Source organism: Candidatus Dedyshia acidiphila (genome assembly GCF_051025295.1).
GTDB lineage: Bacteria > Acidobacteriota > Terriglobia > Terriglobales > Acidobacteriaceae > KBS-83.
The window spans coordinates 57,129-112,722 of sequence record NZ_JBMGJV010000008.1; the positions used below are offsets into that span (position 1 = coordinate 57,129).

Consider the following 55,594-nt stretch of genomic DNA (forward strand, 5'->3'; position numbering starts at 1 on the left):
CCCCCATGCACCGCGACGAACGCAGTTCTCTCCGCGCCGGCCTCAGCGAGCTTTGCCATCAGGACGACGGCATCGCTGCTCGGGAGTTCGGTGATGGTGAAGAACGGGGCCGCCTTCTCTAAGAATGCGGTCGCCGAGAACTGTGGCAGGTTCGTCACCACGCGATGCGTGGGCAGGATCACCACGCCCTCGCTCTCCATGTTCACGAAGGTCATCATCGCCGTGGCTTCGGGGAAGGACGGATGCGGCAGAGTCGTGGCCAGGTCCCGTTCGCGGGTGTGGTGGACATGCGCCGGTGCGTGCTCGCGGCTGTAGGCCAGCGCCGTCTCGTAGCGGTGATGGCCGTCCGCGATGATCAGTTTGCTGTCCTGCATGGACCCGATGACCAGGCGCAGCATGTGTGGATCGGTGATGCGCGCCAACCGGTGCAGCACGCCGAAGTCGTCGGTGAGCTCGACCTCGGGCTGAAACTTTGCGAACAACATCTTCTCGATGCTGAACGCCGGGTCGGAGTAGAGCATGAAGATCTGGCCAAAGTGGGCGCGCGTGGCACGGAGCAGGTTCAGGCGATCGCTCTTTGGCCTCGAGAGCGTCTGCTCGTGGCGGAAGACGATGCGGGCGGCGTACTCCTCCAACTGGCCCAGGGCGATGAACCCACGGCGCTCGTGCACCTTGTCCGGGCGTCCCGGCACGCTGAAACGCTGGCAATAGGCGAAGATCGACGGGTCGTTGTCCGTCTGCAGAATGCCGTTGGCCCGCCATTCGGCGAAGTCGCGGGCGGCCCGGGTATAGACGTCGTCGACACCGGGCTCATCAAACAGCTCAGGCAGACCGAGGATCAGGCGGACGAGGTTGTGCGGGCTCCGCGCGTAGTAGACCTGCTGCATCGCGGGGCTGATCTTGTCGTAGGGCTGCGTGACCACGTCTTCCACGCGCACGGCAGTTGGGTTGTAGCGCGTGGCGCGGAAGGGAAAGATGCGTGCCATTCGTTTTGGCGATTGTACTAAAGGGCTTACGCGTCGCAGACTGCGCGCTGTGTGCCTTCGTGGGTGCGACGCCGTCCAATCCGGTGACATGGTCCTGAGCGGATCAACACGCATCGCGCCGCGGTGCACCGACCGCGTGACAGCGCGTGCTAGCATGTCGCTCACGAAGGATAGCCCCATGGTTCCCGACTCGATACGCCGGTCCTCCCTACGCCGGTTCTCGATCGGCCGGTCGCTCACCTGCTGGTTGCTCTCCCGGCTCGTGTCTCCGAGCCGAACACGGACCGCAGCGCCGCTGTTCATGGCGCTTTGCCTGGTCCTGGCAGCAGCCCCGCTGTACGCGCAGGTAGATCCGCTCAACCAGATTCATGTAACGCCCCCGCCAGCTGAGCCGCCCAAGCCCACGGGGCCGCCGCCAGCCGAAGGCAAGGCCGCGCTGAAGGCCCGGCCCGGCGAGCACATCCGCGTCGACGTAAACCTGGTGCTGATCCCGATGACCGTGACCGATCCGCTCAACCGGCTCGTGACCGGGCTCGAGCGCAACGAGTTCTTCCTCTATGAGAACAATCAGCTCCAGCAGCTCAAGAGCTTCTCTGCTGAGGATGCGCCGGTGTCGATCGGCATCATCATGGACCTGAGCGGCAGCATGACCAACAAGGTGGTGCGCGCCCGCGAGTCTGTCATCGAATTCCTGCGCACGTCCAATCCGCAGGATGAATTCTTCATCATCGGCTTTAACGATCGGCCGGAACTGATTGAGGACTTCACCTCCTCCGTAGACGACGTGGAGGCGCGCCTGCAGACGGTGCGGGCTGGCAAGCGCACAGCGCTGCTCGATGCCATCTACTACGGCGTGAACAAGATGAAGCAGGCCAAGTACGACCGGAAGGCGATTCTGATCGTCTCGGACGGTGGCGACAACCGCAGCCGTTACACCGAGGGTGAGCTGCGCAACCTGGTGCGCGAATCCGATACAGAACTGTTTGCGATCGGCATCTTTGACGCCTATGCGGCGACCGCCGAGGAGCGCAACGGACCGCTGCTGCTGCATGACCTGAGCGAGGAGACCGGCGGCCAGCTCTTCCGGGTGGACGACATTTCGGACATGACCGATATCGCGACCAAGATCAGCGCGGAGCTGCGCAACCAGTACGTGCTCGGCTACAAACCGTCGGATACGAAGCGCGACGGTAAATGGCGTAAAGTAAAGGTCAAGCTGGTGCCGCCCCCGGGGTTGCCGCCGCTCACAGTCCATGCCCGAACCGGATACTATGCCCCATCGCAATAGCCACTGGTTCCGCGCGGCGCTCCTCCTGATCCTCCTGCCCGCATCCGCGGGTGTTCTGCGTGCACAGGCTCCCGCGCCTGCGCAGCCCGCAGAACAGCAGCCGCCGCTCAACGTGGACCGCGATCCTGTGCCGTCTCCCGATCCGGTCGGTGCGCCAGCCCCTGCCGGGCAAGCGCCGGCCAAGAACGACCAGTTGACGCGCGGCAAGGGTGGCTACACGCTGACCCGGAATGTCGACGAGGTGGTGCTGAACGCCACCGTAATCGACGAGCACCAGCGTCTGGTGAACGGGCTGACCCGGGACGACTTCCACGTGACCGAGGACGGCGCGCCGCAGGCCATCACCTCGCTGCAGGAGCAGGATGTGCCGGTATCGATCGGCCTGCTGGTCGATAACTCGGGCTCCATGCGGGTAAAGCGTCAGGCGGTGAACCAGGCCGCGCTGGACATGGTGCGGGCGTCGAATCCGCAGGATGAGACCTTTGTCGTGAACTTCGCGGATGAGGCGTACATCGACCAGGACTTCACCGCGGACCTCAACCGCCTGCGGGATGGCCTCTCGCACATCGATTCGAAGGGCGGAACGGCGCTCTACGACGCCGTCATCGCGTCAGCCGATTACATGGCGAAGAGTGCGAAGAAGGCGAAGGAAGTGTTGCTGATCATCACAGATGGCGAGGACAACGCCTCCGGCACCAACCTCGAAGAGACAGTGCGCCGCATCCAGGACCTGCAGGGTCCGGTGGTGTATTCGATCGGGCTGCTGTTCGACGAGGGTGGCGGGCGTGAATCGCGCCGGGCGCGGCGCGCGCTGCAACTGCTCTCGGACGAGACGGGCGGTCTCGCGTTCTTCCCCAAGAACATCGGCCAGGTGGACGAGATCGCGGCTGAGGTCGCGCGTGATATCCGCAACCAGTACACCATCGGCTACCACTCGACTAAGCCGGCGAGCCAGGGCGGCTACCGCGTGGTCCACGTGGATGCACATGCGCGCGGCTATGGCCGTCTGACGGTGCGTACACGTGCCGGTTATTTCCCGCACACGGCGACGAGCGCGGGCGCCAAGGCCGGGCCCGCTCCGGCGACGCCCGCCCACTAAACCCGCTAAAGCATACGACGCAAGCGAAGCTGCACGGTACGCGGGCTTCCTTCGTGCGCTACTTCAAGGTGCACAGCCGCGCCCGGCGTGCTGCGTAGTGCGCGCGTGACGCTGCCCAGCTCCGCCCCGGTGAGCGACTTGCCCTCCATGCGGAGGAGCAGGTCGCCCGGCGCAAGGTGCGCCTCGGCTGCGGGCGAACCCGGAATCACGGCGGCAATCGCGAGTTTGCCGTCGTCCCCCGCGCGCAGCACCAGCCCGCTCATGTCTGCCTCGAACGGCTGCTGCATGCGGCGCCCCGGCTCCAGGTAGAGGGTCGCGTACTGCTGATTCAGGACAAAGTTGAAGCGGCGGATCGCTTCAAGGCCGAGCACCCCGGCCAGCCGAGGGTCGCCACCGGCTGCCTGCTCATGCCCGATCTCAGCGATCGGCTGCTCGAGCGTCAGCGGGCCGAGCTTCAACCCCTTCAGGCGAACGAGCGTCGCGGCTGGCGTCTTACCGGAGGCGGGCTCTTCCACCTTCGGTCCCGCCGCGAGCCCCGGGTGCGCGGCAACAAAGGACGGCGCAAGCACAATGCCGGGACCGGTCTGTGCCGTGTCGAAGAGAAAGAGGCCGCTGGCCGTCTCGCCGCCCGGCAGCACCAGTGTGCCTTCGACGAAGGGCAGTCCACCGGCAAACTTCAGCGGCAGCTTCGCGGCGGACGAGGGGCAGATGTCCGGACTGAGCAGCGCGCCAACATGGCGGTCAAAGTCGACCGAGAGCGAGTAGCGGTGCATCTCCGGCTCGCCGAGCACGCCTGCGGTGGGCCGGCCGCTGAGCGCGCGAATGTAGCTGGTCGACGCGGACTTCAGATTCGATGGCGGCAGCGTACGGCGTGCGATCTCGAGCTTCGCCTTGGCGGAGGGCGCGAGTCCTGCGGCGTGTGCCACCTCCGGATCGACGCTGCTGGCGGTCGCGCTCGTATCCACCACGAAGGCGAGCTCTGGTGAGTTGCCGATGCGCCCGGGCAGGTAGAGCAGCTCACCCTCCACGGCTACCGGAACGGCGACCAGGCTGTTCACGATGGCGAGCGAGGTCGGCGGCAGCGTCGGCGTGTTCGACCCGGCGTGCGGCACCCGCTGCGCGATGGCAGGGAAGAGCGTGATAAGGACGAGCGCCGGTCCTGACCAGGGCAGTCGGCGGGTCTTCGGGCGGAGAGCCATGGACAGCAGTATGCGCGAGCCTTGGGTGTCCCGGACAGGGCAGCGGCGCTGCTACACTGTCCGGTTGCTCTATGCGGACTGACAGCCCCACCCTGACCACCCACGGCGCTCTGCGCGTCGCCGACGACATCACAGACCTTGTGGGCCGGACCCCCATGCTGCGGCTGCACCGCCTCGGCGGCCCCGCGCTGGGCGATGTGTACGCGAAGCTCGAGTTTCTGAACCCGGGCGGCAGCATCAAGGACCGCGCAGCACTGGGCATGATCCTGCGCGCGGAAGAGCAAGGCCTGCTCGCGCCGGGCGCGCACATCTTCGAGGCAACCGCGGGCAATACGGGTGTCGGGTTGGCGCTGATCGGCGTGAACCGCGGGTATCACGTCACCCTGTTTGTGCCGGAAGGCTATGCGGAAGAGAAATGCATCCTGATGCGCGGCTTCGGCGCGACCGTAATCCGCACGCCGGAGAAGGACGGGATGCTGGGCGCGATCGCACAAGCGCGTGCAGCGCTGGCGACTACGCCAGGTTCGTGGGGCGCCTTCCAGTTCGAGAACGAGGCGAACCCCGATTTCCACGAGGAGACGACGGCAGAGGAGATCTGGGAGCAGATGGAAGGCCGCGTGGACGCAGTGGTGGTGGGCGTCGGCTCGGGCGGCACCTTCTCCGGACTGGCGCGCGGACTAAAGAAGCGTAACCCGCGGCTGGTCGCGATCGCGGTCGAGACGCAGGGCTCGATCCTGCAGGGCGGCCCGCCGGGACCGCACCGGGTGGAGGGCATCGGGGTCAGCTTCATCCCGAAGACATTTCATCCGGAGGCCGCCGACGACATCATCATGGTGCCGGATGACGAGGCGTTCACGATGGTGAAGCGGCTTGCCTCGGAAGAGGGTGTGCTGGCGGGCTCGAGCGCCGGTGCGAATGTGCATGCCGCGTTCATCGTGGCGCGCAAGCTTGGCCCCGGCAAGCGTGTGGCGACGATCATTGCGGACTCGGCCGAGCGCTACCTGTCGAAGAACATTTTCGACGGTGGCCTGATCGCCGGAAGAGATCGCTAGCGATCCCCTGGGCGCGGGTTGCTGCCATAGGCGTCTTTCACAGACACTGGCAGCATGACCGAGAATCAGCAGGGCTTCGCGACGCGCGCGATCCACGCCGGCCAGCAGCCCGATCCCACGACGGGCGCTGTGAATGTGCCGATCTACCTCACCTCCACCTATGCGCAGGAGGAGATTGGCAAGAACAAGGGTTACGAATACTCCCGCGTTTCGAACCCCACCCGCACCGCGCTCGAAGAGAACCTGGCCTCGCTTGAGAATGGCCGGTCCGCGCATGTGTTTGCCAGCGGGATGGCGGCCATCTCGGCGCTGGTCACGATGCTGAAGTCGGGCGATCACGTGATCTGCGGGTCGAATGTGTACGGCGGCACGCCGCGCCTGTTCAACCAGATCGTCGCGCACTACGGCATCGAGTTCACGTACGTGGACACGAGCGATCCGGAGAACGTGCGCCGCGCGCTGCAGCCGCGCACTCGACTGGTCCACATCGAGACGCCCACAAACCCGCTGATGCAGTTGACGGACATTCGCGCTGTGAGCCAGGTCTGCCGTGAGCACGCGCAGAAGGCAGGCGAGGCGGTCGATTTGTGTGTCGACAATACGTTCATGTCGCCGTACTTTCAACGGCCCATCGACCTGGGTGCCGACCTGGTGATGCACTCGACGACGAAGTTCCTCAACGGCCACTCCGACGGACTCGGTGGTGTGCTGGTGGCGACGCGGCCGGACCAGGCAGAGCGCTTCGCCTTTGTGCAGAAGTGCACCGGAGGCATCCTGTCGCCGTTCGAGTCGTACCTGATTCTGCGCGGCGTCAAGACGTTGGCCGTCCGCATGCGGCAGCACGATGCCAATGGCCGGGCGATCGCCGAGTGGCTGTCGCGGCATCCGCGCGTGGAGAAGGTGTTCTATCCGGGGCTCGCCTCGCATCCGCAGCACGAACTCGCGAAGCGGCAGATGTCCGGCTTCGGCGCGCTGATCACATTCGAGACCGGCTCACTGGCGCGTGCGAATGAAGTGTTGAAGCGCGTGCGCGTGTGCACGCTGGGCGAGAGCCTGGGCGGCGTCGAGACGCTGATCTCGCACCCGGCGTCGATGACGCATGCAGCGATCGGGGAAGAGGGCCGCCGCAAGATCGGGCTCACCGATGGCATGGTGCGCATCTCGGTTGGTATCGAGGATCTGGACGACCTGCTCTCCGACCTCGAACAGGCACTGGCATAAAGAACAGGCGAAGGCTCCGCACCGTCGCTCGGTTCGAGCGGTCGGCACGGAGCCAACGTCGATGACTCAGGCCCGCATGCGCCGGAAGCGTAATGCTCCGGGTTCTGCTCCGTCGCCGGCCGCTGTGAACCCGCAGCGGCGCAGAACGCCGAGCGAGCCAGCCAGATGCGGAAAGGTCTGTGCGTTGACCGACCGTACGTGCGCGAAGCGGAAGATCCATTCGATCAGCGCAGTGGTGGCCTCCGTCGCATAGCCCTGACGTTGGAACGGGGGCAGCACGGAGTAGCCGATCTCGACATCGTCTGTCGCCTCCGGTGGCCCGACACAGCCGCAGCTGCCGATCAGCATGGCTGTTCCTGCCGTTCGAAGCGCGATGTAGCGCGCCCACCCTGGAGCGTCCGGGTGTTCGGACATGGTGTTCAGCAGCCAGTCCAGAGCGCTCGCGTCCCAGTGCTCCGGGGGCCAGCACTCTGGAATGCTCAGACCAGTGGCCGCTGCGAAATCCTGGCGATTGGCGACGGATCCGTTTTTATCGGCGCGGATCATGGCCGGCGTGGCGTCGAGGAGCGTGAGGCGTGATGTGTGGATCGGGGACGCAGGCGAACCTGCGCCCCGCCATGTGGCTGCATGCATGGGAGCTCTCCAAGAAGGTGCAACGGGAGGAATCAGGCGCAGAGCGGCAAAAGCTCCGCGCAAACCGATCGAGCTCAACCCTAGGCAGTCATAGGCGCGACCGCAGCGTAGCAAGCTCGCGCTGCGGTCACAATCGGAATCGCTGCTAGGCGGGGCGTCTGAGGCGGAACATCACGGTGCCGGGGTCGCGGCCAGTGCCATCGAATACGAAGCCGCACCGGCGCAGCACGCTGATGGACGCGGCGAGCTGCGGGTAGCTCTGAGCGCAGATGGAGCGCACGTTGGGGCGGCTGAAGATCCAGGGCAGGAAAGCCTGCACCGCTTCCGTAGCCAGCCCGCGGCCCTGGTATTGCGGGAGCAGCGAGTAGCCGAGCTCCACATCAGTGCTCAGTTCGGGAGCATCGGTGCAGCCGCAACCACCGATCAGCACAGGGGGTTCACCGTTGGCCTTGCAGGCAACGTAGCGGCACCAGCCGGTGAACTGCGGTGCGCGGCGGAGCCGATCGAGCAGGTATGCGATGGCCTGCTGGTCCCAGAAGCGCGGCGGCCATTCGGGGGGAACGCGTCCACCGCAGAGCTCACCCAATCCGCTGCCCTGCTGGTCGGCTTCAAGCATCGCCTCGGTCACAGTGATGAGCAGGAGCCGCGGCGTTTCGATCGGTTCGTCGGAGCTCGGGAATGGGCGCTCAGTGGCCATCGAGCTCCTGCGGCGTCGCCCAATGTGGGGCGGGAAGTGGCCCAGCGCTGCTCAGGCCGGCGGCGCACTTACGCTACCACCGGCTCTTCCCGGGTGCAAAGGACGGCTTGGGGCGTGAAAGGGGCGATCTGGGTGCCCGGTACACTATAAGCGCGAGGCACACCTCCCATAAGCTGTGGTAATCTAGCGCGTTTCACTGGAGACGCCCTGATGCCTTCCGCTACCCTCTCTCCCGCAGCCGTTCACCCCTTCAAGCTCAGCGACGAGCAGGAGCAGCTTCGTCGCGAAATTCGCGCCTTTGCCGCTAAGGAGATCGCGCCGCACGTCATGGAGTGGGACGAGGCGAGCACGTTTCCCATGGCGGTGGTAAAGGAGCTGGGGCGCATGGGTCTGCTCGGGATGCTGATTCCCGCAGAGCTGGGCGGCGCGGAGCTTGGGTACGTCGACTACATGACCGCGATCGAGGAGCTGTCCGCGGTCGACGGCTCGATCGGCATCATCGTGGCAGCGCACAATTCACTGGGTCTGAACCACATCTACATCGCTGGCAATGAGCAGCAGAAGCAGCGCTACATCCCGAAGCTGGCGACCGGCGAGTGGCTGGCCGCGTGGGGCCTGACCGAGCCGAACTCCGGGTCCGATGCAGCGGGCGCGCGCACGACGGCGGTGCGTAAGGGCGATACATGGGTTCTGAACGGATCGAAGACGTTCATCACGAACGGCAGCTATGCGGATGTGATCGTCGTCATCGCGGTGACAGATCGCGAGCAGGGCACGCATGGTCTTTCGGCCTTCGTGGTGGAGAAGGGAACGCCCGGCTTCCGTCCCGGCAAGAAGGAGAACAAGCTGGGTCTGCGCGCCAGCGATACCGCGGAACTGATCTTCGAAGACTGCGTGATCCCGGCAGAGAACCTGCTGGGCAAGGAGGGCGAGGGCTTTGTCGACTCGCTGCGCATCCTGGACGGCGGCCGCATCTCGATTGCGGCGCTCTCGCTGGGGATCGCGCGCGGAGCCTATGATGCAGCGCGTAAGTACGTGCAGCAGCGCCGGCAGTTCGGCCGCGCCATTGCGGAGTTCCAGGGCATCCAGTGGAAGCTGGCCGACATGGCGACGCAGCTCGATGCCGCGCGCCTGCTCACCCTGCGGGCGGCGGTGATGAAGGACGCGGGGCAGAAGACTACGACCGAGTCGGCGATGGCCAAGCTCTACGCGAGCGAGGTGGCGGTGCGCATCTGTGACGAGTCCGTTCAATTGCACGGTGGCTACGGCTTTATCAAGGACTACCCGGCCGAGAAGTTCTACCGCGATGTGAAGCTATGCACGATCGGCGAGGGCACGAGCGAGATCCAGCGGCTGGTGATCGCGCGCGAAGTGCTGAAGCGCGGCTGACCCCGTGGCTGCAGGTCCGCAGCCGTCACTTTGACTCGCGCGGGGCGAGTGTTTACCGTGGCTGCATGAAGGCGACGAAGCCAATCTACCCGCTTACGTCGCTGCGTTTTTTCGCTGCGTTGTGTGTGGTGCTGCACCACACGCTGGACCCGATCATCCCTCCGGGGACGAGGCCGGCGTGGTTCAACCGGTTGCAGTTGTACTCGGGCGTGACCGTGCTGCTGTTCTTTATCCTGTCCGGCTACGTGCTGGCCGTGGTCTACCTGACGCCGCTGCGCGCAGAATCGGATGCGGGCGGGACGGTCCATCGTCGTCGTTTCTGGGTGGCGCGCTTCGCTCGGATCTACCCTCTTTATCTGGCCGCGCTGGTGTTGGACGCACCCAACCTGCTGGCTGGTCGTATTGTGCACTACGGCGTGGGCGCGGCGCTGGCCAAGACCGCCGTCAGCTTTGTAGGCAGCGCGTTGCTGCTGCAGGCATGGATCCTCAAGCTGCAGGGGATCGACTATCCCAACTGGTCGCTCTCGGTCGAGGCGTTGTTCTACCTGCTGTTTCCGTTGTGGGCGCCGCGGCTGTGGCGGCTCTCGCTCGGCGCGCAGATCACCATCGCCGGGCTTTTCTTTCTCGCGGTCTTCCTATGGACGTACAACATCACCAACCTTGGCCGCGAGCCCTACCCGTACATTCTGCCGGTGCACTACCTGCCGGATTTCCTGACCGGGATTGTGCTGGCACGTGCGCAGCTCTCGATCGAGCGTGATCCTCTGCGGCTGGCGCGCTGGCGGCGAGCAGCCATTCCCATGGCGCTGTTCGCTGTGTCGGTACTCATCCTGGTCTGCGGCGCGCATTGGCAGGGGCGTTGGAACTGGATGCCCGAGTTCTTCTTTATCCCGCTCTTCTCACTACTGCTGCTGGCCTTCGGCATTGGCAATCGGACCATAGAACGTGTCTTCTCGCACCGTTGGCTGGTGCTGCTGGGCGAGGCTAGTTATGCGCTTTATCTACTCCACGTCATCGTGGCGGTGTGGTTCTACCAATATCTGCACATCGCACCGACACGTGTGGCTTACCTGCTCTATCTCACGATTGCGGTAGCGGTGAGCATCGTCTCCTACAAGTATTTCGAGGTGCCCGCACGGCAGTGGGTGCTGCGCAGCTTTCACCAGCGCAGTCGCGAGACGGAAGCCGCGGCGGCGATCGCGCAATGACCGACAACGTCAGCACCAGGCAGGACGGCGCGACGGCTCTCGCAGAGCGGCTGCGTGGGGGCGATCTGCGCGCTTTGGCACGCGCGATTTCGCTGGTCGAGAACGAGTCGCCTGCCGCGCAGGCAGTCCTGTCGGCTGCGTTCCCGCATACCGGGCATGCACTGCGCATCGGCATCACCGGTGCGCCGGGCGCGGGTAAGAGCACGCTGGTCGATCAACTGGCGCGTACGTTTCGGGAGCAGCAGCACACGGTGGGTGTGCTGGCTGTCGATCCGACCAGCCCGTTCACTGGCGGCGCCATCCTGGGCGATCGCATTCGCATGGAGCGGCACCACGCGGACCCTGGTGTGTACACGCGCAGCATGGCGACACGCGGCGCGCTGGGTGGGTTGGCGCGGGCGGCGGCCGATGCAGCGACGCTGATTGAGGCGAGCGGCCGGAACCGCGTCCTCATCGAGACCGTCGGCGTGGGCCAGGACGAGATCGACATCGTGCGCCTCGCGGATGTGGTGGTCGTCGTGCTCGTGCCGGGCATGGGCGATGACGTCCAGAGCATCAAGGCCGGCATCCTCGAGATCGCCGATCTGTTCGTCGTGAACAAGAGCGATCGCGAGGGTGCGGATCGCGTCGAGAAGGAACTGAAGACCATGCAGTCGCTGGCCGGCTCGCACGGCAGCTGGATTCCGCCCGTGGTGCGGACTGTTGCGTCGACGGGACACGGCGTCGACGCGCTCGCGGCCCGGATTACTGAGTTCGAACGCTGGCTGGGCGAGGAGCACCGTTTGAAGCAGCGACGGGAAGAGCAGTGGCAGAAGCGACTGACCGAGATGGTGCGCTCCGAGTTGCTGCGAAGTCTGCGCGCGCATGGGCTGGAGCCGGAGGGCCTGGCCGAGCATGCCCGCCGCATCGCTGCGCGGCAGGAGGACCCGTTTGCGCTGGCGGCGCGGCTGGTGGCAGCAGCGACGGGAAGCGACACGAACGGGAGGCAGGGATGACCGCACCGCATCTGGAAGCGATAAAGAGCACTGTTAGTGACCTGACAGGCACAGCGGCGGTGCGCATCGATCATCTGGGGGTCGCGGTCGAGAGCATCGCCGCCGCTCGCGGCTTCTACGAAGCGCTCGGCCTGGCAGTGGCGCACGAGGAGACCGTGGAGCACGAAGGTGTCCGCGTGGCGATGATCCCGATGGGCGAGAGCCGCGTGGAATTGCTGGAGCCGCTCGGGCCGGAGACCACGGTTGGTCGCTATCTGGCGAAGCGCGGGCCGGGTCTGCACCATGTCGCCCTGCACGTCGACGACATCGAGGCCACCTGGGCCGCGCTCGCAGCCAAGGGCGTGACGATCGTCTCGCCAGCGATCCAGAGCGGTGCCGGCGGCCATCTTTACTTCTTCGTGCACCCGAAGAGCACTGGCGGCGTGCTGCTCGAGATCTGCCAGGATCGGGCGTGAGCGGCGCGGAGTCGCTGACCCTGCTGGCGATCGATACCAGCGGCATGGGTGGCACAGTCGCGATCGCCACCATCGCAAAAGGCACAGAGGAAGTGACGTATATGGCAGGCGCAGAGTTGGGCAACCGCGCTGCCGCCTCCGATCTGGTGCCAACCATTGCATCGTTGCTCGAACAGACGCGACGCTCGTTGAGCGATCTCGATGCGCTGGTAGTGGTGCATGGGCCCGGCAGCTTTACGGGGGTGCGCGTTGGCCTCAGCACGGCAAAGGGTCTCGCGCACGCGGGCGGGACTCCCGTGTATGCCGTCTCGCGACTCGCGGTACTGGCGCATGTGGCTGCGGACCGCGCGGCCGTCGCGCTGCTCGATGCGGGGCGTGGCGAGTTCTACGCGCGGCACGAGGAGCGCGAATGGCTGGCCTCGTTAGAAGAAGTGAGTGCCGCGGCAGAAGCCGGTGCGGTGCTCGTGCTCACGGAGCCAGGCCTGGCGGAGCAGTTAGCCCAGCGGCTGTCCACTGCCGCGACGCGAGTCGTAGGCCCGGTCGATGCCATGGCAGCGGTGCGGGCGTCTCTGGGGCGGCTTCGCTCCGCCACACCGGATGACCTGGCGACCCTGGATGCGAATTACCTGCGCCGTTCGGATGCGGAGTTGTTCGCGCGGCCTGCTGCTCGATGACCGCATCGCTGCGGGTGCGACCACTCGCAAACCGCGATCTGCCGCAGGTTCACGAGTGGATGCGCGGTTCGGCTGAGGCGCCACGCTGGAGTAAGTCTGACATCGTCGCGCTGGTAGAAGAAGCGCCAGCCAGTGGCCGCATCCGCATGGCATGGGGCGCGGTGGAAACGACCACGGACAGCGATGCGGACCAACTCTGCGGCTTCGCTGTGGCCACTGCGCTGCGGGCGCCCGGCCTGACCTCGGCGTGCGAACTGGAGTTCCTCTTCACTGCGCCGCATGCGCGTCGGCGCGGCGTGGCGCGGCTCCTCCTGGGCACTTTGATCGCGTGGTGCGCAAGCGTTGGTGGAGACGAGTTGCTGCTCGAGGTGCGCCGCTCGAACAACGCGGCGCAGGATCTATATCGCCATGCCGGCTTTGTGACCGCGGGCGTCCGTCCCGCCTACTATCGTGACCCTGTCGACGATGCTGTGCTGATGCAGCGTGCGCTCTCCAGCCCGTCTTTGGGCGCCCCGTATAATGCCCGTTGAGGCATCGCATGGTACGTGATGGATATTGGTATGGAATCAGTCTGCTGCTCGTAGCCGTGGTGGTCCGCGTACTCACTGCGGGCTGGTTTGCAAGCTGGCTGGTGACCGCGATCCCGGTGCTGCTGGCATTGTTCTTCCTGTGGTTCTTCCGTGATCCACAGCGCGAGATTCCGGCCGGCCCGGGGCTGGTCGTCTCTCCGGCAGACGGCAAAATCACCGAGGTGGCGCCCATCCGCACGCAGGATGGGGACCGCATTCGCGTGAGCATCTTCCTGAGCGTCTTTGACGTGCACGTGAACCGGTCACCGGTGAGCGGCGTGGTGCGCCACATCGAATATCGCAAGGGCGAATACCTGAACGCACTCGATCCCGCCTCGGCCGATCGCAACGAGCAGAGCATCGTTACGGTGGAAGGCGAGGGCTGCATTCTGACGTTCAAGCTGATCGCCGGCCTGCTGGCGCGGCGCATCGTGCTGTTCGCCAAGGAAGGCATGACGGTCGAGCGTGGACAGCGTGTGGGGCTGATCAAGTTCGGCTCGCGTTGTGATCTGCTGCTGCCCGGCGATGCGCATGTGCGAGTCGAGCGTGGACAGCACGTCAAGGGTGGGCAGACCATCCTGGCCGATGTGGAAGTGCCGAGCTACGAGCCGATGCTGCTCAAGGAAGTGATGGAGACGCGCCGGTGAGTGAGCGCAAACGGCCAAGGCGGCGCGGCATGTACGTGCTGCCTTCGCTGTTTACGGCCGGCAATATCGCGGCCGGTTACTACGCCATCATGCAGAGCCTGCAGGGCTCGACGCTGGAGCCGAAGCACTTCGACTACGCCGCACTGGCCATCCTGTTCGCCATCCCGTTTGACGCGCTCGATGGCCGCATCGCGCGCATGACAAACACGACGAGCGACTTCGGCAAAGAGCTCGACTCGCTCGCGGACGTGATCACCTTTGGTGTCGCGCCCAGCATCCTCGCCTTCACATGGGGCTTTCATATGCTGCCGCTCGGCATGGATCCGCTGCTGCGGCGCAAGGTCATCCAGGTAGGCGCGTTTGTCTGCTTCCTGTTTCTGCTCTGTGGAGCGAGCCGGCTGGCGCGATTCAACATCAGCCACGATCCGCAGCCGAAGAACCCTGGCCGTCCGGATCGCAAATACTTTGTCGGGATGCCCATTCCGGCGGCAGCGGGCGTGCTCGTGTCCGTGGTGCACCTGGTGAACGGCACGCCTATCCCCTACTGGTGGCTGGGGCTGGTGTGGATCGCGGTGGTAGGGCTCGCTGGTTTTCTGATGGTGAGCACCTGGCGCTTCTGGAGCGGTAAGGAGATCACGCTCGCGGGTCGCCATCCGTTTCAACTGATCATCCTGCTCGGAGTTTTTCTATACGCGCTGGTCGCGTTTTCTGAAGTGCTGGTCTTTCTTTGCTGCTTTGCCTACATGTTCTCGGGGCTTGCAGCACGCGCCGCGTATGGCGCGAAGCGAAGGCGGCAGAAGCGGGCGCTGGCTGCGCTCGAGAATGTCACGATGCAAGTGCCAGGAGAGCACTCTCACTAAGACATGGCGTCTCAATTTCGCATTGCAGTAGTTGGTGCCGCATCGTTGCGCGGTAAGGAACTGGCAGATGTACTGGGCGATTCGGCGTTTGCGGATGCCGAGTTTGTGCTCATGGACGATCAGGCGGCAACCGGGCAGTTGGAGGCGGTTGGTGAAGAAGTCACGTTCATTCAGCCGGTCACGACTGGCGCCTTCGCGCAGACGGATTTCACCTTCTTCACGGGCGACCCGGAACTAACGCGGCGCTACTGGGAAGCAGCGGCTCACGCCGGTTCGGCCGTGCTCGATTTGTCAGGCGCGCTCGACGATGTGCCGGGAGCGGTGGTGCTTGCGCCCTGGCTGGAGCCGTCAGCGACTGGGCTCGACCTGCAGACGCCCGCCGTCGTGCCGGCGCATCCGGCGGCCCTGGCGTTGGGCCTGCTGCTTGCGCAGGTGCGCGTCGCCACCGGCGTGCGGTCCGCGTTTGCGACCGTGCTCGAGCCAGCGTCGGAGTACGGTCGCGCAGCAATGGACGAGCTGCATCAGCAGACCGTGAACCTGCTCTCGTTCCAGCAGCTGCCGAAGGCCCTCTATGACGCGCAAGTGGCGTTCAACGCGATCGCCGCTGGGGGCAGTGAGGGCAAGATCGATCTGCCGGCGACGGAAGCGCGCGTGCGGCGGCACTACAGCGTGCTCGCTGGTGGACGCCTGCCGGCGGCGGCAATTCAGGTGGTGCATGCGCCGGTGTTTCATGCGCACACGCTCTCGCTTGGCATCGAGGTCGAGCGTGCCATGACCGCCGACCAGTTGCGCCAACTGCTGGCCGCGAACGAGCACATCGACGTCGCGACGACCGACGAAGACATGCCTTCGAACCTTGCCGCGGCGGGTCAGGATCAGGTGCTGGTGCGCGTGCGCTCCGCCGAAGATGAAAGCACGGCAACCCAGCGCTTCTGGCTGTGGGCAGCCACCGACAATCTGAAGCTGACGGCCTTGAACGCCGTGGCCTGCGCGCTCGAGATGCGCCGGCTGCGTCCGCATGGCCAGGTTCAGTAGCTCGGCTCTATTCAGTCACGGATACAGATAGCGCAATCGTTGTCCGCTCAGGAGCGGCAGCGATCGCGGAATTTGTCGTACTGCGCCAGCAGGAACAGGTCTGTCATGCCGGCAAGGTAGTCGGCGACCGTGCGTGGCGCGCCCTCGCTGGCCAGCGAGGGTGAGAAATGTGCTGGAAGCAGTGACGTATTGTCAACAAAGCAGCCATAGAGCGCCTGCAGAACAGTGCGGGCGCGCTCGTGGTCCGGCGTGACCGCATCGCTGGCGTACAGATGCACGGCCAGGTACTGCTTTGCCTGGCGGCGGAGCGACTCCATCTCTGGCGAGAGGGCCACCAGCCGATGCGGCGCGCGCCGTACATCCGAGAGCGTCGTGATGCCGTTTTCGACGATGACGCCGCGCGTGTGCTCGATCAGGTCGCTGGTCAGCGCATTCAGCAGCCGTTTAAGCGCCTCGTCGATCAGCCGCTCTTCATGGGCGCCGGGGTGCTGCTCCGCCATCGGCGCATAGAAGCGCTCGAACAGCGCGACGTGTGCCCGCACATGAGCGAGGTCGAGCACGCCTGAGGAGAAGCCGTCGTCGAGGTCGGCTGTCAGGTAGGCGATCTCGTCGGCCAGGTCGATGAGCTGCGCCTCAAGCGGCGGCTGCTGGTCGAGGAAGTACGCAGTCAGTTCGGGATGAGTTGCAGGATCGTAGTCGCGCGAGTGCTTGATGATGCCTTCACGCACACCGAGTGTCAGGTTCAGGCCGGGGAAGGCGGCGTAGCGTCGTTCAAACTGCGTGACGATACGCAGTGCGTGCAGATTGTGATCAAAGCGCAGCCCGTGAGCGCGCATCGCTTCATCGAGGGCGCGCTCGCCGGCATGGCCGAACGGTGGGTGGCCGATATCGTGGACCAGCGCGAGCGATTCGGCGAGGTCTTCATTCAGTCCGAGCGCCGTTGCAATGGTGCGCGCCAGCTGCGTAACTTCGATGGTGTGGGTCAGTCGGCTGCGGTAGTGGTCAGAGAAGCCGGGCGCGAAGACCTGCGTCTTGCCGGCGAGGCGGCGGAAGGAGCGTGCGTGGATGATGCGCGCGCGGTCGCGCTGGAAGGGCGAGCGGTAGGCGTGCTGCGGCTCCGCGTATTGCCGCGCCGTGAGCGGCTCATCCGGACTGCTGGTGACGGCGCATCCCGCGGGCAGGGGATGCGCGGCGCTCGGCGTGGAGATGAGTTCAGATCGCATCAGGATCAGGTCGGGCTCGTCCAGTCTAACTGCGAGCGGTTGCGAGCAAATGAGAAGAGCCCTAGCGGGTGGGCCGCAGGGCTCTCTTCGGGTGTTCGGTTGTCGCTTAGCGCTTCGGTTCCGTGCTCGGGCCGGACTCGCGGGCGAGCTTCACCTTCGCCGTCTCAAGCTTCTTCTGCACCTTGCTCACGTCCGTCTCATCCACATCGGCGGCGACGGTGCGCGAGTACTGCGCGAGCGACTGGTCCCACTGCGCGACCGCAAGGCGCAGGCGTCCGGTCTTTTCGTAGAGCTCGCCCAGGTGATCGTGGACGGTCGGGTCGGTCGAGACGCGCTCGCTTGCTTTGCGCAGGTTCTCCTCGGCCAACGGGTACTGGCCCATCTTGAAGTAGGCCCAGCCAAGCGAGTCGAGGTACGCGTAGTTCTGCGGGTCAAGCTGGACGGCCTTCTGCAGCATGGCCAGGGCGTCGGAGAGCTTCACGCCGCGGTCGGCCAGCATGTAGCCCAGATAGTTGAGCGTCATGCTGTTGTTGGGGTCGATGGCCAGCAGCTTGCGGAAGTAGTCCTCGGCCGCGTCGAAGTGCTTCTGCCGCTCTTCGAGTGCGCCACGCAGGAACAGGACGTAGCGCGTGTCGTCGTCACCGGCTCCGGGCACTGCGGCTGCCGCATCGATGTCATCGCTTGCGTTCTTCCACCGGCGCAGGCGCGTGTCGATTTGCGCCAGTGCCAGGTACACATCGCGGTCGTCTTTGGTGTGCTTGAGCTGTGCCTTCGCCAGTGCGATGCCTTCTTCGGGCTTGCCTGTGTCGGCGAGCTGTCCAGCCAGCATCAATTGCATCGCCTTGTTACCCGGGGCAGCCTGCGCGGCTGCATGAGCAACCTCGGTAGCCTTCTCGTACTGCTTGGCATCGCGATACGCGTCGACTTCGCCCTGGTAGCCACGCTCGGTGTATTCGCCGCCCAGCAGGATCATCTGCTTGTAGGCGTCCACGGCGGGCTCGGTCTTGTTCTGCTCGCGCTCCACATTGGCCAGCCGGTCGAGAAAGATCGAGCGGTTGACCTTGTCGCTGTCCGCGTAGCGGTTGTCCGGCTTGGCGGAGCTGGCGACGAGCTTGCGCAGCAGCGCCTCGGACTCGCCGTAGCGGCCCAGCGCATCGAGCGTCAGCGCCTCGTTGTAAGTGATCTCGTCCGAATCGGTCGCGAGCTCCTGCGCCTTCTTGAGCGTGGCGAGTGCCGGCTCATAGTGGCCAAGACGCCGCTGACATTCGGAGAGCCGCACGAGCGACTGCGGATCCTGCGGGTCCGCCGTCGAGATCTCCTGGTAGGCGTGCTCGGCGTCCTCGAGCTGGTTGTTGTTCAGCAGGGCCTGCGCCAGCGCGCGCTTGGCATCGAGGTTGTCCGGGTCGAGATCGACGGCCTGCTGGTAGGCCTTCACCGCATCCTTGGTGTCCTTCACCTGGTCGTAGCCGGCGCCCAGGGCAAAGTCGAGCTTTGCGCTGCGGTCCTCTTCGGGCACGGCCTGCAGCGTGGACAGGGCATGCTTCATGTCGCCGCTCTCCCCGTAGAGGCGGGCCAGGTTGAGCGCGACGTCCTCGGAGTCGGGATCGATCTTCTGCGCGGCCTCAAACTCCTGCTGCGCAGCCTGCGACTCGTGGTTCACCGTGTAGAGCTGGCCGAGAACCAGATGGCTCTGAATATCTGTGGGGTCGAGCGCGTTGATCTGCTTGTACTCACCGATAGCGAGGTCGAGCACCTGCTGTGAGGCGCCGTTCTGCATGTCGCCGAGCGAATGCAGGTAAATGCGGCCGAGCAGCTTGTGTGCGGCCACATTTTTGGGGTCCCGCTTGATCGTGTCCTGCGCCGCGCTGATGGCTTCGCGAACCCGCCCAGTGCGGAAGTAGAGCTCGGCCAGCCCATTGTTGAGGAAGGGCGACTCGGGGTCTGCGTTCAGGGCCTGCTTGTACTCTTCGACCGCGCGCGTGGCGTAGTCCTGGCGGCCGGTGTTCACGGCCAGATCTTCGTAGGTATGGGCCAGCCCGAGGTGGTAGTAAGCCTGACCGCGGGGGGTCTCCTGCGCCGAGACCGGGGCGGACGAATCGTTTTTGCCCGGATGGCTCTTGTCTACCGACTTGTCGGCACTGGCCGGCGTCGCGGTGCTGGCGGTCTGGGCGAGCAGCGGGGCTCCAGAGAGCAGCAGGGTGGCCACAGCCAGCACGGAAACGCGCGCGGACCGGGAAAGGGCGGAGCAGGGCGGGGAAGTCCTACGGGTACGGCACTTCATGCGGGGTGGTTACCGGATGGCAGGGTCCAGAGGGCCGACACTGGGCCGTGGAGGACGCACGCTCGCCCGATCTCTCCTTCTAGCAGATAGACGATTCTAATACCGCATGGGATGCGAGGGGGAAGCGGGAATCGGGCCTGCCTACCCCTTTGGTGTGTCTCCCACGGTAACCGGCGGATCATTCTCAACAAGTTGGCCCACTCATCCAGCCACTTCATCGGGTCGACGCGGCCGGGCGATCAATGACGGAAGTGCCGCATCCCGGTGAACACCATGGCAATGCCCAGACGATCCGCGGCGGCGGTGACCTCGTCGTCGCGCACCGACCCTCCGGGCTGGATTACCGCCGTGGCCCCGGCCTGGACCACTGTCTCGAGCCCATCGGGGAAGGGAAAGAATGCGTCCGAGCCAGCCACACAGCCGGCCATGGGCAGTACAGCCTTCATCGCTCCGAAGCGCGCCGCATCGACCCGGCTCATCTGGCCTGCGCCCACCCCGATGGTCTGGCGGTCGCGCGCGTACACAATCGCGTTCGATTTGACGTGTTTGGTGACTGTCCAGGCAAAGAGCAGGTCTTCGAGCTCCTCTGGTGTGGGCTGCCGCCTGGTGACGGTCCGCAGATCCGTTGCCGTGATGTGGCCGGTGTCGGCGTCCTGCAGCAGCGCGCCACCTGAGACCTGCTTCAGGACCCGGGTCGGTTTCGCTGGGCGGACCACGACCAGGCGCAGGTTCTTCTTGGCGGCAAAGCGGGACAGCGCGCCGGGTGTGAAGCCGGGGGCCGCGATGGCCTCGACAAAGAGCTTCGCGATCTCCTCTGCAGCGGCTTCGTCGATCTCCCGATTGACGCCAATCACCCCGCCGAAGGCCGAGACCGGGTCCGAGGCGAGCGCGCGCTGGTAGGCCTCAAGCACGGTGCCGCCCGTGGCCGCGCCACAGGGGTTGGTGTGCTTGATGATGGCGACGGCGGTCTCTTCGAACTCCTCAGCCAGTGCCCAGCAGGCGTCGAGATCGACGATGTTGTTGTAGCTCAGCTCCTTGCCCTGGAGCTGCTTTGCGCCTGCCACGCCGGTGCCGCTGCCGTCGGTGTAGAGGGCAGCTGCCTGGTGCGGGTTCTCGCCGTAACGCAGGCTGGTCGCAAGCGGGTAGCTGAGCCGCAGCGGGTCGGGAAATGGCGCCGTTCCTGCGCTCTGGGCGGGCACTGCGGGCTGTGCAGGGTGTGCAAGTTGCGCGAGCGTGGCCGCAATCGCGCTGTCGTAAGACGCAGTCAGTGCAAAGGCCTGCCGTGCGAGCCGCCAGCGCGTCTCGCGGCCCAGAGCGCCGCCATTCGCTTCGAGCTCCTGGATCAGCGCGGGGTAGTCGGTGACGGCGGTCACGATGGCCACGTCGTCGAAGTTCTTCGCCGCGGACCGCACCATGGACGGGCCGCCGATATCGATGTTCTCGATGATCTCGTGGAAGGCGACGCCGGGCCGTGATGCGGTCTGCTCGAAGGCGTAGAGGTTCACGACAACCATGTCGATCGGCTCGATGCCATGCTCGGCCACCGCCGCCTGGTGCGTGGCATTATCGCGGATGTGCAGGATGCCGCCATGCACCTTGGGGTGCAACGTCTTGACGCGGCCGTCGAGCATCTCGGGAAAGCCGGTCAGCTCGGAGATGTCCTTAACGGCGAGTCCCGCGTCGCGCAGGGAGCGGGCGGTGCCGCCGGTCGAAACCAGCTCCACACCATGGGCGGCGAGCGCACGCGCGAAGTCCACGAGGCCGGTCTTGTCGGTGACACTGAGCAGCGCACGGCGGATCGGTCTGCGCCCGTCGCCGGTTGCTTGTGAGCGCGTCTGCGCGGCATCTGGCACTTGCACGGTGGCGAATCTCCTTCTCGCGAACTGGAACTGCTGCGGGGCGAGCAACCGCTTCTCTAGTGTGCATGACGGGTGCGGCACGGTTCCACCCCGGCGGCCAGAATGCAGGGCGATCGAAAGAGCCGGGGACCGGCACTGCACGCCGCCCGCGCACCTGATAGCTTCAAGCCATGGAGTCACGCGCCGAGTCGCGGTCCCAACCAGAGATTCTGCCGCCCGGTCCGCTGCCGGATGCATACGCGGACCAACACCCGGGGTACGCGCCCGGGTCATCCCCCTATCCGGGTCCGGTGGCTCCGCGGCCGCGCAGACCCGCGTGGCAGATCGCTCCGGCGACTTTCGTCCTGCTCGGCATCAACATCGCCGTCTTTGTGCTGATGGTGTTCAGCGGGGTCTCTCCCACGTCGCCGACAGTGCTGCAACTGCTGCACTGGGGCGGTAACGCCGGGCTGGTGCAGGTGGCTCCCGGTTCGCCGGTGATCGGTGTTCTGGCCGGCGAGTGGTGGCGTCTGGTGACGGCGACCTTCGTCCATGCGGGCATTCTTCACCTGGCGCTCAACATGTGGTGCCTCTACAACCTGGGCATCCTGGGGGAATCGCTGCTGGGCAGCGCCGGCGTGGTGGCCACGTATCTTGTCACCGGCGTTGTCGGCAACCTGCTCAGTATCGCGGTCAACCCGGGCGCGGTGGGGGTGGGCGCCTCAGGCGCGGTGTTCGGGATTGCCGGTGTGCTGATCCCGCTACTCAGCTCCAAGCTACTGCCGTTCGATCCCCGCGAAGTGAAGCGGCTGCGGCGCAGCGTCTACTACTTCGCGTTTCTCAACTTCGCGCTGGGGTTCGGCAGCGATATGTTCAGCGGGCCGGTCCAGATCGACAACATGGCTCACCTGGGCGGCTTCCTGTCCGGAGTGCTGCTGGGCTTTCCTCTGGTGCCAAAGCTTGGCTCGGACCGTGGCCGGTGGATCCGGCAGCAGTGGATCGCCTTTGGCGGCGCACTGCTGGTGATTGTATTGGCTGCGCGATTCCTGAGCAGCTTCTTCCGCAGTTAGCAGCGGACGCAATGAACCGGCGGACGCACGTAAGTGGCGAAATAGACGCGCCAACGCCAAGCGATCGCCCCGTGTGGCAGGGACAGTCGCTTCGGCGTTGTGTGATCCTGAGCTGGTCCGGTTTTAGCGAACTGCGGTGGCGGCGAACTTCTTGACCATTGCCAGCAGCAGCTTGCGATCGCTGTCGTTCAGATTGGTCGAGTAGCGACGAATCTGGGTGAGGAAGCGGAGCTCCTCGTCCGTCAGCTTCTGGGTGTTCATCTCGCGTCCGAGCGAGTCCTCAGCGAAGAACTGGGCGAGCGGCAGATCGAGCGCCTGGGCGATCTTGGCCAGCGTGTCGAGCGAGGGGACCGTGTGGCCGTTCTCGACGCGCGACAGGTAGCACCGCAGGAGCCCCGTACGCTTCTCGATATCACCCTGCGATAAACCCTTTTGCAGCCGATAACCCCGGATCGTGATTCCAATTTTCATCGCTTGCCTGGCTTTCGTAAGTCCACGCCGGGACCGGGACTGCAGTGGCGAGGGACTCCTGTCTGTTTAGTTGGCTGCATAGTTAACATGCACGGAACATCAAGAGCAAGAGTAATTTGCGGCGTGTCTCCCTGCGAGGAACAGCTCTGCAACTTTCCGGGAATAGGACTTCCCTGCACGTGTCAGACGAGGTAACGGGTTAACCGATCCCGCACGTGTCTGAAGCCTATTCTCTCGTGCCAACGTTAATTTTCGTCGAATGAACGCGCTACGGCCGGCCGCCGAGCTGCTGAGCGAAGAAATGCAGGACCCGGGCGTGGGCATCCGCGGCGTCTTCGGGCTTGTAGCCGGCTTTGTTGTTCGGGTTCTCGAAGGCGTGTCCGGCGTCGGGGTAGATCTTGATGTCCACCGGGGTGCCCTGCTGCTTCAGGTTGGCAGCAAACGCCTCGACACTGGCCGGGGCAATGCCCTTGTCGAGCCCGCCGTAGTTGCCGAGGACTGGAGCCTTGATCTGCTTCAGGGAAGCCGGGTCGGTCGGTGGCGGACCGTAGTTGGCGACCACAGCCTTCAGCCGAGGATCGCTCACGGCGAAATTGAGCGCGTAGCCCCCACCCATGCACCAGCCGATGGTGCCGACACGCGAGCCGTTCACATGCTTGTCCGCGTGGAGGAAGTCGTCGGCCGCCTTCAGGTCGCGAACGCCGCGGTCCTGCGGCAGCCCGCGGCTGAGCTGGTGGGCGGTGTCCGGGTCATCGGCGACCTGGCCACGGTAGAGGTCGACCGCGAGCGCGACGTAGCCGTGCGCCGCCAGGTCGGCAGCCTGCTGCTTGACCCAGTCGTTGAGTCCCCACCACTCGTGAATCACGATCACTGCCGGGTGGCGCTCGATCGCCTGGCCGCTCTCCTGCGGCAAGTAGAGCAGGCCCTTCACTGTCTCCGATCCGCTGGGATAGCTGACCTCGACGGGGCTGATGGCGTCGGCAGCGAACGCGGGGAACGGCAGCAGGGCAGCGGTGACCAGCAATGCAGCGCGAACAGCAGAGAGTGACAGCATGGGCGACCTCGTTCGGAAGAAGAGACCTGCGCCGGTCCAGGCATACCCAGTCCGGAGCAGCCGCAAGAGTATGGCTGCCGGGTGTGCCGCGACGCAAGCCGAGGAGTGGATCGATCAAAAGCCAGCGCGGAATCGGCTTTGTGTTGCGCAAAAAGATCCACTCTCTGTCACGGAGCCATCTCATCCGCGAGGTCGGCCATCGCAACCAGAGTGCATATGCCAGGGCCGAAGGTCGTCAGAGATGTCGCGAAGCGGTGGTTCTCCCGGCAAGGCTGGAAACGGATCAAGCAGCTCTCCGTAACGGTCTACAACGAGTTGATGCGGACACGCGCCTTCAACATGGCCGCGGCCATGTCGTACTACTTCATCCTCTCGCTGGTGCCGCTGCTGATTTTTCTCTCCGCGATGCTCGGCTACCTGCCGATCCCTCACCTGTTCGACCAGCTGATGGGCATTCTGGCCGTGCTGATGCCGGCGGACGCGATGCAGATGGTGCAGAAGGTAGTCAGTGGCGTGCTGCAGCCGCACCGAGGGGGCATTCTCTCGATTGGCCTCTTGAGCTACCTGTGGACGGCGTCAGGCGGCTTCTCAGCGTCGATTGATTCGCTCAATGTGGCTTATGACGTGAAGAAGACACGAAGCTGGTGGCGCGACCGGCTGCAGGCCTTGGTGTTGACTGTCACGACGGGATTGCTGGGACTGGTGAGCCTGCTGCTGCTGCTGCTGGGGCCGCGGTTCGGCCACTTTGTCACAGAGCTCTTCCCGGTGCCGGGCGCGTTTGCGATGGTCTGGCCGGTGGTGCGGCTTGCGACCATCTTCGTCTTCACCGTGGTGGCGATCGAGGTCCAGTACTATCTGGCGCCGAACCGCAAGCAGCGCTTCCGCGACACCTTCATCGGCGCAGTGGTCGCGGTGCTAGGCATCTTCATCAGTTCGCTGGCGCTCGGCTTCTACTTCAGCCATTTCGCGAACTATGACAAGACCTACGGCTCCATGGGAGCCGTGGTCATCCTGATGTTCTGGTTCTACATCGTCGCGGCGCTGGTGCTGGTGGGAGCAGAGCTGAATGCGGAGCTGCTGAAGCAGATTGAGGGACGCCGCACCAGTCCGGCCACTGCAGCAGAGCCCGCGGCCATGCCGGCACCCGGGCGGCGCGGCGCTCCGGCCGCCTAGGCCATGTGCATGCCGCCGTTGACGTCCAGTGTGTGGCCGGTGATGTAAGCAGCCTTGTCCGAGGCAAGAAACGTGACGGCGTGGGCGATCTCTTCATCTGTGCCGGGACGGCCGAGCGGAATGATACCCATCATGGCGGCCTTCTGCTTTTCATCGAGGACGGCGGTCATGGCAGTCTCGATCATGCCGGGCGCGACCACATTGGCGGTCACGTTGCGTGAGGCCATCTCGCGCGCAACCGACTTGGTGAAGCCGACCAGGCCGGCCTTCGAGGCAGCGTAGTTCGCCTGGCCCGCCTGGCCGGTCTGGCCCACGACACTGGCGATGCTGATGATGCGGCCCCAGCGCGCCTTCATCATCGAGCTGAGCACGGCCTGCGTCATCAGGAAGGTGCCGGTCAGGTTGGTGGCGAGAACGTCGTCCCAGTCCGCGCGCTTCATGCGCAGGAGCAGCATGTCGCGCGTAATGCCGGCGTTGTTGACCAGGATGTCGATGCGGCCGTGCTTCGCGATGACGGCCTTGGCCGTGTCCTTGATGGAGGCTTCGCTGCTCAGGTCGAGGACGAACGGGTCGGCCTGTCCGCCGGCGGCGACGATCTCTGTTGCGACGGCGCGAAGCTTGTCTTCATTGCGCGCAGCGAGCGCGACGGTGGCGCCCTGGGCGGCGAGGGTGAGGGCGCAGGCACGGCCAATGCCCTGCGAGGCTCCGGTGACGAGGGCGATCTTGCCCGCGAGTTCGGTGTGGCGATCTGTCATGGGGGCAGTATCGCCGATGGGTGGCCGGCGAGGAAGCGGTCGGGGAAGGCGGCTTGGCACAAGCACGATGCTTCCGTGCTGAATCGTCATGCCCGTGCAGCGAAGGCGAGACCTGCTGCTTCGCAAGCTATGAACTCCTAGCTCCCCTAGAGCGGCTCGGCGGCGGGGACTGGGGTCGCAGCGAGGCCGGGCTTCCAGCCTTTGGCCAGTTCGAGCGACCAGACGTATACGACGAGCTCGCGGGCGTAGTAGAGCAGGGGCTTGGTGTCTGGCAGGGTGAGGCCGTGGGCGCGAGGCAGGTCGTTCTGGTCGAACTCGGCTTCAGCAGCTTCGAGCGGCCAGGGCAGGTGGTGGATCTCTCCCTGGAGGAGGCGGCCGCGCCGGTCGGAGGTGTAGAGCCGGTAACGCTCGGTGAGGAAGTGCTCAATGGTACCGGGCGTGCTCTGCGCGAGTCGTGCGGTCGGTCCGAGGCTGCGGTAGCGTGCGCGGAAACGCACCGGGTCCCGCGTGAGCCGACGGTCGCTGCGGTAGGCGAAGTGCCGGTCCGGCAGCGCCTGGATCGCCATGTGCGCCCAGTAGTAGGGCAGGTGAAAGACCAGCCGGGCCACCGATACTGCCAGCGGATTTGCCGCGTCGAGCGAGAAGAAGTAGACCCCGGAGAGGTTGGTGTTCTCCTCGCGCACGTAGGTGCGGAGATTGAGCTCGGGGAACTTGTCCGTGCCCGGCACCTGCGGGAGAGCGCTGAAGCGCACGCGATCCATCCAGAAGGGCACGACGCCAATCCAGGCTGATCCGTCGAACGTGTCGGGAACAAGTCCGGAGGGCAAGAGCGGTGCGACCGATGCAGCCGTGATGGGCCAGTGCGCGAACAGGAGATCGTTCCAGCGCTGGGTCATGGCCCAGTGTCGGCGGGGCAGCGGAGTAGGCCGGTGTCCGGTCGTGTTGAGAATGTCCTGCACGGGCGCTTGGGACGGGCTCCGGGGACAAGAGTAGCGAAGCGGCCGCGGACTGGCAATTTGCCTGTTGCAACGCGGAGGCCGGGAGGGCTTGGAGTGTTGCAATTTGGGACGGATTCTGCACAGGCCGGCGCAGCAGGCGGGCCGTATGCTGAGGGCACAATGCCTGATATGGACGTGGCTCCCCTGCCGCCCGCGACGGCGCCCGATGGCGGCGAGCGCCCGCGCAACCAGACCGATGTGTACGCGGTGCACGGCGCAGACCCCGAGGTGCTGGCCTACGCGATGGCGAAGTACTCGCGGTCGGCGCTGTCGATGAAGGAGTCGCTGCGCGAGATCTCTTCGCAGCGCGCCGAGCAGTTCCTGAACACGTTCTACTTCCAGTACGGGCACCGCTCGATCGCCGACCTGGCACATGTCGCCTTCGCGGTGGAACGGCTCAGCCTCCTGGCAGCCATCATCCTGGTCGACGAGCAGCGCTGGGATGGGCAGGAGCGCTCGACGCGCTACCAGGACTTCCGCCGCAGCGGCTGGTACCTGCCCGACTTCGGTCGTGCGAATGACGCGCAGTTCACCTACGAATTAACGATTGAGCGATTGTTTGCCGACTACTTCAGCGTGAGCGAGGGTGTGCTGCGCTCGCTGATGAGCCGGGTCGAGCGGCCGGCCGAGATGAAGCCCGAGGCATTTGAGCGGACGTTGCGGGCGCGCGCCTTCGACGTGGCGCGCTACCTGCTGCCGCTGGCCACGAATACGTCACTGGGACAGATTGTGAATGCCCGCACGCTCGAGACCCAGGTGAGCCGGCTGCTGACCGACGAGCACGCCGAAGTGCGCGAGCTGGGGGAGCGGCTGCGTGCGGCGGCTGCAGGACCGGCGTGGGATGTGCATGGGCATGAGAAACGCGCCCTGTCTGCCGCGCTGGACGCGGAGACGCGGGAGCGCGCGGCGTCGCTGCTGGAGCGGGACGTGAAGGTGGCGCCCACGCTGGTGAAGTATGCAGCGCCGAACGCCTACCACCAGCAGACGCGTCGCGAGCTGGTGCAGGCGGCCGAGGAGTTAATGGCCGGTGCTGCCATCGCGGACGCGCCCGTCGTCGACCTGGTCGAGCGCGGGCCGTCGCTCGAGGTAGAGATCGCCGCGACCTTGCTTTATGGCGTATGCCACTACTCGTTCCGGCAGGTGCGGGAGCGCGTTGCGGCGCTTAACGCGAGCCGTGTGGATGAGCTGATCGAGCTCGGGTTGCGGCATCGTGGGCGGCACGATGAGCTGCTGCGCGAGTTTGCCGCGGGAGGACCGCTGCGTTTTGACATCCTGATGGACATCGGTGGGTTCCGTGACATGCATCGCCATCGCCGCTGCCAGCAGACGGTGCAGCGCTTTACCGCTGCGCATGGTTGGGATGTGCCGGAGGGCCTGGCCGAGGCGGGGCTCGAGGGCACCTACGAGCGCGCGATGACGACGGCACACCAGGCGTTTGCAGCGGTGGCGGCGAGCGGCGCTCCGGAGGCGGAGGCGACCGCGCGCTACCTGCTGCCACTGGGCACGCGCTGCCGGGCGCTGTTCCAGATGGACTTCGCCGAGGCGCTGTACATCAGCGAGCTGCGTTCTGCGCCGCAGGGGCATTTTTCGTACCGCCGGGTCGCGTGGGAGATGCAGCAGGCGATCGAGCGGCAGCATCCCGGGCTGGCGCGGCACATCCGGGTGACGGATGTTCGAGAGCCGGTGGATCTGCTCAAAAGGTGAGGCAGGTCTGCCCGGTTCGGGTTATGACCTTCGACACTTGTTCGCCCCCTGATTCGCACGTAGACTCGGGAGTGAGTCAAGAAATAAACAAGTTGCAGAAGCCGGCCAGACCGGCGGGATGGAGAGGTTTCGGGCATGGCAGATGACCGCGCACGCGCTGTAGAACTGGCGCTTTCACAGATAGAGAAGCAGTTCGGCAAGGGTTCGATCATGCGCCTCGGCAGCAAAGAGGCGATCGTGCCGATCTCGACCATCAGCACCGGTTCCATCTCGTTTGACGCGGCACTCGGCGTGGGCGGCGTGCCCCGTGGGCGCGTGGTCGAGGTCTTCGGGCCGGAGTCGTCGGGCAAGACCACCATTACTTTGCAGATCATTGCCGAGGCGCAGAAGGCCGGCGGCATGGCTGCGTTCGTAGACGCGGAGCACGCACTCGACCCGATCTACGCAAAGAAGCTTGGCGTCGACACGGACAATCTGCTGGTGTCGCAGCCGGATTACGGCGAGCAGGCGCTTGAGATCACAGAAGCGCTGGTGCGCTCGGGGGCGATCGATGTGCTGGTCGTCGACTCGGTAGCAGCTCTCGTTCCCAAGGCGGAACTCGATGGCGAGATGGGCGATTCGCACGTCGGCCTGCAAGCGCGCCTGATGTCGCAGGCGCTGCGCAAGCTGACCGGCACGGTGTCGAAGTCGCGCACCTGCCTGATCTTCATCAACCAGATTCGCGAAAAGATCGGCGTGATGTTTGGCAATCCCGAGACGACGACTGGTGGCCGCGCGCTGAAGTTCTACTCCTCAGTCCGCGTCGACATTCGTCGCATTGCAGCGGTGAAGGACGGCGACGTGGTGGTTGGCTCGCGCACGAGGGTCAAAGTGGTGAAGAACAAGGTAGCGGCGCCGTTCCGCGAGGCCGAGTTCGACATTCTTTATGGCGAAGGCATCTCGCGCGAAGGCGACGTGCTCGACCTGGCGGTGGCCAACAACATCGTGGAGAAATCGGGTGCATGGTTCAGCTACTCCGGGGAGCGCATCGGCCAGGGCCGCGAGAATGTCCGCCAGTACCTGAAGGACAATCGCGACACGTTTGACCGCATGCACCAGCAGCTCCGGCAGAAGCTTGGCATTTCCGGCGTCAAGGAAGCAGAGGTTCCGTCTGTTCCGGTCAATGGTCCCGCAATGGCGGAAGCAGCAGTGCGTCCGGCTGCGCGGCGTCCCCAGGCTTAAGTTCACTGAACGCGCTGAGGGCGGCTCTCACAGCCGCCCTCTTTTTTCTTTGCAGCATGCTCACCGGAGTTCCGATGAGCGCGCGCGCTGCGACTCTGTGGACGCCGGACTGCGGCCGCGCTTACACTCCAGCCTGACCTGATGAACACCGTCAAAGCCATCTACCCCGGCAGCTTCGACCCGATGACGAACGGGCATCTCGACCTGATCGCGCGCGGGGCGAAGATCTTCGATCACCTGGTGGTGGGGGTGCTGCAGAATTCACAGAAACGCCCGTTGTTCACCGCGGCCGAGCGCTGCGAGATGCTGAAGGCGTCCGTCGGGCACCTGCCGAACGTGTCGGTGGCCAGCTTTGACGGCCTGCTCGTCGACTTTGTCCATGCGCAGAAGGCGCAGGCGCTACTACGCGGGATACGTGCCATCAGCGATTACGAATACGAGTTGCAGATGGCGATGATGAATCGACGGCTCGCGCCCGACCTCGAGACGGTGTTCATGATGCCGGCCGAGCGATTCTCCTACGTCAGCTCGCGGCTGGTGAAGGAGATCTTTCACCTGGGCGGCTCGATCGAGGGCTTGGTCCCGGAGCTGGTGCTGGAACGGTTGCGTGCGCGGGAAGCCGAAATCTCGTGAACGCTCGTTGAACCTGAGACGCCGCAGACAGCCGTCACCGAGGCGATAGCACCAGAGTTTCTGCGCTACCCCGGCGGCTCGTGTGTATGCTGTCCCCGACTGGATGAGGAGGAAGCAATGCAGAGCCGGATTCAAGGCACGACGATGCCGGTGCTCGAGTTCCTGCTGGATCACAATGATGTCGTCATCTCGGAGGCGGGCGAGCTCTCGTGGATGTCGGCATCGATCCAGATGACGACTCACACGCAGATGGGCGGCGGGGGCGGCATCTTCGGCGCGCTGAAGCGTGTGGCGGGTGGCGGCACGCTGTTCATGACAGAGTACCGCGCTGTCGGCGCGCCGGGGGAGGTGGCGTTTGCGACCAAGGTGCCCGGGCATATCGTGCCTGTAGAGGTGTCGAATGGACGGGAGTACTTCATTCACCGCCACGGCTTCCTGTGCGCCACGGTTGGCGTGCAGCTCGGGGTCGGATTCCAGCAGTCGCTGGGCGCAGGCATCTTCGGCGGTGACGGGTTCTTGCTGCAGCGGGTGAGCGGCACCGGCATGGCGTGGCTCGAACTCTCAGGCGAGCTGATCATCAAGGACCTGCAGCCCGGGGAACTGCTGCGCGTGCACCCGGGCCACGTTGGCGCGTTCGACACGAATGTGAACTTTCAGATCACGCGCGTTCCGGGGATCAAGAACATGATCTTCGGCGGCGACGGCATTTTTCTGGCGGCGCTTACCGGCCCGGGTCGGGTCTGGCTGCAATCGCTGCCGATCGCGAAGCTCGCACACAAGCTGCAGGAGTACATGCCGACGGAGCGGCGCGCGGAGACGACGCAGGCTGGTGTGGTCGGCGGACTGGTCGGCTCGATCCTGGACGGCATGCGCTAGGACTTCTCTCACCCGGTCTCCTGCCTATACTTGTAGGCAGGAGACAACGACATGCTGGCTACTCTGGAAGATATTCCGCTGCGGCGGATCGACGGCACACAGGCCACTCTTGCCGACTACCGCAACCAAGTCCTGCTGATCGTGAATGTGGCGTCAAAGTGCGGCTTCACGCCGCAGTACGAGGGTCTCGAGACGCTGCAGGAGCGCTACAGCGCACGTGGTTTCACCGTGCTCGGCTTTCCCGCCAATGACTTCGCTGAGCAGGAGCCGGGGACGAACGCGGAGATCGCGCAGTTCTGCACGACCAACTTCGGCGTGAAGTTCCCGATGTTCGAGAAGGTGACGGTGGTGGGGCCGCAGAAGCATCCGCTCTACGCTGCACTGACCGAAGCGCTCCCAAAGCGCGAGAACGATACGCGCGAACTACGGCAGCACCTAATCGAGTTCGGCGTGACGCCTACGTCGGAGCCCGAGGTGCTGTGGAACTTCGAGAAGTTCCTGGTGGACCGTGCAGGCGTGCCGGTTGCGCGCTTCGGTTCCGACATCGAGCCGACCAATCCAAAGTTGATCGAGCGCATCGAGTCGCTGCTCTCGAAGTAAGCGCGGGAACAACCGCGGCGCACCTCGTGTCTATAGCAGTGCTCAACACGAAAGGCACTGTTGGGCGCGAGGTGCGCGATGTTCGAAGATGCGCTGGTTGAATCAAGCGGCAGGATTCGCACGCGTGGCGGCTGGTTCTCCGGCGTCGCCGCGCTGATCAACGGTTCGGCTGTCGGCGTGCTCCTGCTGCTGCCGTTGCTGCATCCGGCGTCGCTGCCAAAGCAAAGTTTGAGCATGTTGCTGATGGCGCCACGGCCGCCGGCTGCGCACGTGCAGCCCGCACCCCGCGCAGTCGCCTCAGTTCACGCGACAACGGCTGCCAATCCGTTTGCAGCCCCCACTCTTATTCCCACGTCCGTCGCGCCCGAGGCACCAGCGCCTCCTGCTGATCCCGGAATTGCGCCATTAAGCGATGGCGCGGCAGCGCGCCCGTTTGATGGGCTAGCGGACTCTATAGGAACGGCGGCGCCACCCATCGTGCATGTGGCGCAGCCGCAGCGGCTCGCGATCTCGTCAGGCGTGATGGCAGGAAACAAGGTGAGCGGGACGGAGCCACAGTATCCAGCAATCGCGCGTGCTGCACGCGTCGGTGGAATCGTCACTCTGGCGGCGACGATTGCGAAGAGCGGCGCGATCGAGAACTTGCACGTCGTCGGCGGGCCGCCGCTGCTGACGGCCGCGGCAATTGATGCGGTGCGCACCTGGCGGTATCGCCCTTACTTGTTGAACGGGCAGCCGGTGGAAGTGGAGACAACGGTGCGCGTCGTCTTCCATCTCGGGGAATGAGTGCTGTCCGGGAGCGAGGTTCAGCGGCTGCTGAGGGCGAAGGTGCGTCCGGCTTCGAGCAGGCGCTGCACCGAGTCGCGCGAGACGGACTCGCAGTAGATGCGCATCAGCGGCTCTGTTCCGGAGGCACGCAGCAAGAGCCAGGTCTCGGCGGCGTTGGGCTTGCGGGCTGCTTCCGGGTTGTCGAGGTAGAACTTGATGCCGTCAAGCATCTCGACGCGCAGCACGCGCATGCCAGCGAAGTCGGTGGCTCCGTCCTTGACGATGCGGGCGCGCGCGATGGCAGCGTTCTTCACCTCATCCGGGATGTGCAGGTCGATGCGGCCGTAGTGGTGCTCGCCGAAGTCGCGCTGCAGGTCGGCGACAAGCTGGCCGAGCGTCTTCTTCTCGTCCGCCATCACGTTTGCCAGCAGCAGGCAGTTGAGCAGGCCATCGCGCTCCGGCAGGTGGCGCTTGATGCCGATGCCGCCCGACTCTTCGCCGCCGATCAGGATGTCGTGCTCGAGCATCAGATCGCAGACGTACTTGAAGCCAATGCCGTGCTCGTAGAGCTTCTGGTGATGTTTCGCCGCGATGCGGTCGAGCATCTTCGTGGTGTTGAACGCGCGGGTGACGCCGCCGGTCCAGCCTTTACGCTCAAGCAGCCAGCGGAGAAGGATGGAGAAGATCTTATGCGGATCGACAAAGTTTCCGTGCTCGTCGACCGCACCGAGTCGGTCTGCGTCGCCATCGGTGACGAGGCCGGCATCGCAGTGCTCGGCCACGACGGTCTCCTGCAGCGCGCGCACATGCGGCTCGATAGGCTCGGGGTTGATGCCGGGGAAGAGCGGGTTGTGCTGCGAGCGGATCTCAATGCAATCGACCCCGAGCGGCCGCAGCAAGCCGGCGAGCACGCCTGCGCCTGCGCCATACATCGCATCGATGACGAACCGTTGGCCGGCGCGGGCAATGGCATCGAGATCCGCGAAACGCGCAATCGCTGCGACGTATGGCTCGCAGAAGTCGACGGCTTCGATCGCGGCAGCTTTGTCTGCTGTCGGTAACGGCTGGCCGAGATAGCTTTCGATCTTCCCCATGATGCCGGGCGAGCCTGAGCCGCCATAGCTTGCCTTGTACTTCACGCCGTTCCATTGGAATGGGTTGTGGCTGGAGGTGATCATGACGCCGCCGGCTGCGCCGAGCGTGCGCACTGCATAGGACAAGGCGGGCGTCGGCGTGACACCCCGGGCCAGGCGCACGGGAATGCCTGCGGCCGCGGCGACGTCGGCGACGGTTCGGGCGAAGGCCGCGGAGCCGAAGCGCGTGTCATAGCCAATGCAGAGGCCACGGCTAGCATCCTCGTTCTGCAAAACGTAACTGGCGATGGCCGCAGCGGCGACGCGCACATTCGCAAAGGTGAAGTCTTCAGCGATGACGCCGCGCCATCCATCGGTGCCGAACTTGATCGGAGCAGAGGTGGTCATGATCGGAACATTTTATGATGCACGCCACGGCACTGCGGATGAGCGTGCATGTACCCAGGCTGTGGATGATATGCGGTTACACGAGTTCGGTCTTGCCCTGCGCGACCAGTTGCTTAACGACCTTGCCGACGTCCTGCGAGTGCTGACGCGAGGTGATTAGCAGCGCATCGCCCGTATCGACCACAACCAGATCGCTGACGCCAACGATGGCGACGAACTTGCCGGGGCTGTACACGTAGTTGCCGTGCGCGTCGATGGGCAGGGCACCGGAGGAATCGGTGATGTTGGCAGCGGCGGCGTTCGGTTGTTGAGCGAGCTGGTGTTCGTAGAGCGCGGCCCACGAGCCCAGGTCGTTCCAGCCGAAATCTGCTGGCAGACAGTAAAGGTTTGAGCGATGCTCGCCTTTGGCTGAGCGCGGCTCGAGCACTGCGTAATCGACCGAAATATTTTCGCAGCGGGGGTAGAGATCGGCGAAGACCTCGGCGAAACGCGGCGTGCCGTGGGCCGAGGCGATCTCCTCGAGCAGCGGTGATGTCTCGGGCAGATGCTCGCGCATGGCGTTGGCCAGGGTGCGTGCGCTCCACAGGAAGATGCCGCTGTTCCAGCAGTAATTGCCGGCGGCGAGAAACTCCTCTGCCTTCTCCTGATTGGGTTTTTCCGTAAAGCGGCGGACGCGGTTGATGCCTGGCTCGAGCTCGCTTGCGGTCTCGATGTATCCGTAGCCGGTTTCGGCGCGCGTCGGCGTCACACCGAGCACGACGATGTTGTCGCCGCTGGATGCAAGTGCGATGGCCTTGGCCAGTGTTTCGAGAAAGCGCGGCTCGTCGCCGATGACGTGATCCGCGGGGAAGACTCCGAGGACGGCGTTGGGAGCATGCCGCTCGAGCAGGAAGGCGGCGAGGCCGGCGGCGGGGGCGGTGTTGCGTGCGGCCGGCTCGCAGAGCACCTGGTCGGGCGGCACGCCGTCGAGCTGCACGCAGATTGCGGGCGAGAGCAGATCGTTGGTGATGACCCACGCATTATCGGCGTTCGTAATCGGCAGCAGGCGATCGAGCGTGCGCTGAATCATGGTGCGTTCGCCGTCGAGTGCGAGCACCTGCTTGGCGCGGGCCTTGCGGCTGCGCGGCCAGAACCGGGTGCCGCTGCCGCCGGCCAGGATGATAGGGCGAAAGTCGTGGGGGCTAGGCGTCATCCCGTTCATGGTATCGGAGAGCAGAAGCGCTACCCGCCGTCGCGGGTTGCCCCGGCAGACCGAAGTCACCACCCGACGCGCGCTTTGGCGCGAGCACGTACACATACAGAAGCAACGCGGCGCCGACCAGCAGCGGGATGCTGCCGATGGCGACGCCCACCTGCCGGGTGTCCTGATCGATGAAGCTGAAGAAAACCATGATGCCGATGCCGATCGCCACGGTGATCAGGCCGCCGAGCCGGATGGACTCTATGCGGCGCGCCACGCGCAGGCGATCATCCTCGCGCAGTAGCCCGATTGCGGCGTCGGCGCCCGCGCCTTGGCTTTCGGTCAGTCGCCGGACGGTCTCGTTGCGGTAGTAGGCATCGCGCTCGCGGCGGCGGGCGTTGAGGTAGGAGCCGACGGAGAGCCAGGAGAAGAACGAAAGCGCCGCGACCATCAGGAAGACGAAGACCATGATCTCCGGACGAAAGATATCCATACCAGACTCCTCGGGGGTGCCTCGCCCTTTGAACGGCGAAGACACGATGTTCATTCGCCGGGTAAGACAGGCTCAGATCTTTGGCGGTTGCGTTTTCTTCCGCAGGCTCCCGGTTCCGAAGAAAACGCAACCGCGAGAGAGGAACCGCGGTCTCACTGCTGCGTAAAGAGAGTGCATGAATGACCGCGCAAAGCCCGCGAACGAGGATGATGAGGATGTCGCGCGCGTGCTGGGCGGCGACGTGGACGCATTTGCGGGAATTGTGCGGCGCTGGCAGGGTCCGCTGGTGAACCTTGCTTTCCGGTTCTGTGGCGATGCGGGGCGCGCGGAGGAGATGGCGCAAGAGGCCTTTCTGCGCGCGTACCGGCGACTCGCGACCTATCGCGGCGACGCAGCGTTTTCGACGTGGCTGTTTGCGCTGGCGACCAATGTGTATCGGGACGAGGTACGACGGGTCCCCGCTCGCATGGTAGCGCTCGAGGATGCGGCGGAGCCGGCCGCGCCTGCTTCGCTGAGGGACGACCTCTGCGCGCGGGAGCAGGACCGCATCGTGCATAGTGCCGTGCTGACGCTGCCGGCCAAGTATCGCGATGCCGTGTTGCTGTACTACTTTCAGGAGATGGACCTGCCGGCTGCCGCGCGAACCTTGCGCGTGCCGGAGGGCACCCTCAAGGCGCATCTCTCTCGTGGACGGCAGTTGTTGCGAGCGAAGCTGGCACGCCTGCGGCCTGGTCAACCAGCAACGGTGGAGAGCGCAGAGCAAGGAGTGGTGGGATGAGCACCAACGATCACGCAGAACTGGACCGACAATTACAGCGGAGCCTGGGACCGGACACTCCCCAACTCACGCCCTCGCCCGCGTTGACGCATGCGGTGATGGCGCGTGTGCATGCGGAGGCCGAGGCTTCCGCCGGGCCGCGACCGCTCGCCTTCCCCTGGCGTCGTGCGCTGCCGGGGTTGGCTGCAGGCTGCGTGGTGTTGGCGCTGTGCATGGCAGCGGTGTTGAGGGGCGCTGCGGAGCACCTGCCCGCGACGCATGTGAGCGCGTTGTTGAGCCTCCCTTCGTACGTGACTGCGGCGTACAGCTCGATTGGAGACGCCTCGCGCCTGCGGCTCGGGTGGCTGGCGATCGCGTTGCTGATCGCGCTTGTGCCACTGTCGCTCACCGGCAGGCTCATTGAGGCGAAGCAGCGGGCTATCGAGCGCTGAGCCGATACAACGAAAAGCCCGCCACTACGGCGGGCTTTCTGCTCGGGTTGTTTGAACTAGAACTTCGCGGCGAACTGGCGCATGCGCTCCAAACCCTGCTCGACATCCTTGTGCGAGACGGCGTAGGAGAGCCGGATGTGCTCGTGCGTGCCGAAGGCCTCGCCAGGAACGACGACGACGCCGGCATCGTGCAGCAGGCGAGTCGCAAGCTCGGCAGGTGTCGCGATGCCCGACTTGCGGAGCAGGCCGGAGACGTTGGGGTAGGCGTAGAAGGCGCCCTCGGGCATGGTGCAGGTGACGCCGGGCAGGCTGCGCAGCCCGGCAACAATGGTGTCGCGCAGGCGAATGTAGTCCGCGCGCATCTCGGCGACGCACTCCTGCGAGCCGGTCAGCGCAGCGACGGCTGCCTTCTGCACCATGGCCGCAGTGGATGAGGTGGACTGCGATTGCAGTTTGCTCATCGCGGTGATGATGGGCTTGGGGCCAAGGGCAAATCCAGCGCGCCAGCCGGTCATGGCGTAGGTCTTCGACAGGGAGCCGAGCACGATGACGTGTGGCTTGGCGGATGCGATCGATGCCCCGGAGAACGGCTTGCCTTCGAACTGGAGGTAGACGTAGCACTCATCGAGCATGAGGTAGATGCCGCGACGATGCGCGAGTTCGACGATGCGCTCGAGGTCTTCGCGCGCGATAACGGAGCCGGCCGGGTTGGACGGCGAATTCAGGATGATCGCCTTGGTCCGTGGCGTGATCGCGCTCTCGATGGCTTCGGCGGTGATGCGGAAGTTCTCGCTCTCGGCGGTCTCGAGATAGATCACTTTGCCGCCGGCGAACTGGATGATGTCCTTGTAGGAGACCCAGTAGGGAACGGGGAGGATGACCTCGTCGCCGTGATCGATCAGCACTTCGATGGCGTTGAACAGCGCGAGCTTGCCGCCTGTCGTGAAGACAGCCTCGTCCGGCGAGTAGTTAGAGCCGAAGTCGCACGCGTGCCGCTCGACGATGGCCTTCCGCACTTCGGCGATGCCGGAGACGACGGTGTAGCGCGAGAAGTTCGCCTCGATGGCGGCCACGGCAGCGTCTTTGATGTGCCGCGGCGTCGCGAAGTGTGGCTCGCCGGCACCGAAGTCGACCAGGCTCGCGCCCTCGGCACGCAGCTTGGTCGCGGCGGCGGTGACGGCCATGGTGGCAGAGATCTCGATGCGGCCAATGCGCTCGGCAAAGGTGGGGGCGCTGGTCAGGCTGGCAGGGGCGGCGGTGGCGCTCATGGCTGCCAGTTTACAGGGCGTCAGTAGTTGAACGGGTACTCGCTGATCCAGTGAAAGCCGCGATTCTGCAATCGGAAGCTGCGGTCGTCCACTCGGGAGAGCCGGAGCGTCGCGGGCGCCCCGTCCAGTGTGCCCGTCAACACCATTTGTCCCTGCCCTGCACTACGCAACACCAGGCTCGCAGTCGACCCAGACTCCACATCGTGAAGTGCGTAGTGATCTCCATTTGCGCTTGTGACCTGATACCCGTGACCCGGAGTCGCAGGATCGGATGGCTCCATGACCCACCAGCCGGGAAAATCGATGGCAAGTTGACGCCAACGGTGCGGATCGTTTGCGGGAGCTTGGACCCCACTTCGCTCGAAGCTCGTGACATTCCAAAGCCCGGCGAAGGAGGGGCGGTTCTGAAGCATCCACGGATGACGCACCGCCTGCAGTGCGCTCGACAGGTTGGCATATAGCGTGAGTCCCAGAAACGCGGTCAGCAGTGTGCGGCCCGTCATGCGAATCCAGCGCCGTTCGTCTCGGGGAACGCGAACCACCGTCGGTATGGCGACACGGCCGCGAAGGAGGTAATTCGTCAGGCTATGCAGATCGGGGGCCGCCAGCACGAGCGCCATCAGCAGAAGATGGAACGAATAGAGCTTCACGTCCACGTCGTAGCAGAGATTCAGCGCGAGCACATTCCCCATCGCTGTCAACGCGAGCAGTGACCCCAGGACTCGTGTGCGCTCAAACAGCAGCAGCAATCCGGCGGAGAACTCGACGGTGCCGCAGAACAGCGTGTAGGCCGAAGATGCGTTCATAAAGGTCCACAGCATGCCCATAGGCGAGGCGCTGCCGAATGGTTCTCCAAGCTGACGGTAGGTGAGGGGGCCGAACTGTTGAGGAGAGATCTTGATCAGTCCGTACTCGATCATCGCCAAAGCCAGCGTGTACCGCACCAGCAGCAAGAACCACGTCACGACCGCAGGGTGAGCGGCGCGCTGCCGGCTCAAAAACGCCCAGATTGCGCTCCCGAGCGCGGCCAGTGTTAAAAGCAGGGTGACTTGAACCCAGTCAAGCGCCGTGTCGCCGCTTCCCGTCTGGTGCCGCGTCGCCGCGACGCCGCTCAGATGAAAGATGTGGGTACCGGCCCAGACGGTGACGTGAGCGAAGGGCCAGGTCAGCGCCTGTTGGACGAAATCGCCGAAAGGAATGGCAGAGAGATTGAGAGCCGAGGCGAAGCAGTAGAGGCCCAGGTAGATGATCGCGAAGCGGAAAGCGACGCGCTGCCACCAGGGGCATGCCGGCGAGGCGGGCAGAGCGCGCCTGGGCGCATCAGGCGCGGACTGGACATTGGCAGCCATGCGCCCACACGGTACCAGATGAGCTGGCCCGTGGTTACAAGTTTGTCCGTTGCCGAAGAATTGTCGCCACCCGCTCGAGGTCGGCTTCGGTGTCGACACCGATCGTAGAGAAGGGCGTCTCTTCGAGGTAGATGGGGATGCTGTGCGCAAGCAGGCGCAACTGCTCGAGGCGCTCGCTTTGCTCGAGCGGGTGGGGCGGCAGGCTGGCGAAGCGGTCGAGCGCCGCGCGGCGATATGCGTAGAGGCCGAGGTGCTTGCGGTAGACGATGCCTCCCGTTCTGTCGCGATCGAACGGGATGGTGGAGCGCGAGAAGTAGAGTGCGCGGCCATCCTCGGCCAGCACGACTTTCACCGCGTTGGGGTCGGCGATCTCGTCGGGAGTGCAGGCAGTCCAGAGCGTGGTCACCTGGGCGTCGATCCCGGGTCGCGCGAAGGGTGCAAGCAATGCATCGATGTGCGCGGGCTGGAGCAGTGGTTCATCGCCCTGGATGTTGAGGATGATGTCTGCGGGAATCTGCTGCGCCACCGCATGCACACGATCAGAGCCGCTCTGCAGCTCGGGCGAGGTGAGGACCGCGTCCCACCCGTGCTGGCGGGCGAGTTCCATTACCTCGTCGTTGTCCGTCGCCACCACGACGCGATCGAGCCGCGGTGCGGCGAGAGCTGCTTCGACGATCCACTGCAGCATCGGCTTGCCGGCGATGTCGCGCAGCACCTTGCGGGGGAGACGGGTAGAGGCGAGGCGTGCGGGGATGACGGCGAGGACGTGATCGGTGGGAGTCACGTGGATCAGGGTACAGGGGACGGAGGCGGTGGCTCCGTGTATGGCCACTCGAGTTGCGGCTCCATCGGGATGAGGACGACTTGCGGGGAGGCCGTCTGCGGCGCAGCATGTGGCTGCAACCAGTGCGCGAGCCGCCCGCGTGTCCAGCGATCGTAGGTAGCATCGGCTAGCAGAGCGATGGTGAGAGACAGCACCAGCAGCACCAGGGTCGGTGCGAGCCCCGCGACGGAGTGATGAGTCATCCTGGGCCAGAGCTGGGCGAAGTACTCGCGCACAGGAATGTGCAGGATGTACAACGCGTATGACATTGCACCAGCTTGCGAGTAGAGTGTCGCCGACCTGCCGTGGGGCTGAGCAGTCGCACTGGTCAGGATCAGGGCGGGGAAGACGACCAGCGTCACCAATAGGTCATAGCCGACGCTGCCATTCGCGCGCACGGGGACCGCAAGGAGCAGCAGGAGTGTAGTCGCTGCTACCCAGGGCGATAGCGCGAAGCGCAACGGCCTGCGTTGCCAGAAGCGATACAGCAGCATGCCCATTAGATACGGTGTCAACACACGCGGAACGGTCCAGAGGAAATCGCTGTGATGGGCACCGATGTTAAGTCCGTGGTATCGGACCGCCGCCACGGCCAGGAGTACTGCCGAGGCTGCAGCAGCGGCGGCAATGAAGAGATCGCTACGACGGCGGAGGAACAGGGCGTGCGCCACGTTAGCGAGCGCCTCCATTGACAGAGACCACGCCGGGACGTTCAGGGGAAAGGCGTTCGGGTTCAAGGGCGCCAGCGAAGAAGCTGGCGTGGGCAGCAGCAGCAACCCGAACACAGTTGCGAGCAGTAGAAAAGCGTTCGGCATTTGGTTGTTGCCGAATTCCTTCCGAATGACCAAACAGGACAGGCCGAGGGCAAGGCCAGCGATATAGAGCGGGTAGAGCCGGACAAAGCGAACCTTCAAAAATCCGAGCGTGGACCAGCCGTCGTCAAGGCGCTCCTGGTAAGCGGAGGCGAGCACGAATCCACTGAGCAGGAAGAAGAAGTCAACCGCCAGGTAGCCATGCGGGACAAGTTGGCGGTCGGAGATCACAGCCGCATGGAAGGCGACTACCGCCAGGGCAGCGACCCCACGCAAGCCATCAAGCAGGACGAACTTGCGCTTCATCCGAACCTCGGCGGCCAGGCAGTGCCTATGGAGCTGCTTCTTCAGGGAACTCGCCTGCGCAGATTCGCAAGGTAGTGGAGCGGCGGCCGGCCAGCCACACCACGGCTGTGTGATTGACGCTCCTGGAGGGCTTCCCTAAGATAAGGGCTGGCCGCGTGGCGCTCTGCCGCGCTTTCCGGCTGCCCGGCGGTGTAGCTCAGATGGTTAGAGCGACGGACTCATAACCCGTAGGTCAGTGGTTCGATTCCACTCACCGCCACCAGCATTTTCCCCGCGAATCCTGAACTTATGCTGCCGCGAGCGCTTCTGGCGTCGCCGTTCGCCGTGCGTAGAGATACCAGGCGAGCCAGGCGGGAGACTCCCAAAGCAGGATGGGAGAGGACATGCCCAGCTTGAGAGCGAACTGCACCATGACTGCACAGAAAAGCAGCAGCACCACTGCAACCGCCTTTTCAGAGCAGCGTGGAACAAGCAGGACGACGGCGGGCAGAACCAGAACGCTGTCGACACCTGTCCACGCGTAAGGCGCGACCATGAGCGACACGAGAAGCAGGAGCGGCGCTTCGTTCGGCCAGTTCCACTGGTCGCGGCGGCGGAGGAAGTACCAGATTGACCAGCAGCAGGCGAGCACGGCGGGAAGAAACTGCAGCCACAATGCGGTCGGTCGGATCGCAAAGCGGAGCGCGGCGGCGGGCGTGGGCAATAGCTGTTGCGCGATACCGTTCGTCCGCATGGCAGCAATGTAATGCTGCCAAACGGAAGGGTCGGCGGATAACGGTGCCAGAGCCTGCAGGGTGAACGACACGATGGCGCCAGCAAGGAAACGCCAGTCTCGCTCTTTGGCAATCCAGCAGAGGAGGACCGCCCCAAACGGCAGGAACAGGTGCGGTTTGATGGCACAGATGGCAAAGGCAGCGCCGGCCAGAAATGGGGCACGATTTAGGAGCAGGAGACACGCCGCAAGACCGGGCAAAGTGAGCAGCGTCGTCTGACCCACCTCAATGCAAGCAACCGCAGGGGTGGCGAAGTAGGCAATCCAGTTCCAACGACTGACCACTCGCCCAGAAAGACGCTGCCACAGCCGTACGCTGAACACCAGAACCGCAACGAGCAACAGTCTCCAGTAAAGGCCGGCAGCCCTGGGTGACAGCACGCCCAATGGAGCTATCATCCAGAGCGCGGAGGGAGGATTGCGTGTGAGCGGGGGGTACTTCCCCGAGTCGATGCCGAACTGCTTCTCCATCGACGCCAAACGGACGCCATCGTACGGGTTCTGGTGGTGAACGAGCAGGTTTGCTGAACTCCAGTACGCGATCCAGTCGCTGACTCCGCCGCCGCCAAGATTGAGCAGCCCGCCCAGCAGGGTGGGAACCAGCAGAACAGCGAAGAGTGGAAAGGCGACCGTAAGCAACAGCGCATGGCGGGTGACGGTCGCCGGTTTGGTCGTGGTGGACGCGGGTGTCATCGGAGCGTGTTCCCAGGGACAAAGGTCAGGCTGACCGACGCTGTGCGTTTGCGCAAGCAAAAAGGACGCCGGCCCCTTCCATCGTTATCCAAGCCCGGAGCTGATTGGGCCGGAACTGCTCGCCTGGGCCACCCGGGTACGTCTTATCCAGGGTAGGGCGCCCTGCCGCTCGAGTGGGCGGCCCTTCTCCCACGGAAGTGGAGCAGGCAAGCGGCGGCGCTGCGCTATCATTTCCCGTACAGGGTGGTCCATGTCCAAGCACTTCCAGCGGTCGATTTTCGGTATCTCCGTTCTCCTGCTTCTGCTCACGGTTTGGGGCGGTCTGCGCCCGGGCAGTGTGCGGGCCGACCAGAAGGAAGGCGCGTACCAGGAGATGGAGGTCTATACGGAGGTTCTGAACAAGATTCAGAACGATTACGTGGTCGACCCCAACATGAACAACGTGACCGTGGGCGCACTGCATGGACTGCTTGAGTCACTTGACGCCGACTCGAGCTATCTGACTCCGGCGGAGTACAAGCTCTACAAGCAGCACCTGAGCGAAGGGACGGCGCAGGTGGGCCTGAATGTCTCCAAGCGCTACGGCTACGCGACCATCGTCTCCATTGTCCCGGGCAGCCCGGCAGACAAGGAGCAGCTCCAGGATGGGGACATCATTGAGGCGATCGGTCCGCAGTCGACGCGTGAGTTGTCGCTGGCGATGATCCGGCTGCTGCTCGAAGGCCCAACCGGCAGCACGGTGAGCATCTCGGTTGTCCGGCCGCGCAAGGCCGAGCCCGAGAAGATCACGATGGCGCGCACCAGCATCAATGTGCCGTCCCTGAACGAGCAGCTGTATGAGAACGCCAGCATCCTCTACCTCAATCCGCACGAGTTGACCAAAGAGCGCGTGAACGAGATTGAGGGCAAGCTGAAGTCGCTGAACAAGGGCGACAACAAGGAGACACACAAGGTGCTGCTCGACCTGCGTGATGTTTCCGTTGGCGATGAAGCCCAGGGCATCCGGCTGGCGAACTTCTTCCTGCAGAGCGGCACCATCGCGACGCTGAGCGGCCAGAAGTATCCGACCCAGACCTTCACGGCAGAGAAGTCGCACTTCATCACCAGCATGCCGCTGGTGGTGCTGGTGAACCACGGCACATCTGGTCCCGCAGAGGTGGTGGCTGCGGCCATCCTCGGCAACAAGCGCGCCGATGTGGTGGGCGATCGCACCTTCGGTGAGGGTTCAGTGCAGAAGACGCTGGAACTGGCCGACGGTTCGGCGCTGATCCTGTCCGTCGCGAAGTACTCAGCGCCGGACGGCAAGAAGATCCAGGACGAAGCTGTGCAGCCGAACGTGGTAGTCGCGTCGAAGGAAGACGATGACACGCCGCAGGCGCAGGAGCGCAGCCAGGTACATGCCGAGAAGAAAGACGATCAGCTGAACAAGGCTCTCGAAGTCCTGAAGCAGAAGGCCGCCTAAGGCTGCCTTCGCCGCACCTGATCCCTCACTCCACACGGTGGTAAGAAAGCCGCGAGTGCGTGCTATGCTCGGCCGTGCATCCGAGACATCCGAGTCCGTCGACCCGAATCGTTGGCCATTGAATCGACACGAGCGCGCCCGGCGCGGGGTACGGGCGAGGGGTTCCGTCCGCCCGCAGCATCGCCACCTGCCAGGCGCAGGCTCGCTGGCCGTGTCGCACTTGCGGTGCTCGTCCTGCTTGCAGCGGCAGCCGGATGCCTTGCCGGACTACTGCTGGTGTACTCGGTGGAACTGCCGCAGATCGCAGAGCTGACGCACTACCGCCCACTCACGACAACCGAACTCTATGACGTGCACGGCCAGCTTTTCGGGTCGTTCGCGCTGGAGCGGCGCAATGTCGTGCAGTACGAAGACTTCCCGCCGATCCTGCGCGAGGCAGTGATCTCGACCGAGGACAAGAACTTCGAGAGCCACTGGGGCGTGAACGTCTTTCGGGTGGCGGGCGCTGCGTATCACGACCTCACGTCGCATGGGCGCGCCCAGGGCGCTTCGACGCTGACCATGCAGCTCGCGCGCGATCTGTTTCTGTCTCCCGATCGCACGCTCCGCCGCAAGCTGCAGGAGATCTTCCTGTCGATCCAGATCGAGCGCGCATTCACCAAGCAGCAGATCTTCACCCTGTACGGCAACCAGATCTATCTCGGCCATGGCACGTACGGGTTTGACGCAGGTGCGAACTACTACTTCAGCAAGCCGGCGCGCCTGCTCACGCTGTCCGAGGCTGCGCTGCTCGCTGGGCTGCCCAAGGCGCCGGTGGCCTACTCGCCCATTCTGAATCCGGACCGCGCATTCCGCCGCCGCAACCTGGTGCTAAACGCGATGCTGGAGGATGGTGTGATCACGACTGCGCAGGCCAACGAGGCGAAGAGCGCACCGCTGGGACTGCACCTTGCGCCGCCGCCGAACAGCATCGCCCCATGGTTCGTGGAGGAGGTGCGGCGTGAACTCGAGCGACGCTTCGGTTCGGACACAGTGCACCAGGCAGGGCTGCGCGTGTACACCACGCTGGATTTGACGCTGCAACACGTGGCGAATCGTGCAGTGCTCGATGGCCTGGCGGCGTACGAACGCCGGCGCGGGTGGCAGGGGCATCTCCTGAATGTGCTGGCTGCGGGCGAGTCGCTCGACAGCTTTCGCCACCCGGACTGGTCACTGCCAGCTGTACCTGGGACTTATCTGCACGGCGTTGTTGTGGGTGTGCTCGAAGGGCGCGTGACGGTTAAGGTTGGCGACCGGCGGCTTGGACTGCGGCCGGAGGATTGGGCGTGGACTGGCGAGAAAGATGCCGCGCGGCTCTTTCATCTCGGCGACGTGGTGTACGTGCGGGTCACGCCAGGTGTGCTTGATCCAGCCGTGCTTGATTCCGGCGTGCTCGATCGCAATGGAGAGAGCGGCGCTTTGGATGCGACGCGACGCGAACCCGTGCTTGAGGGCACGCTCGAGCAGGATTCGGGCGCCGAGGCGGCGCTGATGGCCGTAGATAATGCAACCGGCGACGTGCTTGCGATGGTCGGTGGCCGCGATTTCAATCTCTCGCAGTTCAATCGCGCGACACAGGCAGAGCGCCAGACGGGCTCGTCATTTAAACCGTACGTGTACACAGCGGCGATTGAACAGGGAGCTACGCCGGAACAGCAGATTGCCGATACGCCAGTTACGTTTCAGACAGGCGGCGGACCCTACTCTCCTCACGATTACGAGCCGAACTACCTGGGCAGCATTCCTCTGTGGAAGGCATTTGCGGAGTCGCGCAACGTGCCGGCGGTGCGGCTGGCAGAGCGCGTGGGCATGCACCGCGTGATTGAGGTGGCTCACCGCTTTGGCATCACGCGTGACATTCCGCCTTACCTGCCGGTAGCGCTCGGCTCGGTAGAAGTGACGCTAGCGCAGCAGGTCGCGGCGTACAGCAGCTTTCCGAACGATGGGTTGCGGGTCAAGCCACACCTGCTGCGGCGCGTGACAAGCGCGGACGGCAGTCCGCTCGAGGAAGATCAGCCGGAGATTGCGGAGTCCACGAGCCAGAAGACGGCGCGGACCATGTTGCTGATGCTCGAAGAGGTGACGCGTTCCGGGACGGCTGCCGCAGCCCAGGCTCTGCATCATCCCTTGGGTGGGAAGACCGGCACGACCAGCGACTTCACCGACGCGTGGTTTCTCGGATTTTCGCCGTCACTGACTTGCGGGGTCTGGGTCGGGTTTGATACGCGACAGTCGCTTGGTCCCGGCGAGACGGGCGCGCGCGCAGCACTGCCGCTGTGGATGGACTTCATGCGCGCCGCCGATGCGGGCAGGGACGACGAGCGCTTTCCCGAGTAGCTTTTCAGTCAGTATTTGCGATTGCGTCGCTTAGTGCGCGGCGAGCAGCGGCAGCCGGGCGAGATAACGCTGCGCCTGCCGCACGTCGCGGCCGATCTGCTCACGGAGCGCCTCCGGCGTGGGCCAGGTGCGTTCCTCGCGCAGGCGCGCGAAGAACGTGAGACGCAGCGGTGTGTTGTCGGAGAGTTCGATCGGACGAAAGTCGAGCAGGTGGGTCTCGATGGCGAAGGAGGCGTCGGCGAAGGTGGGCCGGGTGCCGACATTCGTAACCGCATTGAAGCACGAAGCTGGCGCTGATCCGATCTCCATGCGAGTGACGTAGACGCCGGCAGCGGGCACGACGCCAGCGTAGGGAGCCAGGTTGATGGTCGGCACCGTAAGCCGCGTGCCGATGCCGCGTCCCCGCGCTGGATGACTCAGGATGCTGAAGGGTCGGCCCAGAAGCCAGCGCGAGCGGCGCACGTCGCCGGCAGAGATGAGCCGTCGGATGACGCTGCTGGACACCTCGAGGCCACGCACCTGCAAAGCATCGTAGACACGCACCGAGAAGCCCAGATCGCTGCCGAGTACGCGTAGCTCCTCGACGCCGGAGCCGGCACGATAGCCGAAGCGGAAGTTCCCGCCCTCATGCACCTCGACCGCAAGCAGCGCGTCCACCAGGATCTGTCGCGCGAACGCATCGGCGGTGTGCTGAGAAAACTCCGGCGTGAAGGGCAGCAGTAAGGTTGCGTCGATCCCGCTTTCGGCCAGCAGCGCGAGTTTTTCGGTGGGATCGGGAGTGATCAGCGCGGGTGCGGCTTCGGGCCGTAGCAAGTGAGTGGGGTGCGGGTCAAACGTAACTGCTACAGATCGAGCATGCAGTTCGTGCGCACGCTCGACAATGCTCTGCAGCAGAAAGCGATGGCCGCGATGCACACCGTCGAAGTTGCCGACCGTGACTATGCTGGGACCGAAGCCGGCCGGAATGTCGCTGAGTTGGCGAAAGGTCTGCATGGCTAGAGCTCGATCGGAACGCGGAGCCCGTCGTAGGCCAGCCGGATGGAGGAGGGCAGCGTGGGGTCTGTCTCAGCGTGCAAGATTTCGTGAGACATGTGGGTGAACCAAGCCTCACGCGCGCCCAGCTTTTCTGCCCACGCGGTCGCGTCGGTCAAGTTGGCGTGGCTGGGGTGCGGCTGGGGTCGCAATGCATCGAGCACGACCACATCGAGGCCACGCAGCAGATCCATGCTGCTATCAGGAATGCTGCTCATGTCGGTCAGGTAGGCCGTGTTGCCAAAGCGATATCCGGTCACGGTCAGCCGTCCGTGCATCAGCGGCACCGGCGTGAAGACGACGCCCGCTACCTCGACCGGTGCATCGATCCGATGCAGCGCGACACGTGCGCGCGTGGGGTATGTAGCATCGGCGGCGAAGGTGTAGGAGAAGACACGCTCCAGCACTTCCGCAGTTGGCGCATCGGCATAGAGTGGCATCTTCTGCTCGCGATGCGCAAAGCTCAACGGCCGCAGATCGTCGAGGCCGAGGATGTGATCCGCATGCGGATGGGTGTAGAAAATAGCATCGATGTGGCGGATGCGGTGACGCAGCGCCTGCTGCCGGAAGTCTGGTCCAGTGTCGATCAGAACGCGGCGTGTCACGCCGTCTTCCATCCACTCGACTGCGACGGAGGGCCGGGTGCGTACGTCGCGCGGATCGGCGGACGTGCAGACCCGGCAGGTGCAGCCGAGCGTGGGCACGCCCATGGACGTGCCGCTGCCGAGAAACAGAAGGCTGGCCTGGCGTCGTGCGGACAGGAGCAGCGCCTCCTAGCGGACCGGAGGCTTGCCGGCCGGATTGTGTGCGCTCGAGGAGATCGCGTTGGTGATCTCCATGAACATCATGCGGAGTTCGAACAGCGCATTCTGTAATAGCCGCTGTTCCTTGTCGGTCAGGTTGCCCTTCGTCTTCTCGACCAGCACGCTGAGCATGTCGATACTCTGGCGCGCGCCGAGGATGTCGACACGCGGCTGCTCGCCCGGCTGTGTGCCGGCGCCGAGTTGCAGGGCGGCGGTCATGTAGATCGACTGAACCAGCCGATCGAAGTTCATCTCCGCCTGCCGGCCGCCGATTGCGTCGCGCGCGCCAGGGCCGGCCTGCGCGATCATGTCGTCCAGCTTGCGCGAAGAGGCGCGATAGTCTGCGTCCTGCTGCGCTGTCTCAGCAGCGGTGAGTTCCGGGCCGAGTCCATCGTCGGCGATGTCCTCGTCGCCGGGCACCGCCTCGAGTCCGCTCGCCAGCATCTCGCTCTGGGCCGATGTCGTCGGAGTTTCGCCGGACCGGGTGTTGTCGTGAACCAGCTTCGGCCCGAGCTTCGCCTCGGGCTCGGTATCTGTCGCAGCAGCGGCCGGTGCGCTGGGCTCGCTTGCGGGAGCATCTTCGCGCAATTCGCCCTCGATGGTGAACTTGCGCCGATCGGTGACCGTAAATCCACTTGACTGGTCTGGCATGAAGTCCTTCCTGACTCTCCCCCACATGAGATGGATGCGCGCGGGGGGTGAATGTTTCTCCGGGCGCGCGACGCTGGAGCACTCCCTTACATACGCGCCAGCGGAGCGTGTGGCAACAGGGTTGCAGTGCCATTTAAAAAGCTGAGTGTGCCATGGCGCTGGGCTGCATCGGCGCGAATCACGCCAAGCCCGTAGTGTGTGCCCTGGTAATGTGCAACGCTGGTGATGCGACCGGCCGGCTGCTCGCCGCCCGTGAGCTCGAAGGGAAGCTGCGAGGACGAAGTGGAGAGCGCGACGACTGCCAGTCGCCGATGCACGTTTCCGCGGGAGCGGATGCGTTCGACGATCTCCTGTCCGAGGTAGCAACCTTTCGCGAAGTGCAGGGCGTGCATCTGTCCCGTCTCCTGTGGCAGATCGCGGTCTTGAATATCGATGCCGTACCTGGGCACTCCCTCGAGCACGCGAAGGGCCTCAATCGCCTTCCAGCCGCACGGGACCGCGCCCGCCGCGAGCAGAACCTGCCACAGCATCGGCACGTTTTCGTTCGCGCACCAGATCTCAAACGCGGGATGTGCCGCGCCCGCACCGCCCATCAACTGGACGGGTACGCCGCAGATGCGCGTCTCCAGGAGCCAGCGTCCGCTGCCGGCTTCGGGCAGCGTTACGCCCAGTGCTTCCAGCAGTTTGATCGCCAACGGGCCCGCGACACCGACCGCGGTACGCGTCGCGGAGATGTCCTCCGTCGCCACGTCGTCCATGATGATGAAGCGATCGAAGTGGGCGAGCAGCGTGGGGATCTGGCTGCGGTCGGTGGTGATGAGCAGATGTGTTGGCAGGCGATAGGCCTGGCAGTCGCCCTGGATGCGACCCTGTGCGTTCAGCACGAAGTTATCGTTGCCGGCGCCTTCGCTCAGCCCCTGGATGTTGTTCGTCAACATACCGTTGAGCCAGCGCAGGCGGTCTTCGCCGGCGATCGCGATCTGGCCGCGGTAGCCGAGGTCGTACGCGCCCGCACCCTCCGTGAGCGCGGCCAGCTCCTGCGACAGGACGCTGAAGACGGGAAAGCTGAGCGCGCCACCCAACGCAAAGAGAGTGTGCGAGCCGCCACCGAGAGCGATGGCGAGCGGCGTGGGTGCGGGGACTGGAGTTGCCGCAGAGGTAGCAGCGAGCGATGCGTTCGTGCTGGTGTCAGTGTCCTGCATAGCGAAAGCCTACGGAAAATTATAGCCTTCTGACAGGCGTGTCCGCGGCCGGGGGAGATGGGATGAGAGTGCGAGTGGCGGCGTGGGCCGCTGTGCTGTTGCTGGGGGTGCCGGCGGGTTGGACGCAAACGGCGAACACGAACGAGAAGGCGAGCAAGCCCGAAACAACCAAGCCCGAGACGAAGATCACTCCGGATCAGGCGAAGGTGCTGTTCGCGTCCGTGGATAAGATTCTTGCGTTTGCGAGCAAAGACAGCACTCTGCCGATCAAGCATGAGGTGAAGCGGCGGCTGACCACGCGGACCGAAGTGGAGAACTACGTCCAGAGCCGGATGAAGGACGACAAGGACGCGCAGAGACTGCAGAGCTCCGAAATTGTGCTCAAGAAATTCGGCCTGCTGGATCGCGACTTCGAACTGCAGCCGTTTCTGGTCAGCTTGCTGAAGGAGCAGATTGCTGGTTATTACGACAGCAAAACCAAGACAGTGAACATGCTGGACTGGATCGTGCCGGATGAACAGAAACCGGTGCTGGCACATGAGCTGACCCATGCCCTGCAGGACCAGCATGTGGACCTGGAAAAGTGGAGCGACCTGAGCAAGGATGCGACCGCGAAGAATGTCGATGAGGACAACGCGCATCTGCGAACAGACGAGGCCGACACTGCGCGCGAGGCCATCGCCGAAGGACAGGCGATGGTGGTTTTCCTGGATTGGGGGCTGGCGCCCAAGGGGCAGTCGCTTGCGAAGCTGCCGGACATTGGTGCGTCTCTCGAAGATGAGAGCGATGACGGCGACTCGCCGGTGCTGAAGCGGGCGCCGCTGCTGCTGCGCGAGTCTCTCTTGTTTCCGTACCGGCAGGGGTTGAATTTTGAGCAGACCGTATTGAAGGATCAGGGTGCGCAGCAGGCATTCGCGGGTGCGCTGGACCGGCCGCCATCGAGCACGTATGAGGTCATGCATCCGCACGCGTGGGAAAAGCACGACACGCCGACTCTGCTAACGATGCCGGACATCCATTCGATTCTTGAGCCCGAGTATGCGCCCTACGATATCGGCGTGATGGGTGCTTTCGACGTGCAGATTCTTGCCGAGCTCTTTGGCGGCAAGGCAGCCGCGGCTTCGCTGACGCCCGCCTGGGGTGGCGGCGTCTACTACGCAGCACAGCGGAAAAGCGCGACCACCGCGGATAAAGCGTCGACGCGGTCAGTGGCGCTGCTTTATCTGTCGCAATGGAAGAGCGAGACGGCTGCGGCAAACTTTGCAGCGATCTACGCCGAAAATCTGCAGCGCAAATACAGGGAGGTGCACGTGCGTACGGCGGATCGCAGCGACACCATCGAATCGCCTGGAGTGGACGAAAGCCTGTTCGATACGGAGGAGGGTCCGGTGCTGATCGCGACGGTGGGTCGCGGGGTGTTCATCAGCGAGAGCTTCCCACTCGCGACGGCACGAAAGCTGGAGCTGGCGATGACGGGCGTGCTGCAGCACAGCGGCGAACAGCAGGCACGTGCAGCGGATGGAACGTCCGAGCTCTCGGCCTCGGTGGCAGCGATGTTGAGCCACTACGGCCTGATGCGTGTCGCCCTCCATCACTAAAGAGCGCGCAGGTTGCCGCGTATACTTGGGCTGACTTTACTCAACCCATGCGTGCGGCCGAGCGTCGCGCGCGGAGAGCGCATTGCAACAGGCAGAGATTGGCATCATCGGCGGCAGTGGGCTCTACAGCATGCCCGGCCTGACCGAGACAGAAGAAGTCGCAGTCGACACACCATTCGGCCATCCTTCAGACAAGCTGGTGCTCGGCACACTGGAAGGCCGGCGCGTGGCCTTTCTGGCGCGCCACGGCCGTGGCCATCGCCTGCTGCCGAGCGAGATCAACTATCGCGCGAACCTGTTCGCGATGAAGCTGCTGGGCGTTGGCCGCATCATCTCGGTCTCGGCAGTCGGATCGCTGAAGGAGGAGCATAAGCCGACTGATTTCGTGGTGCCCGACCAGTTCATTGATCGCACCTTTCTGCGCACCAGCACCTTCTTCGGCGACGGCATTGTGGCACATGTTTCGTTTGGCGATCCGGTGTGCAGTGTGGTCACGGCAACCCTTGCCGATGCCTGCGATGCAGAAGGGGTGGTTGGCAAGCGTGGCGGCACCTACGTCTGCATGGAAGGTCCGCAGTTCTCGACGCGCGCCGAATCGAACCTGTATCGAAGCTGGGGCGCGGACGTGATCGGGATGACCAACCTGCAGGAGGCGAAGCTCGCGCGCGAAGCGGAGATCTGTTACGCCACGATGGCGATGGTGACCGATTACGACTGCTGGCGTGAGGGGCATGACTCGGTCACGGTGGATGAGATCGTCGCCGTGATGCACCAGAACGCCGCCAATGCCGCCACAGTGCTGCGCACCGCTGTCCGCAAGCTGCCTGCGGCGCGTACCTGTCCCTGCGCCAGCGCGCTGGCGCACGCCATGATCACCAGTCCTGACGTGATTCCCGCAGCCACCCGCGCCAGGCTTGCACCGATCGTCGGAAAATATCTGTAACCACACAGGTAGCAATCACGAAGGCAAAGGATCTGTAATGTCGATTGTCGTTGTCGGGAGTGTAGCGTTCGACACCATCGAAACACCGAGCGGACGCGTGGATCACGCCCTGGGCGGCGCCGCGACGCATTTTGCTCTGGCGGCCAGCTACTTCACGCAGGTGCGGGTCATCGGCGTGGTTGGCGAAGACTTCAGCGCCACTCATGAGGATGTATTGCGCCACCGCGGTGTGGATACCAGCGGCATTGAGCATGTGTCTGGCAAGAGCTTCCACTGGACCGGCTCTTACACACGCAATCTGAACGAAGCAGACACGCTTGCGACCGAACTGAATGTGTTCGAGACCTTCACACCGAAGATCCCGGACAGTTATCGCGACTCCGAGTTTCTTTTTCTCGCAAACATCGATCCCAAGCTGCAGGCCGGAGTGCGACGCCAGATGCCGCACGTGAAGATGGTGTGCGGCGACACGATGAACTACTGGATCAAGGATCACCGTGCGGCGCTCGCCGACGTGCTGGTGGATCTGGATGTTCTGCTTATCAACGATGGCGAAGTCAAGATGCTGGGCGGGGACAACAACCTGGTGCGCGCGGCCAGGCGTGTGCTGGACATGGGCGTGAAGACGCTGGTGGTGAAGCACGGCGAGTACGGCGCGACGGTGTTCTTCAGTCAGCGCTCCTACCCCGGCGCTCACGCAGAGTCGCACGCGATGCCATTCCGCGCGCCTGCGCTGCCGCTTGCGGATGTGATCGACCCCACTGGCGCGGGTGACTCCTTTGCCGGCGGATTCTTTGGCTATCTTGCGTCGCAAGGCGGTACGCTCACACCCCCGAGCTTTCGTCGCGCCATGTTCTACGGCGGCGTGATGGGTTCGTTCGCTGTGGAGAAGTTTGGCACCACGCGGACACAGGAACTGACACGTGAGGAGATCGATGCGCGCTTCCAGCAATTTCGCGCGCTCAGCCACCTTGAGTGATGCACGTCGCCGGTCGATGCGCCGGTCCATGCCGGATGCAGTGAAGGTGGCGCTCGGCGCCATGCTGCTGGCGTGCTTCGCACTGCTTTATTCGCTCCAGCATGGCCTGTTGCTGCTTTACGGCGATGCAGTGGCGCACCTGCACATTGCGCGCCGTATTCTTGATGCGCAGACACCCGGCTTCCGTCAGCTCGGGTCCGTGTGGCTGCCATTGCCGCACCTGCTGTTGTTGCCATTCGTGCAGGCGATGTCGTGGTGGCAGACGGGCATCGGCGGCGCCCTCCCATCGATGCTCAGCTATGTCGCGGCTGTGGTCGCGCTGTTTCGCTTGGCGGCCTCCTTCGTGCGACGGCCATTCGCATGGCTGGCTGCAGGCTTCCTCGCGCTCAATCCCGGGCTGCTCTACTTCTCGAGCACCGCGATGACGGAGCCGCTCTTCCTGGCGGAGATACTCTGGGCAACGCTGCTGATCGTGCTCTTCGCACAGCGGTCGGCTGCTCCCCTTGCACGCGATCAAGAGCACGCCAATCAGGACCCTCGCGGTCTGCGCCGGCTGATGCTTGGCGCATCGCTGCTGCTGATTGCTGCCGTGTTCACGAGGTACGATGGGTGGATCTACGCGGCGGCCGCCTGGTGCTTCACCTGCTGGGCGACGTGGCAACGCAGAAACTTGCGGGAGCGACTGACCGGTACGTGGCTACTCGCGACTGTGCTGCTCGCGTGTGCGCCCTTGTTGTGGATCGCGTACAACGCCAGGCAGTTCCATGACCCATTTGATTTCTTGCGTGGTCCATATTCGGCGCGCGCGATCGAACAGCGTACGTCTGCGCACGGTTCTGGCCACTACCCAGGGCACCACGACATGCCGGTCGCGTGGCTCTACTACTTGAAGGTCGCCGAGTTGGGCGCCGTGCCGAAGCCCGCCGCGGACGTGTTGTTTGCGCTGGCACTCGCCGGCACCGGCTTTCTAGCGTGGCGTCGTCAGCGGCCGGGGCTCGGAGCGACCTCACTCCTTTGGCTGCCGCTGCCGTTCTATGCGTATTCGGTGGCGTACGGGTCGGTGCCGATCTTCTTTCCCCTGTGGTTTCCGCACTCGTACTACAACACGCGTTATGGAATGGAACTGCTGCCTGCGTTTGGCCTGTTCTGCGCGGCGGCACTTCAGGGCGTTGCCGACTGGCGTCCACGCTGGTCCGAGTGGATTGTCACCGTGGCTGTAGTGCTGCTGATTCTGAACGACGCATTGCTACTGCGCAGCGGGCCGCTTGTCTACGAGGAGGCCGTGGCAAACGCGCGGACTCGCATACCATTTGAGCGCGCGCTGGCCACGGCACTAGTTTCGAACATCCCGGCCGGCGCCTCGGTGCTGATGTACACGTCCGAGCACGTGGGGGCGATCCAGCAGGCGGGCAAGCCGCTGCGAGAGGTCACGAATGAGGGCGATTGGGAGGCGTGGCATGCCGCGCTTGCGCATCCCGCCGGAAGTGCGC

General features: G+C 64.5%; 52 protein-coding genes and 1 tRNA gene (2 of these 53 only partly in view). 30 read left to right on the plus strand and 23 right to left on the minus strand.

Translation table 11 applies throughout. The annotated features are described in order from the left end of the window. Positions 1–986: the 5' portion of a DUF1015 domain-containing protein gene (locus AC5IJH_RS05315; RefSeq protein ID WP_491901766.1), read on the minus strand. It extends 352 nt beyond the left edge of the window; only the first 986 of its 1,338 coding nucleotides appear in the window; the start codon lies at positions 984–986; the stop codon falls past the left edge of the window. A 178-nt stretch (positions 987–1,164) separates the two neighbouring features. Between AC5IJH_RS05315 and AC5IJH_RS05320 the strand changes: the two genes are divergently transcribed. Together AC5IJH_RS05320 and AC5IJH_RS05325 are read left to right on the plus strand one after the other, a co-directional pair. After that, positions 1,165–2,274, plus strand: coding sequence for a VWA domain-containing protein (locus AC5IJH_RS05320; protein ID WP_491901767.1), 1,110 nt, complete (start codon positions 1,165–1,167; stop codon positions 2,272–2,274). Then, positions 2,258–3,373 (plus strand): VWA domain-containing protein, encoded by a 1,116-nt coding sequence (locus AC5IJH_RS05325; protein WP_491901768.1) that lies wholly within the window; start codon positions 2,258–2,260, stop codon positions 3,371–3,373. Before AC5IJH_RS05320 ends, AC5IJH_RS05325 begins: the two co-directional genes overlap by 17 nt. A gap of 5 nt (positions 3,374–3,378) precedes the next feature. On the opposite strand, the gene AC5IJH_RS05330 is transcribed toward AC5IJH_RS05325, so the two are convergent. Further along, positions 3,379–4,572 carry a PDZ domain-containing protein gene (locus AC5IJH_RS05330; protein ID WP_491901769.1) on the minus strand — a complete coding sequence of 398 codons (1,194 nt, stop codon included), beginning with the start codon at positions 4,570–4,572 and terminating at the stop codon, positions 3,379–3,381. Between the two features lie 71 nt (positions 4,573–4,643). Here AC5IJH_RS05330 and AC5IJH_RS05335 point away from each other — a divergent pair, with 71 nt between their 5' ends. Further along, the gene (locus AC5IJH_RS05335) at positions 4,644–5,624 is read left to right on the plus strand and encodes a PLP-dependent cysteine synthase family protein (RefSeq protein WP_491901770.1); all 981 of its coding nucleotides are present in this window, start codon (positions 4,644–4,646) and stop codon (positions 5,622–5,624) included. Positions 5,625–5,678: 54 nt separating this feature from the next. Continuing rightward, a complete protein-coding gene (locus AC5IJH_RS05340; protein ID WP_491901771.1) occupies positions 5,679–6,845 on the plus strand; it encodes a trans-sulfuration enzyme family protein in 1,167 nt (388 codons plus the stop codon). Between the two features lie 66 nt (positions 6,846–6,911). Here AC5IJH_RS05340 and AC5IJH_RS05345 read toward each other — a convergent pair whose 3' ends face one another. Further along, positions 6,912–7,478 (minus strand): GNAT family N-acetyltransferase, encoded by a 567-nt coding sequence (locus tag AC5IJH_RS05345; RefSeq protein WP_491901772.1) that lies wholly within the window; start codon positions 7,476–7,478, stop codon positions 6,912–6,914. 145 nt (positions 7,479–7,623) lie between these two features. Beyond that, the gene (locus AC5IJH_RS05350; protein WP_491901773.1) at positions 7,624–8,175 is read right to left on the minus strand and encodes a GNAT family N-acetyltransferase; all 552 of its coding nucleotides are present in this window, start codon (positions 8,173–8,175) and stop codon (positions 7,624–7,626) included. A gap of 210 nt (positions 8,176–8,385) precedes the next feature. Here AC5IJH_RS05350 and AC5IJH_RS05355 point away from each other — a divergent pair, with 210 nt between their 5' ends. From AC5IJH_RS05355 to AC5IJH_RS05395, 9 genes are all read left to right on the plus strand, one after another. Next, entirely contained in the window at positions 8,386–9,564 is a 1,179-nt protein-coding gene (locus tag AC5IJH_RS05355; protein WP_491901774.1) for an acyl-CoA dehydrogenase, read from the plus strand. Positions 9,565–9,629: 65 nt separating this feature from the next. Continuing rightward, positions 9,630–10,772 carry an acyltransferase family protein gene (locus AC5IJH_RS05360; RefSeq protein ID WP_491901775.1) on the plus strand — a complete coding sequence of 381 codons (1,143 nt, stop codon included), beginning with the start codon at positions 9,630–9,632 and terminating at the stop codon, positions 10,770–10,772. Then, the gene (gene meaB / locus AC5IJH_RS05365) at positions 10,769–11,767 is read left to right on the plus strand and encodes a methylmalonyl Co-A mutase-associated GTPase MeaB (RefSeq protein WP_491901776.1); all 999 of its coding nucleotides are present in this window, start codon (positions 10,769–10,771) and stop codon (positions 11,765–11,767) included. Before AC5IJH_RS05360 ends, meaB begins: the two co-directional genes overlap by 4 nt. Further along, positions 11,764–12,222 carry a methylmalonyl-CoA epimerase gene (gene mce / locus AC5IJH_RS05370; protein ID WP_491901777.1) on the plus strand — a complete coding sequence of 153 codons (459 nt, stop codon included), beginning with the start codon at positions 11,764–11,766 and terminating at the stop codon, positions 12,220–12,222. Before meaB ends, mce begins: the two co-directional genes overlap by 4 nt. Then, positions 12,219–12,896, plus strand: coding sequence for a tRNA (adenosine(37)-N6)-threonylcarbamoyltransferase complex dimerization subunit type 1 TsaB (tsaB, locus tag AC5IJH_RS05375; RefSeq protein ID WP_491901778.1), 678 nt, complete (start codon positions 12,219–12,221; stop codon positions 12,894–12,896). Before mce ends, tsaB begins: the two co-directional genes overlap by 4 nt. After that, on the plus strand, positions 12,893–13,426 hold the full coding sequence (locus AC5IJH_RS05380) for a GNAT family N-acetyltransferase (RefSeq protein ID WP_491901779.1): 534 nt from the start codon (positions 12,893–12,895) through the stop codon (positions 13,424–13,426). The genes tsaB and AC5IJH_RS05380 overlap by 4 nt, the downstream gene beginning before the upstream one ends. Before the next feature lie 8 nt (positions 13,427–13,434). Further along, a complete protein-coding gene (locus AC5IJH_RS05385) occupies positions 13,435–14,112 on the plus strand; it encodes a phosphatidylserine decarboxylase family protein (protein ID WP_491901780.1) in 678 nt (225 codons plus the stop codon). Next, positions 14,109–14,972: a CDP-diacylglycerol--serine O-phosphatidyltransferase gene (gene pssA / locus AC5IJH_RS05390; protein ID WP_491901781.1), complete on the plus strand. Its 864-nt coding sequence runs from the start codon at positions 14,109–14,111 to the stop codon at positions 14,970–14,972. The genes AC5IJH_RS05385 and pssA overlap by 4 nt, the downstream gene beginning before the upstream one ends. A gap of 3 nt (positions 14,973–14,975) precedes the next feature. Continuing rightward, entirely contained in the window at positions 14,976–16,007 is a 1,032-nt protein-coding gene (locus AC5IJH_RS05395; protein ID WP_491901782.1) for an Asd/ArgC dimerization domain-containing protein, read from the plus strand. Positions 16,008–16,054: 47 nt separating this feature from the next. Here AC5IJH_RS05395 and AC5IJH_RS05400 read toward each other — a convergent pair whose 3' ends face one another. The 3 genes from AC5IJH_RS05400 to purH all read right to left on the minus strand — a co-directional run bounded on the left by AC5IJH_RS05400 (position 16,055) and on the right by purH (position 21,364). Further along, positions 16,055–17,230, minus strand: a complete 1,176-nt coding sequence (locus tag AC5IJH_RS05400) for a deoxyguanosinetriphosphate triphosphohydrolase family protein (protein WP_491901783.1) — start codon at positions 17,228–17,230, stop codon at positions 16,055–16,057. Between the two features lie 106 nt (positions 17,231–17,336). Then, a complete protein-coding gene (locus AC5IJH_RS05405) occupies positions 17,337–19,436 on the minus strand; it encodes a tetratricopeptide repeat protein (RefSeq protein ID WP_491901784.1) in 2,100 nt (699 codons plus the stop codon). 314 nt (positions 19,437–19,750) lie between these two features. Continuing rightward, a complete protein-coding gene (purH, locus tag AC5IJH_RS05410; RefSeq protein WP_491901820.1) occupies positions 19,751–21,364 on the minus strand; it encodes a bifunctional phosphoribosylaminoimidazolecarboxamide formyltransferase/IMP cyclohydrolase in 1,614 nt (537 codons plus the stop codon). A 176-nt stretch (positions 21,365–21,540) separates the two neighbouring features. Here purH and AC5IJH_RS05415 point away from each other — a divergent pair, with 176 nt between their 5' ends. Beyond that, positions 21,541–22,419, plus strand: coding sequence for a rhomboid family intramembrane serine protease (locus AC5IJH_RS05415; RefSeq protein ID WP_491901785.1), 879 nt, complete (start codon positions 21,541–21,543; stop codon positions 22,417–22,419). Between the two features lie 123 nt (positions 22,420–22,542). On the opposite strand, the gene AC5IJH_RS05420 is transcribed toward AC5IJH_RS05415, so the two are convergent. Beyond that, a complete protein-coding gene (locus AC5IJH_RS05420) occupies positions 22,543–22,890 on the minus strand; it encodes a helix-turn-helix domain-containing protein (RefSeq protein ID WP_491901786.1) in 348 nt (115 codons plus the stop codon). A 268-nt stretch (positions 22,891–23,158) separates the two neighbouring features. After that, complete coding sequence (locus tag AC5IJH_RS05425) at positions 23,159–23,944, minus strand: dienelactone hydrolase family protein (RefSeq protein ID WP_491901787.1); 786 nt, start codon at positions 23,942–23,944, stop codon at positions 23,159–23,161. 216 nt (positions 23,945–24,160) lie between these two features. On the opposite strand from AC5IJH_RS05425, the gene AC5IJH_RS05430 reads away from it, so the two are divergent. Continuing rightward, positions 24,161–25,117: a YihY/virulence factor BrkB family protein gene (locus AC5IJH_RS05430; RefSeq protein ID WP_491901788.1), complete on the plus strand. Its 957-nt coding sequence runs from the start codon at positions 24,161–24,163 to the stop codon at positions 25,115–25,117. Here AC5IJH_RS05430 and fabG read toward each other — a convergent pair. Further along, positions 25,114–25,872, minus strand: coding sequence for a 3-oxoacyl-[acyl-carrier-protein] reductase (gene fabG, locus AC5IJH_RS05435; protein WP_491901789.1), 759 nt, complete (start codon positions 25,870–25,872; stop codon positions 25,114–25,116). The genes AC5IJH_RS05430 and fabG overlap by 4 nt on opposite strands. Positions 25,873–26,018: 146 nt before the next feature. After that, positions 26,019–26,768 carry a YqjF family protein gene (locus AC5IJH_RS05440; RefSeq protein WP_491901790.1) on the minus strand — a complete coding sequence of 250 codons (750 nt, stop codon included), beginning with the start codon at positions 26,766–26,768 and terminating at the stop codon, positions 26,019–26,021. A 231-nt stretch (positions 26,769–26,999) separates the two neighbouring features. On the opposite strand from AC5IJH_RS05440, the gene AC5IJH_RS05445 reads away from it, so the two are divergent. From AC5IJH_RS05445 to AC5IJH_RS05470, 6 genes are all read left to right on the plus strand, one after another. Further along, a complete protein-coding gene (locus AC5IJH_RS05445; protein ID WP_491901791.1) occupies positions 27,000–28,574 on the plus strand; it encodes an FAD-dependent thymidylate synthase in 1,575 nt (524 codons plus the stop codon). Between the two features lie 135 nt (positions 28,575–28,709). Next, positions 28,710–29,795: a recombinase RecA gene (recA, locus tag AC5IJH_RS05450; RefSeq protein ID WP_491901792.1), complete on the plus strand. Its 1,086-nt coding sequence runs from the start codon at positions 28,710–28,712 to the stop codon at positions 29,793–29,795. 141 nt (positions 29,796–29,936) lie between these two features. Further along, complete coding sequence (gene coaD, locus AC5IJH_RS05455; RefSeq protein WP_491901793.1) at positions 29,937–30,428, plus strand: pantetheine-phosphate adenylyltransferase; 492 nt, start codon at positions 29,937–29,939, stop codon at positions 30,426–30,428. Positions 30,429–30,545: 117 nt separating this feature from the next. Next, the gene (locus AC5IJH_RS05460) at positions 30,546–31,304 is read left to right on the plus strand and encodes an AIM24 family protein (RefSeq protein ID WP_491901794.1); all 759 of its coding nucleotides are present in this window, start codon (positions 30,546–30,548) and stop codon (positions 31,302–31,304) included. A gap of 54 nt (positions 31,305–31,358) precedes the next feature. Then, a complete protein-coding gene (locus AC5IJH_RS05465; protein WP_491901821.1) occupies positions 31,359–31,904 on the plus strand; it encodes a glutathione peroxidase in 546 nt (181 codons plus the stop codon). 78 nt (positions 31,905–31,982) lie between these two features. Then, a complete protein-coding gene (locus AC5IJH_RS05470; RefSeq protein WP_491901795.1) occupies positions 31,983–32,690 on the plus strand; it encodes an energy transducer TonB in 708 nt (235 codons plus the stop codon). Between the two features lie 20 nt (positions 32,691–32,710). On the opposite strand, the gene AC5IJH_RS05475 is transcribed toward AC5IJH_RS05470, so the two are convergent. The 3 genes from AC5IJH_RS05475 to AC5IJH_RS05485 all read right to left on the minus strand — a co-directional run bounded on the left by AC5IJH_RS05475 (position 32,711) and on the right by AC5IJH_RS05485 (position 35,826). Further along, the gene (locus tag AC5IJH_RS05475; RefSeq protein ID WP_491901796.1) at positions 32,711–34,153 is read right to left on the minus strand and encodes a phosphoglucomutase/phosphomannomutase family protein; all 1,443 of its coding nucleotides are present in this window, start codon (positions 34,151–34,153) and stop codon (positions 32,711–32,713) included. Between the two features lie 76 nt (positions 34,154–34,229). Then, complete coding sequence (locus tag AC5IJH_RS05480; protein ID WP_491901797.1) at positions 34,230–35,345, minus strand: mannose-1-phosphate guanylyltransferase; 1,116 nt, start codon at positions 35,343–35,345, stop codon at positions 34,230–34,232. Continuing rightward, positions 35,335–35,826 carry a hypothetical protein gene (locus AC5IJH_RS05485; RefSeq protein ID WP_491901798.1) on the minus strand — a complete coding sequence of 164 codons (492 nt, stop codon included), beginning with the start codon at positions 35,824–35,826 and terminating at the stop codon, positions 35,335–35,337. The genes AC5IJH_RS05480 and AC5IJH_RS05485 overlap by 11 nt, the downstream gene beginning before the upstream one ends. 175 nt (positions 35,827–36,001) lie before the next feature. Here AC5IJH_RS05485 and AC5IJH_RS05490 point away from each other — a divergent pair, with 175 nt between their 5' ends. Both AC5IJH_RS05490 and AC5IJH_RS05495 read left to right on the plus strand, forming a co-directional pair. Next, entirely contained in the window at positions 36,002–36,604 is a 603-nt protein-coding gene (locus tag AC5IJH_RS05490) for an RNA polymerase sigma factor (protein WP_491901799.1), read from the plus strand. Next, the gene (locus AC5IJH_RS05495) at positions 36,601–37,035 is read left to right on the plus strand and encodes a hypothetical protein (protein ID WP_491901800.1); all 435 of its coding nucleotides are present in this window, start codon (positions 36,601–36,603) and stop codon (positions 37,033–37,035) included. Before AC5IJH_RS05490 ends, AC5IJH_RS05495 begins: the two co-directional genes overlap by 4 nt. Positions 37,036–37,091: 56 nt before the next feature. Here the strand turns inward: AC5IJH_RS05495 and AC5IJH_RS05500 are convergent, their stop codons facing one another. From AC5IJH_RS05500 to AC5IJH_RS05515, 4 genes are read right to left on the minus strand one after another with little or no spacing between them, the layout of a single operon-like run. Then, positions 37,092–38,303: a pyridoxal phosphate-dependent aminotransferase gene (locus AC5IJH_RS05500; RefSeq protein ID WP_491901801.1), complete on the minus strand. Its 1,212-nt coding sequence runs from the start codon at positions 38,301–38,303 to the stop codon at positions 37,092–37,094. Between the two features lie 20 nt (positions 38,304–38,323). Then, entirely contained in the window at positions 38,324–39,652 is a 1,329-nt protein-coding gene (locus tag AC5IJH_RS05505) for a hypothetical protein (protein ID WP_491901802.1), read from the minus strand. A gap of 34 nt (positions 39,653–39,686) precedes the next feature. Next, positions 39,687–40,436 carry a 3-deoxy-manno-octulosonate cytidylyltransferase gene (kdsB, locus tag AC5IJH_RS05510; RefSeq protein WP_491901803.1) on the minus strand — a complete coding sequence of 250 codons (750 nt, stop codon included), beginning with the start codon at positions 40,434–40,436 and terminating at the stop codon, positions 39,687–39,689. Positions 40,437–40,441: 5 nt separating this feature from the next. After that, positions 40,442–41,593: an acyltransferase family protein gene (locus AC5IJH_RS05515; RefSeq protein ID WP_491901804.1), complete on the minus strand. Its 1,152-nt coding sequence runs from the start codon at positions 41,591–41,593 to the stop codon at positions 40,442–40,444. Positions 41,594–41,778: 185 nt separating this feature from the next. On the opposite strand from AC5IJH_RS05515, the gene AC5IJH_RS05520 reads away from it, so the two are divergent. Continuing rightward, positions 41,779–41,855: transfer RNA gene (locus AC5IJH_RS05520), tRNA-Met, on the plus strand. Positions 41,856–41,879: 24 nt separating this feature from the next. Here AC5IJH_RS05520 and AC5IJH_RS05525 read toward each other — a convergent pair. After that, complete coding sequence (locus AC5IJH_RS05525; protein WP_491901805.1) at positions 41,880–43,058, minus strand: glycosyltransferase family 87 protein; 1,179 nt, start codon at positions 43,056–43,058, stop codon at positions 41,880–41,882. A 250-nt stretch (positions 43,059–43,308) separates the two neighbouring features. Between AC5IJH_RS05525 and AC5IJH_RS05530 the strand changes: the two genes are divergently transcribed. Both AC5IJH_RS05530 and AC5IJH_RS05535 read left to right on the plus strand, forming a co-directional pair. Continuing rightward, the gene (locus tag AC5IJH_RS05530) at positions 43,309–44,520 is read left to right on the plus strand and encodes a S41 family peptidase (protein ID WP_491901806.1); all 1,212 of its coding nucleotides are present in this window, start codon (positions 43,309–43,311) and stop codon (positions 44,518–44,520) included. 225 nt (positions 44,521–44,745) lie between these two features. Further along, positions 44,746–46,896, plus strand: a complete 2,151-nt coding sequence (locus AC5IJH_RS05535) for a penicillin-binding protein 1A (RefSeq protein ID WP_491901807.1) — start codon at positions 44,746–44,748, stop codon at positions 46,894–46,896. A gap of 30 nt (positions 46,897–46,926) precedes the next feature. Here AC5IJH_RS05535 and ribF read toward each other — a convergent pair whose 3' ends face one another. The 4 genes from ribF to ygfZ form a co-directional block, all read right to left on the minus strand. Continuing rightward, complete coding sequence (gene ribF / locus AC5IJH_RS05540) at positions 46,927–47,889, minus strand: bifunctional riboflavin kinase/FMN adenylyltransferase (protein ID WP_491901808.1); 963 nt, start codon at positions 47,887–47,889, stop codon at positions 46,927–46,929. 2 nt (positions 47,890–47,891) lie between these two features. After that, positions 47,892–48,638 (minus strand): MBL fold metallo-hydrolase, encoded by a 747-nt coding sequence (locus AC5IJH_RS05545; protein WP_491901809.1) that lies wholly within the window; start codon positions 48,636–48,638, stop codon positions 47,892–47,894. A 63-nt stretch (positions 48,639–48,701) separates the two neighbouring features. Further along, positions 48,702–49,382 carry a DUF1844 domain-containing protein gene (locus AC5IJH_RS05550; RefSeq protein WP_491901810.1) on the minus strand — a complete coding sequence of 227 codons (681 nt, stop codon included), beginning with the start codon at positions 49,380–49,382 and terminating at the stop codon, positions 48,702–48,704. 86 nt (positions 49,383–49,468) lie between these two features. Next, the gene (gene ygfZ, locus AC5IJH_RS05555; RefSeq protein ID WP_491901811.1) at positions 49,469–50,584 is read right to left on the minus strand and encodes a CAF17-like 4Fe-4S cluster assembly/insertion protein YgfZ; all 1,116 of its coding nucleotides are present in this window, start codon (positions 50,582–50,584) and stop codon (positions 49,469–49,471) included. A gap of 62 nt (positions 50,585–50,646) precedes the next feature. On the opposite strand from ygfZ, the gene AC5IJH_RS05560 reads away from it, so the two are divergent. The 4 genes from AC5IJH_RS05560 to AC5IJH_RS05575 all read left to right on the plus strand — a co-directional run. Further along, a complete protein-coding gene (locus AC5IJH_RS05560) occupies positions 50,647–52,182 on the plus strand; it encodes a hypothetical protein (protein WP_491901812.1) in 1,536 nt (511 codons plus the stop codon). An 82-nt stretch (positions 52,183–52,264) separates the two neighbouring features. Then, the gene (gene mtnP, locus AC5IJH_RS05565; RefSeq protein ID WP_491901813.1) at positions 52,265–53,125 is read left to right on the plus strand and encodes an S-methyl-5'-thioadenosine phosphorylase; all 861 of its coding nucleotides are present in this window, start codon (positions 52,265–52,267) and stop codon (positions 53,123–53,125) included. Positions 53,126–53,162: 37 nt separating this feature from the next. After that, positions 53,163–54,104, plus strand: a complete 942-nt coding sequence (locus AC5IJH_RS05570; RefSeq protein WP_491901814.1) for a PfkB family carbohydrate kinase — start codon at positions 53,163–53,165, stop codon at positions 54,102–54,104. Continuing rightward, positions 54,061–55,594: the 5' portion of a glycosyltransferase family protein gene (locus AC5IJH_RS05575; protein WP_491901815.1), read on the plus strand. Its footprint extends 146 nt past the window's final position; 1,534 of the gene's 1,680 nt are visible here — the first part of the coding sequence; its start codon is at positions 54,061–54,063; the stop codon falls past the right edge of the window. Before AC5IJH_RS05570 ends, AC5IJH_RS05575 begins: the two co-directional genes overlap by 44 nt.

Bases quoted from the DNA above. Each gene is read 5' to 3' on its own strand.
- AC5IJH_RS05545 (WP_491901809.1), bottom strand. From the start codon at position 48,638: ATGGGCGTGCCCACGCTCGGCTGCACCTGCCGGGTCTGCACGTCCGCC.
- recA (WP_491901792.1), top strand. From the start codon at position 28,710: ATGGCAGATGACCGCGCACGCGCTGTAGAACTGGCGCTTTCACAGATA.
- ygfZ (WP_491901811.1), bottom strand. From the start codon at position 50,584: ATGCAGGACACTGACACCAGCACGAACGCATCGCTCGCTGCTACCTCT.
- AC5IJH_RS05460 (WP_491901794.1), top strand. From the start codon at position 30,546: ATGCAGAGCCGGATTCAAGGCACGACGATGCCGGTGCTCGAGTTCCTG.
- AC5IJH_RS05395 (WP_491901782.1), top strand. From the start codon at position 14,976: ATGGCGTCTCAATTTCGCATTGCAGTAGTTGGTGCCGCATCGTTGCGC.
- AC5IJH_RS05420 (WP_491901786.1), bottom strand. From the start codon at position 22,890: ATGAAAATTGGAATCACGATCCGGGGTTATCGGCTGCAAAAGGGTTTA.
- AC5IJH_RS05470 (WP_491901795.1), top strand. From the start codon at position 31,983: ATGTTCGAAGATGCGCTGGTTGAATCAAGCGGCAGGATTCGCACGCGT.
- AC5IJH_RS05485 (WP_491901798.1), bottom strand. From the start codon at position 35,826: ATGGATATCTTTCGTCCGGAGATCATGGTCTTCGTCTTCCTGATGGTC.
- AC5IJH_RS05550 (WP_491901810.1), bottom strand. From the start codon at position 49,382: ATGCCAGACCAGTCAAGTGGATTTACGGTCACCGATCGGCGCAAGTTC.
- AC5IJH_RS05360 (WP_491901775.1), top strand. From the start codon at position 9,630: ATGAAGGCGACGAAGCCAATCTACCCGCTTACGTCGCTGCGTTTTTTC.
- AC5IJH_RS05515 (WP_491901804.1), bottom strand. From the start codon at position 41,593: ATGAAGCGCAAGTTCGTCCTGCTTGATGGCTTGCGTGGGGTCGCTGCC.
- AC5IJH_RS05330 (WP_491901769.1), bottom strand. From the start codon at position 4,572: ATGGCTCTCCGCCCGAAGACCCGCCGACTGCCCTGGTCAGGACCGGCG.
- AC5IJH_RS05355 (WP_491901774.1), top strand. From the start codon at position 8,386: ATGCCTTCCGCTACCCTCTCTCCCGCAGCCGTTCACCCCTTCAAGCTC.
- fabG (WP_491901789.1), bottom strand. From the start codon at position 25,872: ATGACAGATCGCCACACCGAACTCGCGGGCAAGATCGCCCTCGTCACC.
- AC5IJH_RS05350 (WP_491901773.1), bottom strand. From the start codon at position 8,175: ATGGCCACTGAGCGCCCATTCCCGAGCTCCGACGAACCGATCGAAACG.
- mce (WP_491901777.1), top strand. From the start codon at position 11,764: ATGACCGCACCGCATCTGGAAGCGATAAAGAGCACTGTTAGTGACCTG.
- meaB (WP_491901776.1), top strand. From the start codon at position 10,769: ATGACCGACAACGTCAGCACCAGGCAGGACGGCGCGACGGCTCTCGCA.
- AC5IJH_RS05345 (WP_491901772.1), bottom strand. From the start codon at position 7,478: ATGCATGCAGCCACATGGCGGGGCGCAGGTTCGCCTGCGTCCCCGATC.
- AC5IJH_RS05415 (WP_491901785.1), top strand. From the start codon at position 21,541: ATGGAGTCACGCGCCGAGTCGCGGTCCCAACCAGAGATTCTGCCGCCC.
- AC5IJH_RS05335 (WP_491901770.1), top strand. From the start codon at position 4,644: ATGCGGACTGACAGCCCCACCCTGACCACCCACGGCGCTCTGCGCGTC.
- AC5IJH_RS05480 (WP_491901797.1), bottom strand. From the start codon at position 35,345: ATGACGCCTAGCCCCCACGACTTTCGCCCTATCATCCTGGCCGGCGGC.
- AC5IJH_RS05560 (WP_491901812.1), top strand. From the start codon at position 50,647: ATGAGAGTGCGAGTGGCGGCGTGGGCCGCTGTGCTGTTGCTGGGGGTG.
- AC5IJH_RS05425 (WP_491901787.1), bottom strand. From the start codon at position 23,944: ATGCTGTCACTCTCTGCTGTTCGCGCTGCATTGCTGGTCACCGCTGCC.
- AC5IJH_RS05570 (WP_491901814.1), top strand. From the start codon at position 53,163: ATGTCGATTGTCGTTGTCGGGAGTGTAGCGTTCGACACCATCGAAACA.
- AC5IJH_RS05530 (WP_491901806.1), top strand. From the start codon at position 43,309: ATGTCCAAGCACTTCCAGCGGTCGATTTTCGGTATCTCCGTTCTCCTG.
- AC5IJH_RS05380 (WP_491901779.1), top strand. From the start codon at position 12,893: ATGACCGCATCGCTGCGGGTGCGACCACTCGCAAACCGCGATCTGCCG.
- ribF (WP_491901808.1), bottom strand. From the start codon at position 47,889: ATGCAGACCTTTCGCCAACTCAGCGACATTCCGGCCGGCTTCGGTCCC.
- AC5IJH_RS05400 (WP_491901783.1), bottom strand. From the start codon at position 17,230: ATGCGATCTGAACTCATCTCCACGCCGAGCGCCGCGCATCCCCTGCCC.
- AC5IJH_RS05340 (WP_491901771.1), top strand. From the start codon at position 5,679: ATGACCGAGAATCAGCAGGGCTTCGCGACGCGCGCGATCCACGCCGGC.
- AC5IJH_RS05325 (WP_491901768.1), top strand. From the start codon at position 2,258: ATGCCCCATCGCAATAGCCACTGGTTCCGCGCGGCGCTCCTCCTGATC.
- AC5IJH_RS05445 (WP_491901791.1), top strand. From the start codon at position 27,000: ATGGACGTGGCTCCCCTGCCGCCCGCGACGGCGCCCGATGGCGGCGAG.
- AC5IJH_RS05500 (WP_491901801.1), bottom strand. From the start codon at position 38,303: ATGAGCGCCACCGCCGCCCCTGCCAGCCTGACCAGCGCCCCCACCTTT.
- AC5IJH_RS05440 (WP_491901790.1), bottom strand. From the start codon at position 26,768: ATGACCCAGCGCTGGAACGATCTCCTGTTCGCGCACTGGCCCATCACG.
- AC5IJH_RS05320 (WP_491901767.1), top strand. From the start codon at position 1,165: ATGGTTCCCGACTCGATACGCCGGTCCTCCCTACGCCGGTTCTCGATC.
- AC5IJH_RS05385 (WP_491901780.1), top strand. From the start codon at position 13,435: ATGGTACGTGATGGATATTGGTATGGAATCAGTCTGCTGCTCGTAGCC.
- AC5IJH_RS05475 (WP_491901796.1), bottom strand. From the start codon at position 34,153: ATGACCACCTCTGCTCCGATCAAGTTCGGCACCGATGGATGGCGCGGC.
- AC5IJH_RS05490 (WP_491901799.1), top strand. From the start codon at position 36,002: ATGAATGACCGCGCAAAGCCCGCGAACGAGGATGATGAGGATGTCGCG.
- coaD (WP_491901793.1), top strand. From the start codon at position 29,937: ATGAACACCGTCAAAGCCATCTACCCCGGCAGCTTCGACCCGATGACG.
- AC5IJH_RS05495 (WP_491901800.1), top strand. From the start codon at position 36,601: ATGAGCACCAACGATCACGCAGAACTGGACCGACAATTACAGCGGAGC.
- AC5IJH_RS05430 (WP_491901788.1), top strand. From the start codon at position 24,161: ATGCCAGGGCCGAAGGTCGTCAGAGATGTCGCGAAGCGGTGGTTCTCC.
- AC5IJH_RS05525 (WP_491901805.1), bottom strand. From the start codon at position 43,058: ATGACACCCGCGTCCACCACGACCAAACCGGCGACCGTCACCCGCCAT.
- AC5IJH_RS05505 (WP_491901802.1), bottom strand. From the start codon at position 39,652: ATGGCTGCCAATGTCCAGTCCGCGCCTGATGCGCCCAGGCGCGCTCTG.